We start from the raw sequence: 57,671 nt of genomic DNA, 5'->3' as shown, positions 1-57,671 counted from the left end.
TGGTTCGATTTACCCTCAACGAAGTTATCGAAAGTATGTTTTACGTTGACGTTAGAGCGGTATAACTGTTCAGCGGGAGCCGGGAGATTGTCCCAGCTTGGACGCATTGGGGCTGTAGGGCGCGCCATTTGCGCATGGGCAGGAGCGGTAGCCACTGCCTGCTGATTTAACGTCTGACTGACCGGTTTGCTACCAACTTCAAAACGTAATACTGGCGCATCTGTGCCGCAAAAATCGTTAAGCAATCCGTTGATATTATTAAGGTACTTATCTCGTACCCAGTCGAGAACAAAACGGTTTGGTGCATACAGGGCCAGCGTGTTATCGCTCAGTTCCGCCTGTAGGGGGCGTATCCACATACTGAATTCTGTGGCTGGTAACTCATCCTGCAATCGGGCAAGACACTGCTGCCAAAGCGAAAGTGACACGGCGGACTCCACTCGAACAAAGTCGATAAAATGACGAAGACTGAAAGTTTATATTCATGATTGTTGACGCACGCCGACTCTTCCTCATCGGAACCCCGGTACGGGAAGCGTGCGAACCGCTATCTGCGGTTTATACCCATCGCCCTTCAAGATATAGGGTTGTTGGCTGCTCTCGTTCACCCAAATCACTTACTTGAGTAAGCTCATCGGGATTCATTCGATTGCCGCCTACCTACATCCTGAAGTCACTCGGGTTTACCCCAGGGTGAACACTAAAGGATCACGATCGGGACCGCGGATCATAGCCTAAAGTGCGCCGGAGATCTTCTGTTTCTCACAGTTTCTTCCCGATTTATCCACAGGGCTGTTTTGTGGAGTCAGGCTAGTTTTGTGGAGTCTAAGTGTAAACGATCCTGTCAGGCGCGCAGCGCTTTACGTTCCTATATTGGAAAATTTAATGACTAGCGCACAAAATCGTCTTAACAGATCTAAGGAAGATCCCAGTCGATCCTTGCGCTTTAATGGGGACGCCGTATAATTCCCCACCCGTCGCGTGTCGCCACGGCTTTATTTTGGACAGATCCTGGTCATTTTTAGGGTCAAAAAGCGAATTAAGGCACGGGAAATATAGCCTAAATAATTCAAGTTCCTGGTAGGCGGCAAGCTCAGGAATTCTCTGGAGTTTACTTGAGTAAATGACAGAGGTGAGTGAGTGCAGCCAACACCCCAGCAACTTGAAGTATGACGGCTATCAAGGAAAGAGAATTGACTCCGGAGTGTACAATTATTACAATCCGGCCTCTTTAATCAGCCACACTGAGGCGTTAGTCATTTGCAGTTTATGCAAGGCTTCTCGCTAACCCAGTGAAATTTATCCAAGTTTAGGTAGAAATCGCCATGAAACGCACTTTTCAACCGTCTGTACTGAAGCGCAACCGTTCTCACGGCTTCCGTGCTCGTATGGCTACAAAAAATGGTCGTCAGGTACTGGCACGTCGTCGTGCTAAAGGCCGTTCTCGTCTGACCGTTTCTAAGTAATAAAAGCTAACCCCTGAGTGGTTAAGCTCGCATTTCCCAGGGAGTTACGCTTGTTAACTCCCACTCATTTCACTTTCGTCTTCCAGCAACCTCAACGGGCTGGCACGCCGCAAATCACCATCCTCGGCCGCCTTAATTCGCTGGGGCATCCCCGCATCGGTCTTACAGTCGCTAAGAAAAATGTTAAACGTGCACACGAACGCAATCGGATTAAACGTCTGACGCGTGAGAGTTTCCGTTTGCGTCAGCACGAACTTCCTCCAATGGATTTCGTGGTAGTGGCTAAGAAAGGGGTTGCAGACCTGGATAACCGGGCTTTATCGGAAGCATTGGAAAAGTTATGGCGCCGTCACTGTCGCCTGTCTCGCGGCTCCTGATAGGCCTGATTAGGGTCTATCAGCGCCTGATAAGTCCGCTTCTCGGGCCGCATTGCCGTTTCACTCCTACCTGTTCTCACTACGGAATTGAGGCATTGCGCAGGTTTGGGGTGTTAAAAGGCAGTTGGTTGACGGTGAAACGCGTATTAAAATGCCACCCTTTGAACCCCGGTGGAGACGATCCCGTCCCACCTGGACCTTTTGATACCAGAGAACACTAACGATGGATTCGCAACGCAATCTCTTTCTCATCGCTTTGTTGTTCGTGTCTTTCATGATCTGGCAAGCCTGGGAGCAGGACCACGCTCCAAAACCACAGGTGCAGCAGACCACGCAGACTACGACCACCGCAGCAGGTAACGCCGCAAGCCAGGGTGTGCCGACCAGTGGCCAGGGAAAAATCATCACGGTTAAAACTGACGTCCTTGAGCTTTCCATCAACACCCGTGGTGGTGATGTTGAGCAGGCACAGTTGCTGACCTACCCGAAAGAGCTCAAATCTAATGAGCCGTTCCAGTTACTGGAAACGACGCCAGAATTTGTCTACCAGGCACAAAGTGGCCTGACAGGTCGTGATGGCCCGGATAACCCGGCTAACGGTGATCGTCCACTGTATAACGTTGAAAGCGACAGCTTCGTCCTGCCGGAAGGCCAGAACGAACTCGTTATTCCAATGACTTATACTGATGCGGCGGGCAATACCTTCACTAAATCCTTCACTCTGAAACGCGGCGAGTTCGCGGTAAGCGTGGATTACAACGTGAAGAACGCCGGTGAGAAACCGCTGGAACTGGCTACCTTTGGTCAGTTGAAGCAGTCCATCAATCTGCCATCGCACCGCGATACTGGAAGCAACAACTTTGCGTTGCATACCTTCCGTGGCGCTGCGTACTCGACTCCTGATGCGAAATACGAAAAATATAAATTCGATACCATCGCTGACGGTGAAAACCTGAACGTTAATGCCAACAATGGTTGGGTTGCGATGTTGCAGCAGTATTTTGCAACAGCGTGGGTTCCGCGTAATCAGGGTACCAACAACTTCTATACCACCAAACTGAGCAATGATGTGGCGGCGATTGGTTATAAATCCGCACCACAACTGGTTCAGCCAGGCCAGACAGCTCAACTGGGTAGCACCCTGTGGGTTGGCCCGGAAATTCAGGACAAAATGGCAGCCGTTGCGCCGCACCTTGACCTGACTGTGGATTATGGTTGGTTGTGGTTTATTTCTCAGCCGCTGTTCAAGCTGTTGAAATTCCTGCACGGCTTCATCGGTAACTGGGGCTTCTCCATTATCGTTATCACCTTTATCGTTCGTGGCATCATGTACCCGCTGACTAAAGCGCAGTACACCTCCATGGCGAAAATGCGTATGCTGCAGCCGAAACTGGCGGCCATGCGTGAACGTATTGGTGATGATAAGCAGCGTCAGAGCCAGGAAATGATGGCCCTGTACAAAGCTGAGAAAGTTAACCCGCTGGGTGGTTGTCTCCCGCTGGTTATCCAGATGCCAATCTTCCTGGCGTTGTACTACATGCTGATGGGTTCTGTGGAATTGCGCCATGCGCCATTCGCACTGTGGATCCATGACTTGTCCGCACAAGACCCGTACTACATCCTGCCGATCCTGATGGGCTTGACGATGTTCTTCATTCAGAAGATGTCGCCTACCACTGTGACCGACCCGATGCAGCAGAAGATCATGACCTTTATGCCGGTCATCTTCACGGTGTTCTTCCTGTGGTTCCCGTCAGGCCTGGTACTGTACTATATCGTCAGTAACACAGTGACCATCATCCAGCAGCAGCTGATTTATCGCGGTCTTGAGAAACGTGGCTTACACAGCCGTGACAAGAAAAAGACCTGATAAAAATTAGCGAGCAGCTTACGAAAGGCGGTCAATAGACCGCCTTTTTCTTTTCTACTCAAAGTCTGAGAGATAACAATGAGCCATAACGAGACAATCGTTGCCCAGGCGACACCGCCGGGACGTGGTGGGGTCGGTATCCTGCGCGTCTCAGGCCTTCAAGCACGTGAAGTGGCGCAGGCCATTCTGGGTAAATTACCTAAACCACGTTACGCCGATTATCTGCCATTTCGTGATGCAGACGGCAGCGTTCTGGATCAAGGCATCGCGCTGTGGTTCCCTGGCCCTAATTCCTTCACAGGTGAGGATGTGCTGGAACTGCAAGGTCACGGTGGCCCGGTTATCCTCGATTTGCTGTTAAAGCGCATCCTGGCGCTCTCAGGCGTGCGTATCGCAAGGCCTGGCGAGTTCTCCGAGCGCGCATTTTTGAATGATAAGCTGGACCTGGCACAGGCAGAAGCCATCGCCGACTTGATTGACGCCAGCTCCGAGCAAGCTGCACGTTCAGCGTTAAATTCTTTGCAGGGCGCCTTCTCTGCACGCGTAAACCATCTGGTTGAGGCATTGACCCATCTGCGCATTTACGTGGAAGCGGCGATTGATTTCCCGGATGAAGAAATCGATTTTCTGTCAGACGGCAAAATTGAAGCCCAACTGAACCAGGTGATTGGCGATCTTGACGCGGTTCGCGCCGAAGCGCGTCAGGGCAGTTTGCTGCGCGAAGGGATGAAAGTGGTGATTGCCGGACGTCCAAATGCCGGTAAATCTAGCCTGTTGAATGCGCTGGCTGGCCGCGAAGCCGCGATTGTGACGGATATTGCCGGCACCACGCGCGACGTGCTGCGCGAACACATTCACATCGACGGTATGCCGCTGCATATCATTGATACAGCAGGTTTACGCGAAGCCAGCGACGAAGTTGAGCGCATCGGCATCGAACGTGCGTGGAACGAGATCGAACAAGCCGACCGCGTACTGTTTATGGTTGACGGGACCACCACCGACGCCACCGACCCCGCTGAAATTTGGCCTGACTTTATCGCACGCCTTCCGGCACGTTTGCCGATAACGGTGGTACGTAACAAAGCCGATGTCACAGGTGAAACGCTGGGTCTGAGCGATGTGAATGGTCACTCACTTGTACGGCTGTCTGCGCGTACCGGTGAAGGCGTAGATGTGCTGCGCGATCATCTAAAACAGAGTATGGGCTTTGAAACCAATATGGAAGGCGGTTTCCTGGCACGTCGTCGCCACCTGCAGGCGCTGGAACAGGCGGCAGACCATCTGCAACAAGGCAAAGCGCAGCTGTTGGGCGCGTGGGCCGGGGAGTTACTGGCCGAAGAACTGCGTCTTTCTCAGCAAAGCCTGAGCGAAATCACCGGTGAATTTACCTCTGATGATTTGCTCGGACGCATTTTCTCAAGCTTCTGCATCGGTAAGTAAGCTAACTTCCGCCGCTGTACGTGAACATTCACTAACCCGTATTAACATCATGTTAATACGGGTTTTTATTATCAATCCTTAGCGTACCGCTCGTGATTTCTACCTGCAACCAGGTTTCAAAAGCCTGTAATGCCCGATCGTTGATCCCCGAAACGGTTGGCTTCACAAGACAAAACTTTTTGCTCAGGCTGTCTGATTCTGGCCAGGGCGCCACCAGCAAACCATCCTGAAGCTCTTTTTCAACATACATACGTGGCACCAGCGCAACGCCCTGTCCCGTAATTGCCGCGGCGATAGCCATTTCGTGCAGGTCATAGCGGTCGCCTTGAGAGGGGTTATCAAGACCAATTCCATTTTGCCGGGCATAGTGATGCCATGCTTCCGGATTTTGCCGCCGATGAATACGCGGCAGCCCGTTCAGTTGTTGCGCAATATCTCTGTTTGTCAGCAATGTCGGATGGCACACCGGTATCAAACGTTCCTCAAGCAGAAAACTGACGTTCATGCCCGCCCAGCCAGGATGTTCAAAATGAATGGCGGCATCAAAACCACTTCCAGCCAGAATAAACGGGTCGCTTCGGGCGGCAATATTCAGTGTGATATCAGGATGCAAGGCTCTGAAACCATTCAAACGTGGAATAAGCCAGCGGCTTGAAAAAGTGGGGAGAACGGCAAGTTCCAGGCTTTGCCCTCCCTCGTGAATACCGCAAATGTACTGGGTATCTCTTTCCAGTCGTTCAAGCATTTCACGAACGTGATGTGAATAGCGGATCCCCACGGGATTAAGTTTTACCCGGCTCCCAACACGGTCAAAGAGCTTACAGCTGAGTAGCGATTCAAGGCGTGCTATCTGGCGGCTGATAGCGCCTTCTGTTAGCGACAACTCTTCCGCTGCCCTGGCAAAATTACTGTGTCTTGCCGCTGACTCGAAAGCCAGCAATGAAGCGCTGCTGGGAAGCTTTCTGCGCATTAGAACCTTCCTGTTGGTGCAGATTCAGTGACAAAATGTCATTGATGGGTGAAATAGTATCGTTATAAGAGCCCGATTTAAGCCTTTAAGATGACGGAAAGTCATCGCACGAGTTTAGTGTTTCCCGTCATTCACCCTGAGGTAATCGTAATGAATCATCCCGCTTTTTTCTCCCGTCAGATTGGTGACTTTCTGGTTACCGCCGTCAGTGACGGAAATATGGCAGCCAGTCTGGATTTGCTCTCAGGCATTGAAAAACCGGCAGCAGAGGCAATTCAGCATAGCGCGGGTATTGATGAACCCGGCAATATCCACATCAATTGCTACCTGATACGTGGCCGTGGGCGCACCATGCTGGTTGATGGCGGTACGGGAGGTATGAACGACGCGGGAGGTATGCTCAGCAAAAACCTGCGTGCCGCCGGAGTGACTCCTGACGACATCGACACTCTCTTAATAACGCATTGCCACCCCGACCATATCGGCGGCTTGCTGGATAAGCAGGGGCTTGCGGTATATAAAAATGCGCAACTCTATCTACATGATCTTGAAGCTGAATACTGGCGAGACGATTATCATTTTAAACAAGCCAGCGAACGAGGACAGCGTAATTTTTTGCTCGCCCGCCGCGTACTTGATGTCTATGCACCCAGGCTGCACATTATTTCAGAAGATGTAATAACAGAAGGCATTCGCCCGGTTTGGCTCCCAGGACATACGCCGGGCCACACGGGTTTTCAGATTGATTCCAGGGAAACGAGTTTGCTTATCTGGGGCGATGTGGTTCATTTTCCCCATATACAATCAGCTCACCCTGAGGTTTCCATTATGTTTGATTACGATGCTGCTCAGGCTGAACAAACCCGCGCAAAAATTCTGCGACACGTAGCCCGAGAAAACCTGCTCGTCGCGGGTATGCATTTTGGAAACAAAGGGTTTGCCTATATCCATCCCTCTGAGTCGGGCTACTGCATCAAATACACAGAGGCTGAGCTGGCGTAAGATTAAAACCCATATATTCATGACATTGATCATTCGCTAAGGTTTTGATCGTTTTTTATCCATGCCGGGCCGTGCGTTTTGTTGCTAAAAAACCTACAATCGAGTGAAAAGTAGATTGCCCATTATCAAGGAGAGACAAATGGCAACGCATTTCGCAAGATGGACTATCAATCCCAAATTCCCCTTTTCGAGCCGGCTGAATGAAGAATGTCTCGCCCGCTCTCAACATATGCCGGAACATCGCCGTTCACGATTTTTAGCCTCGCGCAGCTTACTCGCAGAATTGCTCCACATGCTTTATGGCATTCAACAACTGCCGGAAATCCTCACTACCGCCGCCGGACGTCCACACTTTGCCGACCCTTCCCTGATGGATTTCAGCATTGCCTATGCCGGGAATAAAGTCGGCGTACTGGTGACGACCGAAGGTCGCTGCGGGCTGGATATCGAAATTAACCAGTCTTTTGGCCATCTCCCGTCCGTGGTATCGGATTCCACTTTTCGCAGCAATGAGTCAATCTGGATAAACAATCAAAAAAATCCAGGTGAGGCACGGGCGCAACTGCGTACGCTGCACCAAAGCGCGTTTAAGTTAACCAACCGCGAAGATAGTTTGCAGCTTCTGCCGGGTGCCGGGCGTATTCGTGTCAGATGCCAGTCGGAAATTGAAGCCATCAGCGATGTGGAAGGCCTGCTAATCTGGGGATGTGTGGTGTCTCCGGCAATTGAAAAACTCAATTTGTGGGAGTTTGAAGGCCCGCAAAACTGGCATAGTCTGTGGGATGTTAAATCGCGTTATCGGGATCCTGACGGCAGTATTATTCGCTTAACCAGTATGTCGTCCGAAAAAGCGTTATATCAAAACTGATCTTTCCAGAACGTCCTGACACCAAGGAGTATGCATGTCCGACACGTTAAAGATTGTCACTTTATTAGGTAGCCTTCGCCATGGCTCATTCAACGCTATGGTCGCCCGCACGTTGCCAAAAATTGCCCCGCAGGGGATGAGCATTGATGCTTTACCGTCGATTAAAGACATTCCGCTGTATGACGCCGATATGCAGCAAGAAGAGGGCTTCCCAGCGAGCGTTGAAGCCATTGCCGAGCAAATTCGCGCCGCAGATGGCGTGGTGATTGTGACGCCGGAATATAACTATTCAGTGCCTGGTGGCCTGAAGAACGCTATCGACTGGCTGTCGCGTTTGCCAGAACAGCCGCTGGCGGGGAAACCGGTGCTGATTCAGACCAGTTCGATGGGCGCAATTGGCGGCGCTCGCTGCCAGTATCATCTGCGCCAGATTCTGGTGTTCCTTGATGCGATGGTGATGAACAAACCTGAGTTTATGGGCGGTGTGATTCAGAACAAGGTGGATGCGCAAACGGGTGAAGTTGTAGACCAAAGCACGCTCGACCATTTGACCGGGCAGCTCACCGCATTTGGCGACTATATTCAGCGCGTTAAAGATTGAAACTGAAGCTATATCCTAAATAATTCGAGTGGCATCGCGGCGGCAAGAGAACGCATCCCGATGAGCTTACTAAAGTAAGTGATTCGGGTGAGTGAGCGTAGCCAACAAAGAGGCGGCTCGAAGTATGACGGATATTATTGCGCTAAAGCGCGCCACATAGACTCAAAGCCTAAAGCCTTAAAATCGCCAGCACGTTCCGGTTCGCGGCTGGCGAACTCCATCGTCGTTTCTGCCAGTGAAGAAAAAATCGCGTCACTAAACGCACGATACGGGCCTGATTGAAACGCCTTCAGTATCGATTGCGAACAGATTTCGTGTAGCTCCGGGAATAACTCCGCCACTTTTTGCTTCGTCTGTTCACCAATCTTGTCGCTTACAGACAACTGGCGAATCGCCCGGTGCGCCTCTGGATTGCAGATAGCCCAGTCGATATAACTGTTCCAGATATAACGGGTATATTCTTTTGGATCTTTTAGCGTTCTGTCGATATTAGCCAGCATCGCCTGGCACAAATCTTGTTTCAGATGGAGATAGAGCTCGTTAAGCAAATCGTCTTTAGTGGCAAAATAGCGAAACAGCGTACCTTCCGCCACACCGGCACCACGGGCAATCTGCGCAGTCGATGCCGCAATCCCCGACAGGCCAATGGCAGTTGTCGCCGCTTCCAGTAATGCTAATTTTTTATCTTCACTCTTCGGACGAGCCACAACGTTTTACCCTCTACATTCAGAAAACCAAATTGAATCACGCCGACTACGCTACTGCAACGCTCAATATGAGAGTTTGAAAAGCATCTTGACGCTAATCATCTCCTGTCTATAATGAGTGCTTACTCACTCATTATCAAGTTTCGTTAGCAATGCTCCAGTGGATGGGGCGTAGATGCAGGCCAGGAAATGAAACGTCTCTCCTTTTGTGCGGTACTCATTATGTTGATAGCAGCTGCAGTCAGTTTACCTTTCGTCCTGAATGCCGGATTTGGTCAGGCCCCGCAGGGAGAAGAACTCAGTTTAGTTGAACGTTCTGCAAACTTCGTTGATGGACAATTTCGCAATCAGCTGCCGACGCAGGGTTATACCGGGCAGAAAAGTAAAATTGCGGCATGGTGGGAGTTTTTAACCACTAAGCGTGAAAATTCACGCCCGCAGCAGCCGTTGCCGTTGGTTAATACCGATCTCGCCAGCATTCCGATCGAGCAAGATACCATGGTGTGGCTCGGCCACTCTTCGTGGTACCTGCAACTGGCAGGAAAGCGCATTCTGATCGACCCGGTATTCAGTCATTACGCGGCTCCCTTTTCGTTTCTCAATAAGGCCTTTCCAGGGAATTACCCATGGACCGCAGAGGCGATGCCAGAAATCGACCTGCTGATCATTTCCCACGACCATTATGATCATCTGGATTTCGCCACCATCAAAGCGCTGAAACCAAAAATCCGCCAGGTGATCACGCCGCTTGGTGTCGGATCGCACCTGCGTTACTGGGGCATCAATAGCGACATTATTCATGAAAAAGACTGGAACCAGACGGTAAAAGTTGCCAGTGATCTGACCGTGCATGTTTTACCCGCGCGTCATTTCTCCGGCCGCAGCCTGAAGAGCAATCAGACTTTATGGGCGAGTTTTATGTTCGTCACCGACGCGCACAAAGTCTATTACAGCGGGGATACCGGCTACGGGCCGCATTTTAAAGCTATCGGACAACAGTTTGGTTCGGTCGACCTCGCCATTATGGAGAACGGCCAGTACGACCAGGACTGGAGCAACATCCATATGATGCCGCAAGAAACCGCACAGGCCGCTGTGGACTTGAATGCGCGCGCCGTGTTGCCAGGCCATGCGGGTCGATTTGTGCTGGCAAAACACACCTGGGATGCGCCATACAAAAGCCTGACCGAATTCAGTAAAGGCAAAAGCTTCCGTCTGTTAACACCGAAGCAGGGCGAACCTGTCTGGGTAAATGACAACACACAACAATTTAACGCCTGGTGGGAAGATGCCAGTGCCTTGTAAGCGAATCGCGCAGGGGGATGAATGACAATTTCAGCTCAAGTTATCGACACCATTGTTGAGTGGATCGACGACAATTTGCATAAGCCATTACGTATTGATGATATTGCCGATCACGCGGGGTATTCAAAGTGGCACTTGCAGCGTTTGTTTATGCAGTACAAAGGCGAGAGTCTGGGGAAATACATTCGTGAGCGCAAACTGCTGCTAGCGGCGCGTGATTTACGCGATACCGATAACAAGGTTTACGATATTAGTCTGAAGTACGGCTTTGATTCGCAGCAGACGTTTACGCGGATATTTACACGCACGTTTCATCAGCCACCGGGCAGGTATCGCAAAGAGAATCATACGTTGAACGGGTAACAGGTAGGCCGGATAAGCGAAGCGTCATCCGGCACAACCGATTAATGTGAATCGATAAACACGATTTTAAGAACAAATAGCAACGCCACAACAATCACGCATGGGCTGATTTCACGCCAGCGGCCTGTGCCGAGTTTCATCACACAGTAAGAGATGAAGCCTAACGCAATACCTTCGGTGATTGAGAAGCTAAATGGCATCATCACCGCAGTAATGAATGCCGGAACCGCTTCTGTCAGGTCATCCCACTTCACACGCGACAGGCTGGAAGTCATCAACACGCCAACGTAGATCAGAGCGCCTGCTGCGGCATAGGCCGGAACCATGCCTGCCAATGGCGACAGGAAGATAACCAGCAGGAACAGCAAGCCAACGATTACCGCAGTCAGGCCAGTACGCCCACCTACAGACACGCCAGAAGAACTTTCGATATACGCCGTAACGGAAGATGTCCCGATAAACGCACCCGCAACAGAAGACACGCTATCCACATACAGCGCCTGCTTCATGCGTGGGAATTTACCTTTTTCGTCGGCAAGGCCTGCTTTGTCGGTTACGCCAATCAACGTACCGGAGGAGTCAAACAGGTTAACCAGCATAAAGGAGAAGATAACGCCTGCCAGGCCAATGTTCAGAGAACCGGCTAAATCCACCTGACCGACAACTGACAGCACGCTTGGTGGCGCAGAAACGATGCCGTGATATTGCACATCGCCCATCATCCAGCCCAGCAATGTAGTCACCACGATGGACACCAGCACAGCGGCGTGGATGTTACGCGAAGCCAGAATAGCGATGATAAAGAAGCCTAATGCGCCCAGCAGCACGCTGTGCGAAGTCAGGTTACCGATAGTCACCAACGTGTCTTTGTTCGCCACGATAATCCCGGCGTTTTTCAGACCCATCATACCGATGAACAGACCAATACCGCTGGTGATACCTACGCGCAGGCTCATCGGGATATTGGCAATCATCCAGTAACGCACACGGAAAATGGTCAGCAACAGCAGGCCCACGGCGCCCCAGAAAATGGCGCCCATCCCGACTTGCCAGGAGATCCCCATCGCGCCAACCACCACAAAGGCGAAGAACGCATTCAGGCCCATCGCAGGTGCCAGGGCGACTGGCAGGTTGGCGAAAATACCCATCAGGATGCTACCTAATGCGGCAATTAAACAGGTGGTGACAAAAACGGCCTGGGTATCCATACCAGCGGCGCCAAGGATCTGCGGGTTGACGAAAACGATATACACCATCGTCAGGAAGGTCGTAAGACCGGCGATCACTTCAGTGCGTGCCGTGGTGCCGTGTTCGCGCAGTTTAAACACGCGCTCGAGCAGCCCCGGATTTGCGGCCGGAGTAGATTGTGGTTGGCTCATGAGTCTTAATTCCGAACATTGAGAGGGAAAATCCGTCGCTATCCTATACCAAAAATTACAAAACATGATGACCAACACGGTTTTTTTTTCATTGAATTTTCTTATACGGCAACGATTGCGTGCCGCAAAAATTGCGCAAATTGGGTAAGATGCATGTTCATCTTAATAAAAGGAGGCAGTATGTCCCGGATAGATGCGGTGTTCTTCGACTGCGATGGCACGCTGGTTGATAGCGAGGTTATTTGCTCCAAAGCCTACGTACATATGTTTGCGCAATACGGCATCGAACTTGCGCTTGAGGAGGTTCATAAAACCTTTAAGGGTATAAAGCTCTACGAGATTATCGATACCATTAATGCCCAACATGGAGTGAATCTGTCAAAAGAGGTGCTGGAGCCGATTTATCGTGCCGAGGTTTCACGTCTGTTTGACAGCGAGCTGGTGGAGATTGAAGGTGCCGCCGCGTTAGTCGCACAAATCAACGTGCCGATGTGTATTGTCTCCAACGGCCCCGTCAGCAAGATGAATCACTCGCTGGGTAAAACCGGCATGCTCCACCATTTCCCGGATAAACTGTATAGCGGCTACGATATTCAGTTATGGAAACCCGATCCGGCAATCATGTTCCATGCCGCCGACGCGATGAATGTGGATGTGAAAAACTGCGTGCTGGTGGATGATTCGATGGCCGGTGCGCAATCAGGTATTGCCGCGGGAATGGAAGTTTTCTATTTTTGCGCCGACCCGCACAACCCGCCGATTGACCATCCGAAAGTAACAACCTTTACCGATTTAGCGCAGTTGCCAGAGTTATGGCGTGCGCGAGGCTGGAATATTACGGATTAACGAAAATGGCGGATGGCGCAGGCTTATCCGCCCTACAAAGGCTTCACTCAGGTGCTTTGGCGTAGCTCTATCTGGTAACTGAAAAGTTCGACCCGCGATTCATCTAGTTCATCATCTCTATCGTCATTCAGCAATTCAATCAGTAGCTTACCCGCTTCTTTACCCATCTTTTTATAATCGACACGGATAGACGTCAGCGTCGGGTGTGTTTGATCACAGCTGTCCGAACCGTCGAGACAAGCCACTGCGATATTTCCCGGGATCTTCAGCAAACGCCGTTGGCACTCAAACATGATGCCCAACGCAATCTCTTCATGGCTGCAAATCACGGCATCCAGTTCTGGCTGGCGCAGTAGAATCTCTGTTAACGCATAACGACCAAACTGCAGGCTGGCGGCATCTGGCGTGGTAATAACCTGGTCGGAATTCTGATAACGACTGAGCATCGCTTTGTGCCAGCCGTTCAGTTGCTGACGCTGCAAGCGGTTGTCCATATGCGCGCCGATAAAACCGATATTCTTATAACCTTGATCCAGCAGATGTTCGGTCAGTTTATGTGACGCCTCAAAGAATGCCGTCTCAAGCGTAATCCGCGCCTGGCTGAAAGGGGAACCGACGACGTTAATGGTAGGGATATTGGTCTTTTCGAGAATTTGGTAGGTCTTTTCTGCCAACTGAGAGCCAAACACCACCAGCGCAGCCGGATTGCTTTGCAACAACGTCATCAAGATTTCAGCTTCTTTATGCTGATTATGTTCATGGCAGCCAAGCAGTAGCTGGAACTCATTTTTATTCAGCACTTGCTGTAATGACTGCATAAAGCGGGAACTGGCTTTATCGGTGAGAGAAGGTATCAATACGGCGACCGTATCACTATGGCCGGAAGCCAGCGCACCCGCTGCACGATTGGGGATATAGCCTAACTCTTCTACCGCTTGTTCTATCTTCTCACGCAGTTTGTCAGAAACCTGCTCCGGGGTTCTTAACGCCCGGGAAACCGTCATGGTTCCGACACCCGCATAATTGGCGACTTCTTGCAGCGTGACTCGTCCGGTACCACGGCGCTTACGCATTTTTTCCATACTGGCTCCCGTGACGATTACAACTCACTGTTTTCATTATTTTTATTTCACCATTAATCCGTCAACTCTTTGCCCACGGTAGCAAATGCCCTATCGCATTGTATATGCGTGAACCGGATATATCCAAAGTCAGACGCAGGAGAAATGATAGCGCTATCACAAACCTTGATAGCGCTATCAGGTAGCGCTATCAAATGAGACAACCATCACATTAATTGCTGACTTAAAAATCTACTCTCCTGTTAATTATCATCGGGAGTTATCAGTCGCATGTTAAAAACACTCTTAACCGCAGAGGTTGTTCAGGTCGTCGAGCAGGCTAAAGACTGGCGCGATGCCGTGTCTATTTCATGCCGTCCGCTGATTGAAAACGGTTCGATTGAGCCACGTTATGTGGATGCAATCTACCGCTCTCATGAAGCGATCGGCCCGTATTACGTGGTGGGTCCCGGTATTGCGATGCCCCATGCCCGCCCTGAAGAAGGTGCGAACAAACTCGCGCTGGCGCTGACGCTTATCACTTCTGGTGTGAATTTCGATGCCGATGAAAACGATCCGGTGAAGTTGTTGATTGTGTTAGCTGCCACCGACAGTACCAGCCACATTGAAGCGATTTCTCAGCTCGCCCAACTATTCGATAACGAACAAGACATTCAGGCCATTTTGCAGGCCAAAACAACGCAAGACATTTTGTCCGTCATTGCGCGCTATTAGAGCCTGACCCAGTAGGCGTCATTGTTGCAGACCGTTTGGCATTGGACTGCGCGGAAAAACCACAGCGTACACGTAGTACGTGAGGATTTTGAGCACAGCCCAGGACCAAACGAACAAATAAAATAGCCTAATGGGATAGGCTTTTAATCCAGGGGAAAATTATGAAAATTACAGTGGTTTGCGGTAACGGTTTAGGCACCAGCCTGATGATGGAAATGAGCATTAAAACCATCCTGAAAGACTTAGGCGTCAGCGCAGATGTTGACCATGTCGATCTCGGTTCCGCCAAAGGCACGCCGAGCGATATTTTTGTTGGTACCAAAGATATTGCGGAGCAATTAGTCGCACAGTCCGTCGCCGGGAAAATCGTCGCGCTGGACAATATGATCGACAAAAAAGCCATGAAAGAACGTTTGTCCGTGGCATTAACCGAGTTAGGCGCACTGTAAGTCGAGGTCGTTATGGATTTCTTTCGTTTTTTGATGAGCGATGTGCTTTCCGAACCGGCGGTACTGGTCGGTTTAATCGCCTTGATTGGCTTGATTGCACAGAAAAAGCCGGTCACCGAATGTATTAAAGGCACTGTCAAAACCATCATGGGTTTTGTGATTTTAGGCGCGGGTGCCGGTTTAGTGGTGTCATCGCTGGGTGACTTCGCAAACATTTTCCAACACGCTTTTGGTATTCAGGGCGTGGTGCCAAACAATGAAGCCATTGTTTCCGTGGCGCAGAAAAGCTTCGGTAAAGAGATGGCGATGATCATGTTCTTCGCCATGGTTATCAATATCTTGATTGCTCGTTTCACGCCGTGGAAATTTATCTTCCTGACCGGTCACCACACCTTGTTTATGTCGATGATGGTGGCGGTGATCCTGGCAACTGCGGGTATGACCGGCGTGACGCTGATTGCTGTTGGCTCGCTGGTTGTTGGCGTGGCGATGGTCTTTTTCCCCGCTATTGCCCACCCTTACATGAAGAAAGTCACCGGTTCTGATGATGTCGCCATCGGCCACTTCTCGACGTTATCTTATGTGTTAGCGGGTTTCATCGGCAGCAAATTTGGTAATAAAGAACACTCGACTGAAGACATGAATGTGCCGAAAAGTCTGCTGTTCTTGCGCGATACGCCGGTCGCTATCTCCTTTACCATGAGCATCATCTTCCTCGTGACGTGCCTGTTTGCTGGCGCAGACGTGGTGAAAGAGCTGAGTGGTGGTAAGAACTGGTTCATGTTCTCCATCATGCAGTCCATCACCTTCGCCGCAGGTGTGTACATCATTCTGCAAGGTGTGCGGATGGTTATCGCGGAAATCGTTCCGGCATTTAAAGGGATTTCCGACAAACTGGTGCCGAACGCGAAACCAGCGCTCGATTGCCCGGTCGTGTTCCCATACGCACCTAATGCGGTACTGGTTGGCTTCCTGAGCAGCTTTGCCGCAGGTTTGATCGGGATGTTTGCGCTGTATCTGCTTAACATGACGGTCATTATCCCAGGCGTGGTGCCACACTTCTTTGTCGGTGCGGCGGCGGGTGTATTTGGCAACGCAACCGGTGGGCGTCGTGGGGCTATTTTGGGTGCCTTCGCTCAGGGCTTACTGATTACCTTCCTGCCAGTGTTCTTGCTGCCAGTGCTCGGTGATATCGGCTTTGCTAACACTACTTTCAGTGATGCAGACTTTGGTGCGCTGGGTATTCTGTTAGGGATTATCGTTCGCTAATATTTGAGTTAATTGACAACCTTAAAAAGGTTCACGCTATTCTGCGGTGAACCTTTTTTTATGTCCTTCCACCATGCAATATAAATTGCACTTACCATTTTCAGACATCCATGCCTTTTTTGCTGGGACTATAGTTGTAATCTTTATTCTTCGTGTTCATAAGGATTTGGATAATGTCTGTTTATCATGTCTCCACCAGAATAAGTTCGAATTTACCCGCGAGTGAAATTCTTTATGATCTATTTATTTACCGGATGGATTCGGAAAGAAATAAACATGCCATTGTGGATGTAAAGCAACAAGCGCCACAGGCTAATTATGAAACCCAGCTTCATGTAACAGAAGAGATCTGCGAACCGCTTTCAACCATTTATATTATGGAAGTGATGCTTTATCGAAAAACCATGCTTAAAACTTTATGTGTTTCACCTCAACCATTCACAAAAATGTACACACTAGAAGATTTCGCGTCTGGTAAAGCCTGGTCATCAATTAAGCGTGAAAATCCTTGTTATTTCCAGTCGACAGGAACCACCAAGCGAGTAAGCGAAGGCGATAACACTGTTGTTGTAAAAATATCCAAACCGGAAAGACCTTTCATTGCGAAGGAATATCCTATTGGCAGCCCTCAGGATCCATTTAAAAAATCGCTTATAGAGCAACAAATAAATAATCGATTTAATCAGGTCGATTACCCAAACCAGTTCAATGCCAGCTTATGTGGCCCTGCGGCGTTTTTTTACTGCTTGCAAAAAGACCGTCCTGATGTGTATGTGCAAGCAGCGCAGGAGTTGTGGCAGTATGGGAAAACTAAAATCGGTAAGCTTGAGATAACACTAGGCGTGGGTTGCTGTCATCCAACAGGGCATTTTTATGGTGATATATCAGGGATTGACTGGATGACGCTTGCCGGGCTGAGAGACTCGGAAAATGCAGTATTGAGTTTTGACAACCTTGATTCCCCATTCTCGGGCATCACTATGTGGAACACATTGACGGAATGGTTTGAGAAAGCGGGGTATGAAAAAGTATTCAGTAATGTCGGAGTAACCCAAGCAGGAATTCAGGGGGTTAATGAATTAAATGAGTACATTCAGAAAGGTTATACAGTTATTTCACTTATCAATGACAGTTTATTAAAGGGTAGTTCATCTGAACGAACAACATACCCTACTCATTGGATTGTCTGGGATGGTCCGGTAAACCAGGATTCTGAGGGAACAGTGCATTTGAAGTTGTTTTCCTGGGGATATATATCTGATCAGTTAAAACCAGGAAATGACATGTTCTTTTTCATTAAAAGGTTTTTTGGAGGAGTGGTTTTTAAACCACTAAAATAAAAATGTCAACACTACATTTGATTTTTGTTCCATGTCTTTTTTGCTTATCTGCATGTACTTTATTAAGCCCAAAAGCAGAATTCATTCCCGAGAATGAAGTATTAAAAAAAGCAACAGTGAATACGCCTTATCGTTTTAAAATTGATATTCTTGGAGGGCCTGTTTTTAGAGGGGTAGATAGAAAGGCTGGATCAATTACACCTGCTGATTCTGGTATTTCTGTACGCTACTGCCAATTATCTGAGGAAGAAATAAAAAATATGAAACCGAAGGATAGTAATAATTATAATTGTGTAGAGGTGTATGGCACCCCAACAAAACCGGGACTACTAAAAATCAACATCAGTAGTGGCATGTATGGGCATATGTTCGCTCCTGGCAGTTATTTCAGTAAAGACTATACGCTGACAGTGGTTAGTCCCTAAACATAGCGACAATACAGGCCCTCTCCCGAAGTGAGAGAGGGCCGATAGATCACTCTTTCGGGTCTTTCCCGGCAAGTAACTTATCCAGTTCGTCGCCGCCGACATGACGGAAATCCTGCCCTTTGACGAAGTAGAATATAAATTCGCAGATATTCTGGCAGCGGTCACCGATACGCTCGATAGAACGCGCACAGAACAGCGCAGTCAGCACGCTTGGAATAGTGCGCGAGTCTTCCATCATATAAGTCATCAACTGACGCACGATGCCTTCATATTCCTGGTCAACTTTCTTATCTTCACGGTAAATACGCACAGCTTCATCAAGATCCATACGCGCAAAGGCGTCCAGCACGTCATGCAGCATTTGCACGGTATGACGGCCTAAAGATTCGAGGCTAACCAGCAGCGGTTGGTGCTGATGAGAGAATTTCTCCAGCGCCGTGCGACAGATTTTATCCGCCACATCACCGATACGTTCCAGCTCAGAAATCGTTTTGATGATGGCCATCACCAGACGCAGGTCGCTGGCGGTTGGCTGGCGTTTAGCGATGATGCGCACGCAGGCTTCATCGATGGCGACTTCCATCATGTTAACTTTTTGGTCGCCTTCGATGACGCGCTTCGCCAGCTCGCCATCTTGATTATGCATGGCGGTGATCGCATCAGAAAGCTGTTGCTCCACAAGCCCACCCATCGTCATAACCTGGGTGCGGATATATTCCAGCTCGGCGTTAAACTGGCCTGAAATGTGTTTGTTGAGATTGAGGCTATCCATTGTATTCTCCCGGATCAGCCGTAACGGCCAGTAATATAGTCTTCGGTTTGCTTTTTAGCTGGTGTGGTAAACAGCGTGTCGGTTTCGCTGAACTCGATAAGCTCACCCAGGTACATAAACGCGGTGTGGTCTGAACAACGCGCCGCCTGCTGCATGTTGTGGGTAACGATGACCACGGTGTAATCCTGTTTCAGCTCGGTGATCAGCTCTTCGATACGACCGGTAGAAATTGGGTCTAGTGCTGAACACGGCTCATCAAGCAATAACACTTCCGGGCGAATCGCAATACCACGCGCAATGCACAGACGCTGCTGCTGGCCACCGGAGAGACTGTATCCGCTCTGGTGCAATTTATCTTTGGTTTCGTTCCACAACGCGGCTTTGGTCAAAGCCCACTGCACACGCTCGTCCATGTCGCTGCGTGACAGCTTTTCAAACAGGCGTACACCGAAAGCGATGTTGTCGTAAATCGACATCGGGAACGGCGTCGGCTTCTGGAACACCATGCCTACTTTGGCACGCAACAGGGCGATATCCTGGCTCTGAGTGAGGATGTTTTCCCCATCAATCAAGATTTCACCTTCCGCACGCTGCTCCGGATAGAGCGAGTACATTTTGTTGAATGTACGCAGCAGGGTGGATTTACCACAACCTGACGGGCCAATGAACGCGGTAACCTGGTTTTTTGCGATATCCAGATTGATGTCTTTCAGGGCATGGAATTTGCCATAAAAGAAGTTCAAATCGCGAACCTGAATTTTGCCTGAGGCGGTATCGACCATACTCATCTGTCTCTTAATCTCCATCCGGCGCCGCCGTTGCCGCGCCGCAAAATTTAACCGTGTTTACTCTTTGAAAAAATTACGCGCGCCATAATGTTCAGCAGCAGCACACACAGAGTAATAATCAGAACGCCGGCCCAGGCTAACTGTTGCCATTCGGCAAACGGGCTCATGGCAAATTTGAAAATCGTCACCGGCAAGTTGGCCAGTGGCTGCATCATGTCGGTGCTCCAGAACTGGTTGGAGAGCGACGTGAACAGCAGAGGGGCCGTTTCACCCGCGATACGTGCAATCGCCAGCAGTACCCCGGTAATAATCCCGGAAACAGAAGCTTTCAGCGTAATAGCAGAAATCATTTTCCACTTTGGCGTGCCCAGAGCGTAAGCCGCTTCGCGCAGGCTGTCTGGCACCAGCTTCAGCATGTTTTCAGTAGTACGAATAACGATGGGCACCTGCAGCAGCGCCAGTGCAATCACACCAGCCCAACCCGAGAAGTGCTGCATCTTCGCAACCACGATGGTGTAGACGAACAAGCCCACCACGATTGACGGCGCAGAAAGCAGGATGTCGTTAATAAAACGAATCACTTCTGCAAGCCACGATTTGCGGCCGTACTCCGCCAGATAAATACCCGCCATGATGCCCAGCGGCGTACCGAAAACGGTCGCCCAAAGGATTAACAGGCCGCTACCTGCAAGGGCGTTCGCCAGACCACCACCCGCAGTATTTGGCGGAGGCGTCATTTCGGTGAAGAGCGCAATCGACATACCGTCGATGCCGCGAGTCACAGTCGAGAACAGGATCCACACCAGCCAGAACAGGCCAAATGCCATGGTTCCCATCGACAGGGTCAGTGCGATACGGTTTTTAAAGCGGCGGCGTGCCTGCATTTTGCGGCGTGATTCAGCCAGTGCCGCACGGCTTTGCATTTCCATAGTCGTCATGAGCGCGCTCCTTCATTCTTCGCCAGCCGCATAACCATAAACTTAGAGATAGCCAGTACGATAAAGGTAATCACGAACAGAATCAGACCCAGCTCCATCAGCGCTGCGGTGTGCAGGCCTGATTCGGCTTCAGCAAACTCATTCGCCAGGGCAGAAGTAATACTGTTGCCCGGCATATATAACGAAGCATTGTCGAGCTGGTAGGTGTTACCGATGATAAAGGTCACCGCCATGGTTTCACCCAACGCACGGCCCAGACCCAACATCACCCCACCAATCACCCCATTTTTGGTGAACGGTAAAACAATGCGCCAGATAACTTCCCATGTGGTGCAGCCAATACCGTAGGCCGACTCTTTCATCATCACAGGAGTTTGTTCAAATACATCGCGCATAACCGCCGCAATGTAAGGAATGATCATGATGGCCAGTATCACGCCTGCGGCGAGAATACCGATACCGAACGCTGGGCCTGAGAACAATTCGCCCACAATCGGTACAGAAGACAGCACGTTGCCGACAGGTTCCTGGAAGTAGGTCGCAAACAGCGGAGCAAAGATAAACAGACCCCACATGCCGTAAACGATACTTGGAATAGCAGCCAGCAGTTCGATGGCGATACCCAGCGGGCGGCGCAACCAGTTGGGTGCCAGCTCCGTCAGGAACAGTGCGATACCGAAACTCACCGGCACTGCAATCAACAGAGCGATAAACGACGTCACCAGCGTGCCGTAAATCGGAACCAGTGCACCGTAAATATCGTTTGGAGCATCCCACTCTTTAGTCCACAGGAACGAGAAACCGAACTTCTGAATGCTCGGCCAGGAGGAGATGATCAGGGAGATGATGATGCCGCCCAGCAGGAATAGCACAATCAGCGCTGCCAGTTTAACTAGCGCGCTGAAAATGACATCACCTTGCTTACCAGGGGACTTGAACGTCGGCTTACTTACCGCCATAGCTTACTCTTTAAGTTTAAATACGTTTCTTACAACATGTCGGATGTCGCTTACGCTAATCCGACCTACGAAAAGCAGTTGTAGGGCGGATAAGCATTCGCGCTATCCGCCATTTTCGTTAAAAAATAACTATTAATAAAGTGACTTACCGGAGCTGTCTTTAACGTTGGTTTTCCATGCAGCGCGAACCTGCTCAACCACGGAGTCTGGCAGGGAAGCATAATCCAGGTCGTTAGCCTGTTTTGCACCCTCTTTATAAGCCCAGTCGAAGAACTTCAGCACTTCAGCACCCTGCTCTGGGTTTTTCTGCTCTTTGTGTACCAGGATGAAGGTCGTTGACGTGATTGGCCACGCAGCGTCACCTTTCTGGTTAGTCAGATCCTGAGCGAATGTTTTGCTCCAGTCTGCGCCTTTCGCCGCGTTGGCAAAGTTTTCTTCAGAAGGCGCAACTGGCTTGCCATCAGCAGAAATCAGTTTGGTGTAAGCCAGGTTGTTCTGCTTAGCGTAAGCATATTCAACATAACCAATTGAACCAGGCAGACGCTGTACGAAGGCTGCGATACCGTCGTTACCTTTGCCGCCCAGACCGGTTGGCCAGTTTACCGTTGAGCCTGAACCGATTTTAGATTTCCACTCTTCGTTTACTTTCGCCAGGTAGCTGGTGAAAACGAAAGAGGTACCTGAACCGTCTGCACGACGCACAACCGCGATGTTTTGCGCTGGCAGTTTCATGCCTGGGTTGAGTTTAGCAATTGCTTCGTCATCCCATTTTTTGATTTTTCCCAGGTAGATGTCACCCAGTGTTTTACCGTCGAGCACCAGCTCGCCAGATTTTACGCCTGGCAGGTTAACAGCCAGAACAACACCGCCGATAACTGTCGGGAACTGGAACAGCCCTTCTTGTTGCAGCTTGTCGTCAGCCAGTGGGGCATCAGATGCACCGAAATCCACGGTGTGAGCAATGATTTGTTTAACGCCACCGGAGGAGCCGATACCCTGGTAGTTAACTTTGTTACCAGTTGATTTATTGTAGGTATCTGCCCATTTGGCATACACCGGCGCAGGGAAGGTTGCACCAGCGCCAGTCAGGCTTGCAGCAGCATACGCGCCGAAAGCACTCAGGGATAAGGTCGCGGCGACAACAGTTGCGACAGTGGTACGCATAGCTTTCATAGTGTCTCCTGCAGAGGTGAACGTAAATCGTTGTTTAGTGGATGCAGGGTAGAAAATAGGACAATTTGGTGACAGTTAAATGTACGAAATATGACAGTTTTATGACAAGCCAGTTTGAGGCATATTTCTCGCTGTCATACTTAGGATCCTGAGTTTTCAATCCGCTTCAATAACTCACTTTGTTCCTCGCAACTCAAATAGCGCGATTCCCCTAACGGCAAGTCTTCCAGGTGGATATTCATGATGCGGACACGTTCGAGTCGGGTCACCTCATAACCGAAATATTTACACATCCGGCGGATCTGACGATTCAATCCTTGAACTAAAGTAATACGAAATATCACGTCCGATTCTTTCGTCACTTTGCATTGCTTAGTTACCGTACCGAGTATCGGGACACCTGCTCCCAACCCAATGATAAACTCGTCTGTCATCGGCTTATTAACCGTGACCACATACTCTTTTTCGTGATTGTTACCGGCACGCAAAATTTTATTAACCACATCGCCGTGATTTGTCAGCAAAATGAGTCCTTGCGAATCTTTATCAAGACGCCCGACAGGGGACACACGTTTGTCGCTATGAATGAGAGCGCTGATATTATTGCGTTCACTCTTTTCCATCGTGGTAATAATGCCAACAGGCTTATTCAAAACCATCAGCACAAGCCCGTTGTCATCACGCGGCTCAATAAGCTGGTTCTTCACCTTCACCACATCCCCGGCAAAGACCTGAGCGCCAAAACTGACCTGTTTATCGTTAATAAAAACATCGCCTTGTTTGACGTAACGATCTGCCTCACGGCGAGAGCAAATGCCACTGTCGCTGATGTATTTATTAATTCGTATGGATGAACGGTTCAGCATTCTGCTGTGTACCTCAGTAAAAAAGCGAACTATACACACATAACTAAGAAATCGCGCTTAGCAAGAAACGTGACCTACATCACACAAATAATCCCAAATGAGTAGATTACTCATAAAAAATTGAGATTAATCACAAATAAAAATGAAACGGCGGTTCATGATTACATCAAGATGTGATCTAAATAACAAAAACAAGTCCAGGATGGGCCAAACCCAAATCCACGACGTCTTCTGAAGCGCCGCTGATTTTTCTCTCCTCTGAATTTATTAATTGCCTGCTGCTTTGCAGCGGTCAGGACACTTATTGCTTTAAATACGGGATTCGTTATGCGCAAAACAGGCCACAAGCGCTGGTTTATGCTTTCACTGGTGACGCTTGGCACCATTCTTTGCTATTTAACCAGAAACACTATTTCAGCGGCAGCGCCCACATTACAAAGTGATCTTCATATCACTACCCAGCAATATTCTTACATTATTGCGACATTTTCGGCCTGCTATACCATCGCCCAGCCTATTGCGGGCTATCTACTGGATACCTTAGGCACCAAAGTGGGTTACACCATATTTGGCCTGCTGTGGGGCGTATTCTGCATTGGGGCATCATTTGCGACCGGCTGGAAAGGCCTGGCACTGTTTCGTGGCCTCGGTGGTTTCGCCGAAAGTGCGATGATCCCTGCTGGCCTTAAATCAGTGACTGAATGGTTCCCGGATACCGAACGTTCGGTGGCGGTGGGCTATTTCAACGTCGGTTCGTCTATTGGCGCGGTGATTGCGCCTCCGCTGGTCGCGTGGGCAATTTATATTAAGGACTGGAGACTTGCGTTTATTCTGGTGGGTATTTTCAGCGTCCTGTGGGCAGCCGGCTGGTATTTCACTTATAACCGCCCGTCAAAATCCAAATCACTGTCTAAAGAAGAGTATCTGTATATCACCCAGGGTCAGCCTGAAAAACCAAAGGTTGAAAAAGTACGCATTGGCCGCCTGCTGAAACAGCGTAAGTTTTGGGGTATCGCGTTACCGCGCTTCCTGGCAGAACCTGCATGGGGCACGTTTAACGCGTGGATCCCGCTGTTTATGGTGCATACCTATGGCTTTAATCTTAAAGATATCGCCATGTTCGCCTGGATCCCTATGTTGTTCGCCGATTTTGGCTGCATTATTGGCGGTTATTTACCAGGTATGTTCCAGAAAGTCTTCGGTGTGAATATTGTGGTGTCCCGCAAGCTGGTGGTCACCATGGGTGCGGTGCTGATGATCCTGCCGGGTATGGTTGGCTTGTTCGGCAGCCCGATGATTGCCATCGCACTGTTGTGCGTCGGTGGCTTCGCTCACCAGTCGCTTTCCGGCGCACTGATCACCCTGTCGTCTGATATGTTCGATTCCAACGAAGTGGCCACCGCCAACGGATTTACCGGCATGGCTGCGTGGACGGCCAGCACCATGTTTGCGCTGGTTGTGGGTGCTCTGGCGGACACTGTAGGTTTCAGCCCGTTGTTCGCGGTACTGTCAGTGTTTGATATTCTCGGGGCCATCATCTTGTGGATTCTGCTGAAATCACCAGAAGAACCGAAACTGGTGCCGCAGGAAGATAATTGATTTAACAATAAAAAGTCCGGTATATGCGCATGAGCATTACCGGACTTTTTTATGACTTACCGTAATTCACAACGATTTATTCTACGGTGACCGATTTCGCCAGGTTACGTGGCTGGTCAACGTCGGTGCCTTTAATCAGTGCGACGTGGTAAGACAGCAACTGCAACGGCACGGTATAGAAGATAGGGGCGATAACTTCTTCTACATGCGGCATCTCGATGATGTGCATGTTGTCGCTGCTGGTGAAACCGGCATCCTGATCGGCGAATACATACAGATGGCCGCCACGAGCACGAACTTCTTCAATGTTCGATTTCAGTTTTTCCAGCAATTCGTTATTTGGTGCCACAACAATTACCGGCATATCCGCATCAATCAGCGCCAGTGGACCGTGTTTCAGCTCGCCCGCCGCATACGCTTCCGCGTGGATGTACGAGATCTCTTTAAGCTTCAGCGCACCTTCCATTGCGATCGGATACTGATCGCCACGGCCTAAGAACAGGGCGTGATGCTTGTCGGAGAAATCTTCAGCCAGCGCTTCAATGCGTTTGTCCTGAGACAGCATTTGCTCGATGCGACTTGGCAGCGCCTGCAGACCGTGAACAATATCTTGCTCAATCTGCGCATCAGCACCTTTCAGACGGCTCAGTTTCGCCACCAGCATCAGCAAAACAGTAAGCTGAGTGGTGAATGCTTTGGTGGATGCCACGCCGATTTCAGTGCCAGCGTTGGTCATCAGCGCCAAATCGGACTCGCGCACCAGAGAAGACCCCGGAACGTTACAGATAGCCAGTGAACCCAGATAGCCTAACTCTTTGGACAAACGCAGTGCTGCCAGGGTATCTGCCGTTTCACCAGACTGTGAAAGGGTGATCATCAGGCTGTTACGGCGAACTGCTGATTTGCGGTAGCGGAATTCAGAGGCAATTTCGACGTCGCAAGGAACGCCTGCCAGGGATTCAAACCAGTAACGTGAAACCATTCCTGAGTTGTAGGAAGTGCCACAAGCGACAATTTGAATGTGCTCCACCTGAGACAGCATTTCGTTCGCTTTCGGGCCAAGCTCAGAGAGATCGACAGCACCGTGGCTAATACGTCCAGTCAGCGTGTTTTTAATCGCATTTGGCTGTTCGTAGATTTCTTTCTGCATATAGTGGCGATAAATACCTTTGTCACCAGCGTCATATTGCAGGTTGGATTCGATGTCAGGGCGTTTAACCTGCTCACCTTTAGTATCAAAGACGGTAACGGAGCGACGGGTCACTTCCGCAATATCGCCTTCCTCAAGGAAGATGAAGCGACGCGTCACTGGCAGCAATGCCAGTTGGTCGGATGCGATGAAGTTTTCGCCCATGCCCAGACCGATAACCATCGGGCTACCAGAACGTGCTGCTAACAGAACTTCTGGATCGCGGGTATCCATGATAACCGTGCCATAAGCACCGCGCAGTTGAGGAATAGTACGCAGTACCGCTTCACGCAGAGTACCGCCTTGCTCCAGTTCCCAGTGAACTAAGTGCGCAATAACTTCGGTATCGGTCTGTGAAACGAAGGTGTAACCGCGACCCTGCAGAGTTTCACGCAGTGGCTCATAGTTTTCGATAATACCGTTGTGAACCACAACAATATGCTCGGAAACATGCGGGTGCGCGTTGGTTTCCGATGGTTCGCCGTGAGTCGCCCAACGAGTGTGAGCAATACCGGTGCCACCATGCAGTGCAGTTTCAGCTGCCGCTTCTGCCAGTTTATTGACCTTACCCAGGCGACGCAGACGGGTCATGTGACCTTTTTCGTCAACCACAGCCAGGCCCGCAGAGTCATAACCACGGTATTCCAGACGACGTAATCCTTCGAGAAGGATTTCAGCGATATCACGTTGCGCGACCGCGCCAACAATTCCACACATAAGTTTAGATTCCTGATAATGGCGTTTTGCGCCATGTGTTGTCGCTGACCTGTATTTTCCGGTTTTTTCCGGAGCCCCGAGCCTTGTAGAGAGTGGGGTTATAGTTTTTGTAGTACTGCGGGGCGGGTCATTTTCGAGAACAACCTTCACCCCAACCGTCTCCCATGGGGAGACGGTAAAAATTTTTTTATTTCTTAACCGGGCGCTTCCAGTTCTGGATATGAGTCTGTTTGACACGACTAATGACCAGTTCATTTTCGCCAACGTTGCGTGTGACCGTCGTGCCCGCGCCAATCGTTGCGCCATTAGCCACGGTCACAGGAGCAACCAACTGACTGTCGGAACCCACAAACACATCATCACCGATGATCGTTTTAAATTTGTTCGCACCGTCGTAGTTACAGGTAATCGTACCGGCACCGATATTCACGTTATCGCCAATTTCGGCATCGCCTAAATAGCTTAAGTGACCAGCTTTGGAACCTTTACCCAGACGGGCTTTTTTCATTTCCACGAAGTTGCCAACGTGTGCGCCTTCTGCCAGTTCAGCGCCTGGGCGTAAACGGGCAAATGGACCAATGGTGCATGCGGCTGCAAGACTGGCATCTTCCACAACGGAGTACGGACTGATTTCGCAGTCATCGCCAATCACACTGTTTTTAATCACACAACCGGTACCAATTTTGACGCGATGACCTAACGTCACTTTGCCTTCAACAATGACATTAGTATCAATTTCAACATCACGCCCGTGCGTCAGTTCGCCACGCAGATCGAAACGAGACGGATCGCGCAACATGACGCCCGCCAGCAGCAGTTTATCGGCCTGCTCACTTTGGTAGACGCGTTCCAGACGGGACAGTTGCAGACGGTTGTTCACGCCTTCCACTTCGCTTAAACGATCCGGGTGAACCGCTGTTACTTCACGGCCTTCCTGATGCGCCAGCGCGATAATGTCAGTGATATAGAATTCACCCTGAGCATTGTTGTTATCGAGCTTAGCCAACCAACGTTTCAGGTCTGCACCATTCGCTACCAGAATACCGGTATTAATTTCGTCAATTTTGCGTTGTTCTTCGGTGGCGTCTTTATGCTCAACAATGCCGACCACTTTGCCATTTTCGCGAGCGATGCGGCCATAACCGGTTGGATCTTCCAGTTTTACCGTTAACAGACCAATACCACCCTGTGGTTTGGCATCACGCAGACGCTGCAAGGAATCAACAGAGATAAGCGGTACGTCGCCGTAAAGCATCAGGATGTCTTCGTCATCCGCAAAGAACGGTGCCGCTTGCTGCATCGCGTGGCCGGTACCTAATTGCTCGGCCTGTAAAACCCAGTTCAGTGAGCCGTCGCTGAGCGTATTTTTCAGCAAATCACCACCGTGACCGTAAACCAGATGTACACGCTGCGCGCCTAAATTATTCGCCGCATCAATGACATGCTGAACCATCGGTTTCCCGGCAAGGGTATGTAATACCTTTGGCAGGTCTGAATACATGCGGGTCCCTTTGCCTGCGGCTAGGATAACCACGCTCATCGCATTGTTTGACATACGCGTCCTGACTTTAATTTGAGAGTGAAGTAAAACGATTTCTCGTTGAAAATTCTACATATTTTGCAACACAAAACGTGATGCCTAAAAAACGGGCGTCGGCGGTACTTTTAGGTTGCTCATGGGCTCAATTGTAGGTGGATAAGTGAGGAAAAAGTACTTCTGAAATTATAAAAGCCATAGTTCTCTAGGGATTAAGACTTCTTTTCAACGGGAAACAAAGCCTCCCTCCTATATTTAGTCGTTCTCGTTTTAATAACTGGCCTTTGTGACAAACATAAAAGAAACGGCGTTTCATTTTTAAGCATAATGGCGCGGATACTTATAAGGAGAATAACAATGGCGTCAAAATTACCTCTGGCTCTTACTATCTGTGGTGTCGCGTTTTCGCTGAACGCCACCGCGCAACAACCCGTCTGGCATGCGATTGCTTTTGGGCAATCAACAGACGTTAACTTTTCCTCTAATGTGTTACCCGAAAAAGTTGGCGTCAATAATGTCACCATCGATGGCAAAAAGCTGGCTGCGGCCGATGTTGCCGATCTTTCCAAACCCATAACCATCGAGAGCCGTGGCGGTAAAATCGCAAACTCTCATGATGGCTTAACGTTTTTCTATACCGCTCTTCCCGCCAACGAAAACTTTGTATTACAGGCAACAGTGACCGTCGATCAGTTTGGTCCTGAAAATGGCGCTAAGCCCGCAGCTCAGGAAGGCGCCGGGATGTTGGTTAGAGATGTCATTGGCAATCCGCGTCAGGAGCCGCTGAAGGAAGGATACGAAGAATTCCCGGCAGCCTCCAACATGGTGATGAATGCCATCATGACTCAGGATAAAAAAGATAACTCGCACGTCAAAATGCAGGCTATCGCTCGCGATGGAATTAGCCATCCCTGGGGAAACACGGGCTCAACGATTTCACGCAAAAGCTATCAGGAAGCCATCGATATAACTAAAACGCCGACTTTTCGCATGAAGCTTGAGCGTACCAACGACGGTTTTGTGACGTCATGGGCACCCGCCGGAAGTGATGCCTGGGTTTCGCAGATGGTTAAACGCGCCGATATCATTACGACTCAAGACAAAGACCATTATTACGTCGGCTTCTTTGCTTCGCGTAACGCCAAAATAACCGTCAGTGATGCCTCATTAGAAACCAGTGCGGCAAATACAGTTGCTTCTGCACCTTTCCTCCCAAAAGAGTGGCCAGTGGTGATGCAGATTGCTTCTCCGGCAAAAAACGCCAGCAGCCAATATGTTTTGCAGGCGCGGGCTAACTACGACGGAAACTTCACCGTACGTCAGGATGAAGTGGTGATTGGTCAGGAAAAAGTGGCGAAAGCGGGGGAAATGTTCTCTTTGCCAACCACGCTGAAAGATCAAAATAGCTTTAACGTGACTTTTACCCCCACCAGCGGGAAAGACAAAACACCGGTCAGCCAGGGCTTCGTTGTTGAATACGTCTCAAATGTGAATGGAGAGATGCTTTATGTCGCGCCAAACGGGGTATCCACCAACAAGGGAACACAAGACTCACCGTTAGATTTAGCCAGCGCCGTCTCGCTCGTCGCCCCGGGAGGCAAAATCATCGTGAGCAGTGGTGAGTACCCACTTACTACTATTCCCATGGCTGATAGTGGCTTAAAAGACAAACTTAAAACCCTTGAGGCAAATGGTAAGGTTCTCATTCGTGGTTTGATTCTCGATGGTAACTACTGGCACGTAAACGGTATCAAAGTGACGGACAAGAGCCTGCGGGTGCAAGGCAGCCATAACCTTATCGAGAACGTCACAGCCTTTAAAAATGACGATACCGGTATCCAGATTTCATCGCCTGCGGATATTGGCCGGCCACTGTGGGCAAGTTACAACCGCATCGTTAACTCTGAATCGTTCAGTAATGAAGATCCTGGAAAAATTAATGCCGACGGATTTGCGGTGAAAATGCGTGTTGGCGACGGTAACCGCCTCGAAGGATGTTATTCACACGATAACATTGATGACGGCTACGACCTCTTTAACAAAATTGAAGACGGCGCGAATGGCGTTGTGGTGATCGAGAATTCAATTGCACGCAACAATACCAGCAACGGTTTCAAATTGGGTGGGGAAGGGCAGCCAGTTGCGCATGAGGTCCATAACAGCGTGGCGATTGGCAATCATCTTGATGGGTTCACCGATAACTTCAACCCAGGCGCGCTGGTGGTGATGAATAACGTCGCGGTAGATAACCAACGTTTTAACTATATCTTCCGTCCAAGCCCTTACGGCAGTGCGCAAACCCAGGGCAAGTTCTCCGATAACATTTCACTGAGAAGCCATGAAGGGAAATATGATGACGCGATTTCAGGGCGTGTCGATAACACTAACTATTTCATTCACGATGGCATAACCCAGAACAGCGAAGGGAATCAGTTGAACGTGAAAGATTATCAGTCTTTGACGTTGCCAGTGCCTTTACAGCGTAATGCGGATGGCTCTTTCCGAACCGGTGAGTTTCTGACTAAGCAGTAAAAGGTTGAGGCGAAAAAAATGCCAGTCAGGGAAACCTGGCTGGCATTTGTCTTTTCAAGCAGGTAGTTACATCGCTTTTCTGGTCAACTCGATAACGCGAAGTTTCGCGATCGCTTTAGCCAGTTCAGCAGAAGCCTGAGCGTAGTCCACATCACCGTGGGAACTGTGCATACGCTCTTCCGCTTTACGCTTCGCTTCCAGAGCTCGAGCTTCGTCGAGGTCCTGGCCACGAATCGCGGTATCGGCCAGCACAGTCACTGTGCCAGGCTGCACTTCCAACACACCACCAGACAAGTAGATGTACTCTTCCTGTCCATGCTGCTTCACGATGCGGATCATACCAGGCTTAATGGCGGTGAGCAGTGGGGCGTGACCAGGGAAAATACCCAGTTCACCTTCACTACCCGTTACCTGGATCTTTTCGACCAGACCGGAAAACATTTGTTGTTCCGCGCTGACGACGTCCAGGTGGTAAGTCATTGCCATATCACCCTCCGATTAAGGCGTTAAAGTTTTTTAGCTTTCTCAACAGCTTCGTCGATAGTGCCAACCATGTAGAACGCCTGCTCTGGCAGATGGTCATACTCGCCGTCCATGATGCCTTTAAAGCCACGGATAGTATCTTTCAGCGATACGAACTTGCCCGGAGAACCGGTAAAGACTTCTGCTACGAAGAATGGTTGAGACAGGAAGCGCTGGATCTTACGCGCACGTGCTACAACCAATTTATCTTCTTCAGAAAGTTCATCCATACCAAGAATGGCGATGATGTCTTTCAGTTCCTGGTAACGTTGCAGGATTGACTGCACGCCACGCGCGGTGTCGTAGTGTTCCTGACCAACAACCAGTGGATCTAACTGACGGCTGGTGGAATCCAGTGGATCTACCGCAGGGTAGATACCCAGAGACGCGATGTTACGGCTCAGTACCACGGTTGCATCCAGGTGAGCAAAGGTGGTTGCTGGTGATGGGTCAGTCAAGTCATCCGCAGGTACGTATACCGCTTGAACAGAAGTGATTGAGCCAGTTTTGGTGGAGGTAATACGCTCCTGCAAAACACCCATCTCTTCTGCCAGAGTTGGCTGATAACCTACCGCAGATGGCATACGACCCAGCAGTGCAGATACTTCTGTACCGGCCAGGGTATAACGGTAAATGTTATCAACGAACAGCAGAACGTCACGACCTTCGTCACGGAACTTCTCAGCCATGGTCAGACCGGTCAGCGCAACACGCAGACGGTTACCCGGTGGCTCGTTCATCTGGCCGTAAACCAGTGAAACTTTGTCCAGAACGTTGGAGTCAGTCATTTCGTGGTAGAAGTCGTTACCCTCACGAGTACGCTCACCCACGCCTGCAAACACAGAGTAACCGGAGTGCTCGATCGCGATGTTACGGATCAGCTCCATCATGTTTACAGTTTTACCCACACCCGCACCACCGAACAGACCGACTTTACCGCCCTTAGCGAACGGACAAATCAGGTCCATTACTTTGATGCCGGTTTCCAGCAGATCCTGGGAGCTTGACAGTTCTTCGTAGCTTGGTGCAGCACGGTGAATAGCCCAACGCTCTTCTTCGCCGATATCGCCTTTCATGTCGATAGGCTCGCCCAGGACGTTCATGATACGGCCCAGAGTCGCTTTACCTACCGGCACTTCAATTGGGTGATCGAGGTTAGCAACTTCCAGACCGCGACGCAGGCCGTCAGAAGTACCCATGGCGATAGTACGAACTACGCCACCACCCAGCTGTTGCTGAACTTCCAGCACCAGACGTTCTTTACCATTTGTAACCTCAAGGGCGTCGTACACTTTTGGTACGGCATCCTGAGGGAACTCGACGTCCACCACGGCGCCGATTACCTGGATAATCTTTCCAGTAGCCATCTCGAATCCTCTAAATACGTAAACCTGGTTATACCGCGGAAGCGCCACCGACGATTTCGGTGAGTTCCTGAGTAATGCTGGCCTGACGAGCTTTGTTGTAAACCAACTGCAGCTCTTTAATCAGGCTGCCGCCATTGTCGGTAGCGGCTTTCATCGCCACCATTCGTGCGGCCTGCTCGCTGGCCAGGTTTTCTACGACGCCCTGATAAACCTGAGATTCCACATAACGGCGCAGCAAGGTATCCAGCAGCGCTTTAGGATCAGGTTCATACAGATAATCCCAGGATTTCTTCTTCAACTCACCATCTTCTGCTGGCGGTAACGGCAGCAGTTGGGTGATAGTCGGAACCTGAGACATTGTGTTAATAAATTTGTTGCTGACAACATACAGCTTGTCCAGACGGCCTTCATCGTAGGCCTGCAACATCACTTTCACCGGGCCAATCAACTCGGACAGGGAAGGGTTATCACCCATACCAGTCACCTGAGCAACAATATTGCCGCCTACAGAGTTGAAGAAAGAGACGCCCTTGGAGCCGATCATAGCGATTTCGCTCTGAACGCCTTTGTCGGACCACTCTTTCATGTCAGCCAGCAGCTTTTTGAACAGGTTAGTGTTCAAGCCACCACACAGACCACGGTCAGTGGACACCACCAGGTAGCCCACGCGTTTAACTTCGCGTTCATCCAGGTAAGGGTGTTTGTATTCAAGATTACCCAGAGCAAGGTGGCCAATCACTTTACGCATGGTTGTTGCGTAAGGACGGCTGGCTGCCATGCGTTCCTGCGATTTACGCATTTTGGACGCGGCGACCATTTCCATTGCTTTGGTGATCTTCTGCGTGTTCTGGACGCTTGCGATCTTACTACGTATCTCTTTTGCGCCGGCCATGAGCTTCTCCTCAATGCCTTGCGGCTTGCCCTAAGACAAGCCGCCAGACTTTACCAGGACTGAGTTGCTTTGAAGGAATCGAGGATGCCTTTCAGCTTGCCTTCGATTTCGTCGTTATAGCCACCAGATTGGTTGATTTCTTGCATCAGTGGAGCATGGTCACGGTCAACGTAAGCCAGCAGAGCGGCTTCGAAGCTACCGATTTTAGCCAGTTCCACATCTTCGAGGTAACCACGTTCAGCAGCGAACAGAACCAGAGACTGCTGCGCAACAGACATTGGCGCATATTGTTTCTGTTTCAGAAGCTCGGTCACTTTTTGACCGTGATTCAGCTGCTTACGAGTTGCGTCGTCAAGGTCAGATGCAAACTGAGAGAACGCAGCCAGTTCACGATACTGTGCCAGAGCGGTACGGATACCACCGGACAGTTTTTTCATGATCTTGGTCTGAGCAGCACCACCAACACGAGATACGGAGATACCCGGGTTAACCGCAGGACGAATACCGGCGTTAAACAGGTTGGATTCCAGGAAGATCTGACCATCGGTAATAGAAATTACGTTAGTCGGAACGAACGCGGAAACGTCACCAGCTTGAGTTTCGATAATCGGCAGAGCAGTCAGGGAGCCGGTTTTACCTTTCACTTCACCATTGGTGAATGCTTCAACGTACTCGGCGTTAACACGCGCAGCACGTTCCAGCAGACGGGAGTGGAGATAGAACACGTCGCCTGGGAATGCTTCACGGCCTGGTGGACGACGAAGCAGCAGGGAGATCTGGCGGTATGCAACAGCCTGCTTAGACAGGTCATCATATACGATCAGTGCATCTTCACCGCGGTCACGGAAGTATTCACCCATTGCGCAACCAGCATACGGAGCCAGATATTGCAGTGCAGCGGATTCAGAAGCAGTAGCAACAACCACGATGGTGTTAGCCAGTGCGCCGTGTTCTTCCAGTTTACGAACCACGTTAGAAATAGTGGATGCTTTCTGGCCGATTGCAACGTAGATACATTTAATGCCGGAATCACGTTGGTTGATGATGGCATCGATCGCCAGAGCGGTTTTACCGGTCTGACGGTCACCGATGACCAGCTCACGCTGACCACGGCCGATTGGAATCATGGCATCAACCGACTTATAACCGGTCTGAACCGGCTGGTCTACGGATTGACGTTCGATTACGCCCGGAGCAATCGCTTCAACAGCAGCAAAGCCGTCGTGGTCCAAAGGACCTTTACCGTCGATAGGTGCACCCAGGGTGTTCACCACGCGGCCCAGCAGGCCGCGGCCAACTGGTACTTCAAGAATACGGCCAGTACACTTAACTTTCATGCCTTCGGCAAGGTCAGCGTACGGACCCATTACTACTGCACCTACGGAGTCGCGCTCGAGGTTCAGTGCAATGGCGTAACGGTTTCCCGGCAGGGAAATCATCTCACCCTGCATTACATCGGCCAGGCCGTGTACGCGGATGATACCGTCACTTACAGAAACGATTGTACCTTCGTTGTGAGCCTCGCTCACAACACTGAACTGAGCAATGCGCTGCTTGATCAGTTCGCTGATTTCGGTGGAATTCAGTTGCATGCTCCAGTCCCCTTAAGACTGCAAGACGTCTGTCAGGCGATCAAGACGGCCGCGTACGCTACCATCAATGACCATATCACCCGCACGGATGATGACACCTGCCATTACAGACTTATCAATTTTGCAATTCAGCTTAACTTTGCGTGACAGACGTTTTTCCATCGCGGCGCTGATTTTCGAAAGCTGGGCTTCGTTTAACGCGCTAGCAGAAGTCACTTCGACTTCAACCGTAGCCTCTCGGGCTGCACGCAGTTGAACGAATTGCTCTAGAACATCAGGGAGAACCTTCAAACGACCATTTTCAGCCATCACCTTAATCAGGTTCTGGCCGTTGGCGTCTAACTGGTCACCACAAATAGAGATAAACGACTGAGAGAGCGTTTCCGGTGCAAAAGCGCCGGAGAGTAGCTCTGCCATTTGTTCGTTTTTAGACACCTCGGCGGCGAAAGCTAGCATGGACTGCCAGTTATCGATGCTTTGGTGTTCGACGGCAAAGTCAAAAGCTGCTTTGGCGTAGGGGCGAGCTACAGTTACAAATTCAGACATCAGCCCCTCCCTCCTTACAGTTCAGCGACCAGTTTATCAACGATGTCGCTGTTAGCAGCTTCATCCACGGAACGTTCAATGATCTTCTCGGCACCGGCAATCGCCAGCAGAGCCACTTGCTTACGCAGTTCTTCACGAGCGCGTTTACGCTCTGCGTCGATTTCTGCCTGAGCCTGTGCAACGATTTTGTCACGTTCCTGCTCTGCCTCGGTTTTAGCTTCTTCAAGGATCTGCGAGCGGCGTTTGTTCGCTTGCTCGATAATCACCTGAGCTTCCGCTTTGGCTTTTTTCAGCTGGTCGGTCGCGTTGGCCTGTGCAAGGTCAAGGTCCTTTTTGGCACGTTCTGCAGAAGAGAGACCATCAGCAATTTCTTGTTGACGCTTCTCGATGGCAGCCATGATTGGCGGCCATACGTACTTCATACAGAACAGAACAAACAGGACAAACGCGATGGCCTGGCCGAGGATTGTTGCGTTAAGATTCACAGCACAATGCCTCTTTGTTAGTTAACGTTCTGATATTGCTTGGTATATTAAGCAATGCTTACTACGCGACGGCGAACATCACGTACAGACCCAGACCAACAGCGATCATCGGGATAGCATCCACCAGACCCATAACGATAAAGAACTGAGTACGCAGCAGAGGAATCAGATCAGGTTGACGCGCTGCGCCTTCCAGGAATTTTCCACCGAGGATGCCGATACCGATCGCCGCACCGATTGCCGCAAGGCCCATCATAATCGCGGCAGCCATGTACAGCAGATCCATATTCAGGTTTTCCATGACAGTCTCCAGTTTGTTTCAGTTAAAACGCAGTAGTGGTAAGTAAAATCAATGCTCTTCAGATGCCATCGACAGATAGACAATCGTCAGAACCATGAAAATGAAGGCTTGTAGCGTAATGATCAGGATGTGGAAAATGGCCCAAGGCACACTCAGAATCCACTGTGACCACCACGGCAACAGACCAGCAATCAGAATGAAAATCAATTCACCGGCATACATGTTGCCGAACAGTCGCAGACCAAGTGAGATAGGCTTGGACAGCAGGCTTACACCTTCAAGGATTAAGTTGAAAGGAATAAATGCCCAGTGATTGAACGGCTGCAGCGTCAGCTCTTTCGTGAAGCCGCCAATGCCTTTCATTTTGATGCTGTAGAACAGAATGAGGATGAATACGCCTAGCGCCATGGACAGGGTGATGTTCACGTCCGCAGACGGTACCACACGCAGAGCAGGCAGACCAAAGATATGCTCGCCGATATATGGCAAGAAATCGATTGGCAGCAAGTCCATCAGGTTCATCAGGAATACCCAGACAAAGACAGTCAGGGCAAGCGGTGCGATGACCTTGCTTTTGCCATGGTACATGTCTTTGACACTGCTATTAACAAAACCGATGACCAACTCAACTGCAGTCTGGAATTTCCCTGGGACGCCACTGGTAGCATTTTTAGCTACTTTGCGAAATAACACCAGGAACAAGAAACCCAAAACCACGGAGAAGAACATGGAGTCAATATTGAGTGTCCAGAAGGTGGCTGGGGGGTGATACGGATCAACCAGCGAGAAAGTACGCAGGTCCAGCTGAAGGTTATTCAGATGGTGGCCTATATACTCCTGCGGTGTAGAGATTTCTCCTGCAGACATGATGCCTCTTACCCTTTGTTGTTAATTACAGCTGGTGCGAGTATCTGCACAACCAGCACCGAAACCCACGTCACAATTAGCGGCAACAATACCGCCTTAAAACCAGCTAACGCCACCACCAGTATGGTAAAGCTCGCAATCACCTTTAACACTTCGCCGATAGCGAAGGTCCAGGCCATACGGCCTTTAGACGGTGTATGCACCTGGTGACGCCAGGCGAAATTCATAAATACTGCATTTGGCAACCAGGCTGCCAGGCCTCCGCCGAAGGCAGAAGCACCCCACGTGGGGTCTTTGAGGCAAAACAGCAATCCAATTGCTATCACTGCTAGAAGCTGAAGGAACAGAAGCTTACGAGCAACGTTTCTACTCAATAGCGACATAGACATGGCGTATCCTAACTCCTGCTCCCTTCGGGGTATGTCGCGTGTCGTATAAAACTGCCTTTACGACTTTGAGTCAAGCCTCAAAAAGCGAGCAAATTATACGGTGCGGCCCCGTGATTTCAAACAATAAGTAGCAAAAAGGTGAACAAATGTTTAAATATTTTCCTGTGCCGTTATTTTTCAACTTTTGCTGAATGCCGGTAATTTTCCCAAAAACTGCAAATAACCGAAATACCCGCCTAATAAAGCGTGCACCAGATCACAATTCAAACATCTCACAGGCTTTGCACAATTGTATGTCTCTTAAAGTGCGAAACACAGATGTCTGATAAATAAGCTGATTACTGTCTAGTCTATTTAAAACAGATTGAAACACCGCTAAAACATTTCATTGACATTTTTACGAAGCTTTTAACATTCAGACGAGTGAAAAAGTCATACAATAATTAGCACGGTTATATTTTCAATGTTGACCATTTTAAAACTCCACAATATCTGTCGAGTTAAAAAATCAGGTGCGAACATGTTAAAATATCGTTAAATGTAACCAGGAATGTCAGCCATTCTCCTGTGTATTTTTAACTTTCGCGAAACATTCCTTTTTCGCTTTTTTTTGATAAATATTAAGTTTTGTTTGCCTTAATCATCACCAAATGTCGTTCACCATCAAGCTCAGGAACCTGCAAACGAACGACTTGTTCAACGCTAAAGTTTTCAGGCAAGGTTGCAATTTCATCATCAGGGCGTAAACCCTTGAGTGCGTAAAAGCGACCGTTCTCTGATGGCAGATGTTTACACCAGGTCACCATGTCCGTCATAGACGCAAAAGCACGGCTGATGACGCCGTCGAAAGGGGGTTCAGCAGGGAACTCCTCCACACGACTCTGCACTGGCGTGATGTTCTCAAGATGCAGCTCGTGCTGAACCTGACGCAAAAAGCGTACCCGCTTACCCAGACTATCCAACAACGTAAAATGCGAGTCAGGACGCACGATCGCAAGTGGTATCCCCGGCAGACCCGGCCCAGTCCCCACATCGATAAAACGTGAGCCCTGCAAATACGGTTCGACAACAATGCTGTCGAGAATATGGCGTACCAGCATGTCATCTGGATGACGTACTGAGGTCAGGTTGTACGCTTTGTTCCACTTGTGGAGCAGTTCAACATAACCCACCAGCTGTTGTTTCTGGTTTTCTGGCAACGTAATGCCTGCGCTATCCAGCAGACGATTCAGTTTGTTAAGCACGGCGGTCTATACCCATCAAAAAAAGGGCCAGGATATCCCGGCCCTGAAATATGTTCATCAGGCGCTACGGCGTAGCAGGCCTTGTTTCTTTAACCAGACAAGCAAGATCGAAATCGCTGCCGGAGTGACTCCTGAAATGCGTGAAGCCTGCCCAATCGAGACTGGTTTATGATCGTTAAGTTTGGCGATCACTTCGTTAGAAAGACCACTCACCTGTCGATAATCCAGAGTCGCAGGTAACAACGTATTTTCGTTACGTTGTTGTTTTTCAATCTCTTCTTGCTGACGAGCGATGTAGCCTTCGTATTTAACCTGAATTTCCACCTGTTCTGCAGATTGCGGATCTTCAAGGCCTGGTGCGAACACAGACAATTGCATCATCTCAGCATAGGTCATTTCTGGCCGACGCAGCAGATCTTCGCCATTTGCTTCGCGAGACAGCGGTGCGCTGAGTTTGGCATTCACTTCTTCGACACTTTCAGAATGCGGGTGCAGCCAGATGTCTTTCAGACGTTGGCGCTCAAGCTCAATGCTTTCCAGTTTTTCGTTGAAACGTGCCCAGCGTTCGTCGTCCACCAGTCCCATTTCGCGACCGGCAGCGGTTAAACGCAGATCAGCGTTATCTTCGCGCAGCATCAAACGATATTCGGCACGTGAGGTAAACATGCGGTACGGCTCTTTGGTGCCGAGAGTGCAAAGATCGTCGACCAGTACGCCCAGATAAGCTTGATCGCGACGTGGTGCCCAACCGTCTTTCTCGGCAGAGAAGCGTGCAGCATTGAGACCAGCCAACAGACCTTGCGCAGCGGCTTCTTCGTAACCGGTCGTACCGTTAATTTGTCCGGCAAAGAATAGACCCTGGATATATTTGCTTTCCAGTGTCGGCTTCAGATCACGGGGATCGAAGAAATCGTATTCGATAGCGTAGCCAGGACGTACGATCTTCGCGTTTTCCATGCCTTCCATCGAACGGACAATCTGCATCTGCACGTCAAATGGCAGGCTGGTGGAGATACCGTTTGGATAAATTTCGTTGCTGGTCAGCCCTTCAGGCTCGAGGAAAATTTGATGCTGGTTACGGTCAGCAAAGCGCATCACCTTGTCTTCGATGGACGGGCAGTAACGCGGTCCAATCCCTTCGATAACACCTGCATACATCGGGCTGCGATCGAGGTTGTTACGAATAACGTCGTGCGTTTTTTCGTTGGTGTGCGTGATGTAGCACGGTACTTGTGCAGGGTGCTGATTGACGTTCCCCATGAACGAGAAGACCGGCATTGGGGTATCGCCATGCTGCTGGGCAAGAACACTAAAATCGATGGTGCGTGCGTCGATACGCGGAGGTGTGCCTGTTTTCAGGCGGCTGACACGCAGTGGCAGCTCACGCAGACGACGAGAAAGCGAAATGGACGGCGGATCGCCAGCACGGCCACCGCTGTAGTTATCCAGTCCGATATGAATTTTGCCATCCAGGAAGGTCCCTACGGTCAGTACCACGGATTTAGCGCGGAACTTCAGACCCATTTGCGTCACTGCACCGACAACACGATCGTTCTCGACAATCAGATCTTCAACCGCTTGTTGGAAGATCATCAGATTCGGTTGGTTTTCCAGTGCTGTGCGTACTGCCTGGCGATATAGCACTCGGTCAGCCTGAGCGCGAGTCGCTCGTACTGCTGGCCCTTTGCTGGCGTTTAGTATCCTAAACTGGATGCCTGCATGATCGATAGCCTTCGCCATCAAACCGCCCAGAGCGTCCACTTCTTTAACCAGATGTCCCTTGCCAATACCGCCGATCGCAGGGTTACAAGACATTTGTCCCAGCGTGTCGATATTGTGTGTCAGAAGTAGGGTTTGTTGACCCATCCGTGCAGCGGCCATTGCAGCCTCGGTGCCTGCATGACCCCCGCCAATGATGATGACGTCAAAAGGATCTGGATAAAACATGGTACTGCCTCACGGTTTTGCAAATGGGGGATGAGTGATTCCCGGGGTTGGCGATTCTACTCAACTTTAGTCGATGGAGAAAGTACCGGGATCTTTGCTAATTAAAAGAAGATCTTTTTTATTTAAAGATCTCTTTATTATGATCTCTTATTAGGATCGGCATGTTCTGTGGATAACCGCTTTTATGCCAAAGAGATCAAGTGATTAAGAAGGATCGTTTGCTGTGTACTTCCGGTGATCCCAGAACGTATAAGCTGGGATCAAAAGCGGTAGTTATGCACAACTCAAAAAGTGAACAGGAGTTGTTATTGGGATAACTACTGCTTAACCCAAGGTTTTAAGCATACTTATACACAGATAAAAGTGAGATCTTTACAAATCCTGGAGTAAATTCTTCCATGATCCGACCCAAATCTCAGCCGGATCTTCAGGAATGTCGTGATCAAGGATGTTTACTTTCAATAAAGAGCCAACTCTTTTAGCGCCACATTCCGTGAGAAGGGTGTCCAGTTTCTCAATCGCACCGCAAAAAGTATCGTATTCACGGCTACCAATCCCGACTGCACCATAATGAACAGCACTCAGATCTGGGCGTTCTTCATTTATTGCATCAAAGAGTGGTTGAAGATTATCTGGAAGATCTCCGGCTCCATGAGTCGAGGAGACAATCAGCCAAATTCCACTGACAGGAAGATCTTCAAACAGTGGCCCATGCAACGTCTGGGTCGTAAAACCCGCTTCATCAAGCTTCTCAGCCAGATGTTCAGCTACATATTCGGCACTGCCCAGGGTACTGCCGCTAATCAGAGTAACTTCTTTCATTGCTGCCCACCTTTCCGAAACGATGGGCATTGTACGCTGTGTAAGGCCTGCGATCTACCTGTGGATAATATGGGTATTAAAAATAGCTGTCAGGGCTTGATGGTACGCATGATCGGGTTCTGAAGGGAGATCAACGTTTCGGTGGATTGAATTTCATCAATTGTTTGGATCTTGTTGATAAGTACCTGTTGAAGGGCGTCTATCGATCGACACATCACCTTAATAAAGATGCTGTAGTGGCCCGTGGTGTAATACGCCTCGGTGACTTCTTCCAGACTTTCGAGTTTGGCTAAGGCAGAAGGGTAATCTTTTGCACTCTTTAAAATGATGCCGATAAAGCAGCAAACGTCATAACCCAACTGCTTTGGGCTGATGTCGATACGCGCACCGGTAATGATCCCCGCCTGCTTCATTTTCTCTACGCGCACATGAATAGTGCCAGGGCTTACACCGAATTGTTTAGCCAGTTCGGCATAAGCGGTACGGGCATTTGCCATTAATGCGTCAAGAATGCCGCGATCGAGATTGTCGATCTGATAATTATCCATCACTTTTTCCTATGATTAGTAACGAAAGTACATATTTTATAGCCTTAAATTAGTCGATTAAAAACTAAGAAGGCTTTTTTATTGTTGATTATTGAATGTTACCTCATGTTTGTTGCTTAATCATCGTCAGTAAAACAACACAATAAAGAGAAAGCCATGAAAACTGCCTACATCGCTAAACAACGCCAGATTAGTTTTGTGAAGTCCCATTTCTCCCGTCAACTGGAAGAAAAGCTTGGTCTGATGGAAGTCCAGGCTCCGATTCTCAGCCGCGTGGGTGATGGTACTCAGGACAATCTGTCTGGTTGTGAAAAAGCGGTGCAAGTGAAGGTGAAAACCTTGCCTGAAGCGCAGTTTGAAGTGGTGCATTCGCTGGCTAAATGGAAAAGAAAAACACTCGGCCAGCATGACTTCAGCGCGGGCGAAGGGCTTTACACGCACATGAAAGCCCTGCGCCCCGATGAAGACCGATTGACGCCTATTCACTCTGTCTATGTTGATCAGTGGGACTGGGAGCGTGTAATGGGTGAGGGAGAACGTCATCTCGGGACGCTTAAGCAAACTGTAGAAAGCATCTGGGCGGCAATGAAAGCCACGGAAGCCGCAGTGAGCGAGCAATACGGTTTGACCGCTTTCCTGCCTGAACAAATTCATTTTGTTCATAGTGAAGAATTACAACAACGTTTCCCGGACCTTGATGCAAAAGGCCGTGAACGTGCGATAGCTAAAGAACTGGGTGCCGTTTTCCTGATTGGTATTGGCGGCAAGCTGGGTGACGGGAAACGTCATGATGTTCGTGCGCCGGATTACGATGACTGGTCAACACGCAGTCAGGGTGATTTCAAAGGGTTGAACGGGGACATTATGGTGTGGAACCCGATTCTGGAAGATGCTTTTGAGCTTTCTTCGATGGGGATCCGCGTTGACGCTGAGACGTTAAAACGTCAGCTGGCTGTGACCGGTGATGACGATCGTTTGCAACTCGAGTGGCATCAATCACTGCTGAAAGGCGAAATGCCGCAAACTATTGGCGGCGGCATCGGCCAGTCTCGTTTAGTGATGCTGATGCTGCAGCAGCCGCATATTGGCCAGGTACAGTGCGGCGTATGGCCTGCTGAGCTTCACGCTAAAGTTGATGCACTGCTGTAAGTGATTAACGCCGCCAGCGACGCAGCAGGCGGCTTCGCATCCCGGTATCAAAGCGCCAGATATGATCGAAAATGCGCATGATGCCGGGCTTGCCGTGTGTCGACATCGCTACTGCGTGGAAACGATGTTGATGGATCCGTTGTAGTTCCTTTACTTTCGTCACGACCTCGTCAGGCAAGCGCTGGGCGATGAAGTCGGAAATGACTACCGCATCCGCGTCAAACCATTCACTGCCCTGCATTTTCTCAGCAATCGCCCGGAAACAGCTGGCGAGATCGGTGCCACCGCGAAAACGCTGGCTCAAAAAGCGGATCGCTTGCTCAATACCGTCCGCACCACACACTTCGTAGCGCACCACTTCGCTGGAAAACAGCATGATGAAACAGCGACGGTTATCTGCCAGCGCCACGCGCATCAGTGCCAGGCAAAAAGCTTTGGCGCATTGTTCGTTAAAACCACCCATTGATCCGGACGTGTCGACGCAGACAATAAACGGCCCGCGGGGCTGTTCATCAAAATCCTGGTGAACAACCGGGCGCTCGACGACTTTTTCGCGCCATGAGTCACCATGTAATCGATAAGTCAGTAGTTGCTTTTCCACCAGCCGACGGTAGAACTCAAATTCCAGCTCGCTGATGCCCAGTGTGGCTAACTCCGGTGGCAGCAAACGCAGGATGTCATCGCTGCGCTGTAGGCCATCCACTTGTTCAGGAACCGTGGCGGGCTCACGTACCAGCATGCGCCAGGTTTCAGTCGGTGCATCTTTTCTGGGGACCGCTTTAGCCTCTTTGGAACGGCCGAGTTGCTCAGCAAGTTTCAGTAATTCCGGTTGGCTGGCAAGAAACTCACCGTACTGGACAATAAGCTGATAATCACCTCGATTAAGCGAACCGGCGCTCATATCCCAGAGTCGACCCGCAGCGTTATCACTGTCGACCAGTACCGGCGCAAGCTGGCCGCTTAATGCCAGCCGTTGTTGCACTTCAGCGAGTAGCTGATCACGCTCGTCCTCCAGTAACTGTTGATTGAGAGAAGTGGTCTGAACCACCAGGCTCAAGCGCCAGCGTTGCAGAAACAGCGTTTGTTGCGCGGCAGTCAGGCGAGGCATTCCCGCTACCAGCGTTTCAGCTTGTCCGTAAAAGGGTGACCCGACACTTTTCAGCAGCAGTAAAATTTCGGGAAGTTTTGCGGATAACTGGCTGGTGGTGAGTAACTGGCTTTCCTGATAGCACATGACTTCTCGCGCCAGCTCTTGTGGCACGTTGGTGTCATGCAAGCGCGCTTTCAGTGATTCCCTCCAGCGCGGAATATCTTTGGTTATCGCGTTTTTCAGGCGCGGGAATTTCTCAAAAAACACCGCTAACTGCGGTGCTGCCAGCAACGTAATAATAATTTCTTCAATTAACTCAGCCTCGCCAATGGTGAGGATGAGATCGAGCGCCTCAACGCTGAGCATTAATGTCGAGCCTGTTTAATTTGTTCTGCAACATCTTGCAGACTGGCTTCGATCTTGCCTAGCCATTCGTTATGGATAAATAGACATTTTTGCTGATCGTTAAAGCGTTCATGTTGCTGGTGGAGGGTCGCTTCAAGATCATCGAATTGTTGCTTGATCTCATCTGGCATCCCTTCCTGCTGTTTACCCGGCATCACTAACCGCGTGCCTTGCAGACTGACATCGCGCAGAACCAGATGCTGGCTGGAGTCGACTTCCATATTCAGTACCTGCGCAAAACCGATACCGTTAAGTTTGCCGCGCAGTTCCCCTCCCTTTATCAGCCATTGCGCACAGGCTTCGCGGGAAACAGACACGTGGATAACTTCGATATCGTGCAATTTAAGCGGCTGCTGAAGCAGTAATGTCAGCGTTTCGCCTGCCAGGTAGTCAGGCAACTGGTACTGCGGGCGGCGAGTAAACATCCCACCCTGTTTGGTTACGGTGATGGCTTCGCGGTCGCTATGCTGCTGTTGTAACTGAATACGGCGCTGCACGATGGCACCCAATTTTCCGAGCATGGCATGTTGCTGCCACGCGTGTCCGGTCATCAATATTTCAATTTGTTGTTGCATCAGATTCATCGCCGCAGTGTCATGCCACAAACAATCCTTAAGCAGGATCAAATCAATCGGTGCAACGGCGTTGCGGCCACAAAAGAAAGCGCTGGCTTGCAGCAGGCGAATGGCTTTCTTCCAACGCCGGTCAGACACATATGGCGCACCCGGGGCGTTTTCCAGTTGCTGGCGTAAGGTGAATATCAGTTCAAAGACGTTATCAGGCAGCGCAATGGTGCCAATTTCCTGCTGCCATTTGAAATACTCTTCATCGGTGACTTGCAGGCTTTCCGCTACAGGATTGTCATTCTCATCATGCTGACTGATGAGCATTGAGCGGAAATTACCTTTGTCCTGCACTTTATCGAGCCACAGACGAATCAGCATACGGTCGTACAATGCTTCGAGGCTGCTGTCTGCTTCCGGCAGTTCGTTAGAGGCGGCCACCAGCAAACGCATGGGGATTTTGTCTTCGCTCGCACCATTGCGAAAACGACGTTCATTTATCGCGGTAAGCAGGGTATTCAGAATGGCAGGGCCTGCTTTCCAGATTTCATCGAGAAACACGATTTCTGCTTCTGGCAGATAACCCGCCGTCAGGCGCTCGTAACGCCCTTCATCTTTTAAAGCCTGAATAGACAATGGCCCAAACACTTCTTCTGGCGTGGAGAAGCGTGTCATCAGATATTCAAAAGCGCGCGCATGCTGGAAAGCAAACTTCAAACGCCGCGCAATTAAACTCTTTGCAATCCCAGGCGGGCCAAGCAAGAAAACACTTTCGCCACTCAGGGCTGCCAACAGGCACAAACGCACCGCGTGGCTTCGTTCAAACAATCCTTTTTCCAGAGCCTGGCTAAGCCGTGAAATTCTTTCAGCCAATAAATGTGATTGAGCCATAATTAGCGTTACATCCTTACGCGGTGATCACTAAGCGAAAAAGCGAGTATATCGTTCATCTGTATTATCGTTAATGGATTGATGAGCGGCTCTTTTTTCCCTGACATAAGTTAAGCCAGTTGTATTTAGGGGTACGATTTACTTCATTATCGTGCATACTGTGCGCCTTTTTGTGGGCCAAGGGATTAAGCACACGCTTTCAGGATTCCAACAAAAGATTAGTCTATGAGCGCTGATAATAAACAATCATTGCCTGCAATAACGCTGGCTGCAATTGGGGTAGTCTACGGCGATATCGGTACTAGCCCGCTTTATACCCTTCGTGAATGTCTGTCTGGTCAATTTGGCTTCGGTGTTGAACGTGACGCCGTGTTTGGCTTTTTGTCTTTAATTTTCTGGCTGTTGATTTTAGTCGTTTCGGTTAAATATCTGACCTTCGTTATGCGTGCTGATAACGCCGGTGAAGGCGGTATTTTGACGCTAATGTCTTTGGCTGGGCGTAATACCTCGGCAAGAATGACGTCGGTACTGGTGATCATGGGATTGATCGGCGGCAGCTTCTTCTATGGCGAGGTGGTCATCACGCCGGCAATATCGGTTATGTCGGCCATCGAAGGGCTTGAGATAGCCGCGCCGCAGCTCGACGCCTATATCGTCCCGCTCTCTATCATCGTCCTGACGTTGCTGTTTATGATTCAGAAACACGGCACAGGCATGGTGGGCAAGCTGTTTGCTCCGGTGATGCTGCTGTGGTTCCTGGTGCTGGCGGTGTTAGGTGCGCGCAGTATTATGGCGAACCCGGAAGTGCTACAGGCGCTGAATCCGGCATGGGCCGTGCATTTCTTCCTCGAATATAAAACCGTTTCCTTCTTTGCTCTTGGCGCGGTAGTGCTTTCTATTACCGGTGTTGAAGCGCTGTACGCGGATATGGGGCACTTCGGTAAATTCCCGATTCGTATTGCATGGTTCTCTGTGGTTCTGCCCTCACTGGTACTGAACTACTTTGGCCAGGGCGCGTTACTGTTGAAAACACCTGAAGCTATCAAGAACCCATTCTTCTTGCTGGCGCCAGACTGGGCGTTAATCCCGCTGATGATTCTGGCAACGCTTGCGACCGTAATCGCCTCTCAGGCCGTTATCTCGGGCGTCTTCTCACTGACTCGCCAGGCTGTGCGTCTGGGATACTTGTCGCCAATGCGCATCATCCACACCTCGGAAATGGAATCCGGGCAGATATACGTTCCAGCAATTAACTGGATCCTTTATATCTCCGTGGTGATTGTGATTGTAAGCTTCGAACATTCCAGCAATCTGGCTGCGGCGTACGGGATTGCAGTAACGGGCACCATGGTGCTGACCTCAATCCTTTCGTGCACCGTGGCGCGTAAAAACTGGCACTGGAATAAAATTGCGGTGTTGCTGATGGGCATTTGCTTCCTGTGCATCGACATTCCATTATTCTCAGCAAACGTGGTCAAAATCTTCTCCGGTGGTTGGTTGCCGCTCTGCCTGGCATTGGTGATGTTCATTATCATGACGACCTGGAAAAGCGAGCGTTTCCGTCTGCTGCGTCGTATGCATGAACATGGAAATTCGCTGGAAGCGATGATTGCCTCACTGGAAAAATCACCGCCAGTTCGCGTGCCGGGTACCGCTGTTTATATGTCTCGTGCGCTTAACGTGATTCCATTTGCGATGCTGCACAACCTCAAGCACAACAAAGTGCTGCATGAGAGGGTCGTGCTGTTAACGCTGCGGACAGAAGATGCGCCGTACGTACACAATGTGAAGCGCGTTTCCATTGAGCAGTTGTCGCCAACCTTCTGGCGTGTGGTGGCAAGCTACGGTTGGCGTGAAACGCCAAATGTGGAAGAGGTATTCCATCGCTGCGGTTTGGAAGGGCTAAGTTGCCGCATGATGGAGACGTCGTTCTTCATGTCGCATGAGTCGCTGATAATCGGCAAGCGTCCGTGGTATCTGCGTCTGCGTGGCAAGCTGTTCCTCGCGCTGCAACGCAACGCCCTGCGAGCGCCGGACCAATTCGAAATCCCGCCAAACCGGGTGATAGAATTAGGCACACAGGTCGAGATTTAACGCTAACGCCTCTTCATTCGAAGAGGCGTTTTTCATTTCTTCGTGAGTGAACGCGCTCTCATATTCCCTTCCTTCTCATCGGTTCGCGAAACGTTTCGATAGCGATCACATTTTCGTAACTTCATGGTTGTTTTATCACCTCTCAATTTCCTACACTCCTTTTCAGCGAAACGTTTCGCTAGTGGAGTAAAAAAATGAAGAAAGGCACTGTTCTCAACGCTGATATCTCGTCTGTTATTTCCCGTCTTGGCCACACCGACACGCTGGTGATTGCCGATGCCGGATTGCCCATTCCACGCAATACACCGCGTATTGATTTGGCTCTGACCCACGGCGTACCTGGTTTTATGCAGGTTGTTGAAGTCGTAACACAAGAGATGCAAGTTGAAGCAGCGATCCTTGCTCAGGAAATCCAACAACATAATCCAGAGCTCCACGAAACGTTGCTCCAGTACATCGAGCAACTGCAACAACACCAGGGAAACACCATTTCTATTCGTTACATTAGTCATGAGCTGTTCAAGCAGCACACCGCCCAAAGCCAGGCGGTTATTCGCAGCGGGGAGTGTTCCCCGTATGCGAATATCATTCTCTGTGCTGGCGTAACTTTCTGAGGCCGGCATGGAACCCTTACTGCAATTAAAAGGGATCGATAAATCGTTCCCTGGCGTAAAAGCTCTTTCAGGTGCTGCGCTGAACGTCTACTCAGGTCGCGTCATGGCGCTGGTGGGCGAGAACGGCGCTGGCAAATCCACCATGATGAAAGTCCTGACCGGTATCTATCAACGCGATGCCGGTTCGCTGTTATGGCTGGGGAAAGAAACGACGTTTAATGGCCCAAAATCCTCACAGGAAGCGGGCATCGGCATTATTCACCAGGAACTCAACCTGATTCCGCAACTCAGCATTGCGGAGAACATTTTCCTCGGACGTGAATTTGTTGGCCGTTTCGGCAAGATTGACTGGACGAAAATGTACGCCGAAGCAGACAAACTGCTGGCGAAGCTTAACCTGCGCTTTACCAGCCAGAAGCTGGTAGGTGATTTGTCGATTGGCGATCAGCAAATGGTCGAAATCGCCAAGGTGCTGAGCTTTGAATCAAAAGTCATCGTGATGGATGAACCGACCGATGCGCTGACTGATACCGAAACTGACTCCCTGTTCCGTGTTATTCGCGAGCTAAAAGCGCAGGGGCGCGGCATTGTTTACATCTCCCACCGCATGAAAGAGATTTTCGAGATTTGCGATGATGTGACCGTCTTTCGCGACGGGCAGTTTATTGCCGAGCGCGAAGTGGCGACGCTGACCGAAGATACGCTTATCGAGATGATGGTCGGGCGCAAACTCGAAGATCAATATCCGCGTCTGGATAAACAACCCGGCGAAATCCTGCTGCGGGTCGATAACCTTTCCGGCCCTGGCGTACATGACGTGAGTTTCACTCTTCGTAAAGGTGAAATTCTTGGCGTTGCCGGTTTGATGGGCGCCGGTCGCACCGAATTAATGAAAGTGCTCTACGGTGCGCTACCGCGTACCGGTGGATATGTGGCGCTTGAAGGCCGGGAAGTGGTGACACGTTCACCGCAAGATGGTCTGGCAAACGGCATTGTTTATATCTCTGAAGACCGTAAGCGTGACGGGCTGGTGCTCGGCATGTCGGTTAAAGAAAACATGTCGCTGACCGCACTACGCTATTTCAGCCACAACGTCGGCAGCCTGAGACACAAAGATGAGCAGCAGGCGGTGCAAGACTTTATCCGTTTGTTCAACGTCAAAACGCCATCGATGGAACAACCCATCGGCCTGCTTTCTGGCGGTAATCAGCAAAAAGTTGCGATTGCCCGTGGCCTGATGACGCGTCCTAAAGTGTTGATCCTTGATGAGCCAACGCGCGGTGTTGATGTCGGGGCGAAGAAGGAAATCTATCAGTTAATCAATCAGTTCAAAGCCGATGGGCTAAGCATCATTCTTGTGTCGTCTGAAATGCCAGAAGTTCTGGGTATGAGTGACCGGATTATGGTGATGCATGAAGGGCATCCCGGCGGGGAATTTACCCGTGAAGAAGCCACTCAAGAGATATTAATGGCGGCGGCCGTCGGCAAGCTAAATCGTGTGAATCAGGAGTCTGTAAAATGAGTACCCAGTCTATTCCTACCCGTCGCTGGTTCACGAAAGCGTGGCTTCTGGAACAAAAATCGCTGATCGCTCTGTTGGTGCTGATTGCGATTGTCTCGAGCCTTAGCCCGAACTTTTTCACCGTTAATAACCTGTTCAACATCCTGCAGCAAACCTCCGTGAACGCCATTATGGCGGTGGGGATGACTCTGGTCATTCTGACTTCCGGGATTGACCTGTCCGTCGGTTCTTTACTGGCGCTAACCGGTGCGGTTGCCGCTTCGATTGTAGGTTTAGAAGTCAATGCTCTGGTGGCGGTTGCTGGTGCACTGGCGCTGGGCGCGGCTATTGGGGCTGTGACCGGTGTGATTGTCGCTAAAGGGCGAGTGCAGGCGTTTATCGCAACGCTGGTAATGATGCTTTTACTGCGCGGTGTCACCATGGTTTACACCAATGGCAGCCCGGTCAACACCGGTTTCTCAGATAACGCCGATGTGTTTGGCTGGTTTGGTATTGGCCGCCCGTTAGGCATCCCAACCCCTGTGTGGATCATGGGCGTAGTGTTCCTGGCCGCATGGTACATGCTGCATCACACGCGTTTGGGTCGTTATATCTACGCGCTGGGCGGTAACGAAGCGGCGACGCGTCTGTCCGGTATCAGCGTAAACAAAGTCAAAATTATTGTTTATTCACTGTGTGGTCTGCTGGCTTCTCTGGCGGGGATCATCGAAGTGGCACGTCTTTCTTCCGCACAACCCACGGCAGGTACCGGCTATGAGCTGGATGCTATCGCGGCGGTGGTTCTGGGCGGCACAAGCCTTGCGGGCGGTAAAGGGCGCATTGTTGGGACGCTGATCGGTGCACTGATCTTAGGCTTCCTGAACAACGGACTGAATTTATTAGGTGTTTCTTCTTATTACCAGATGATCGTCAAAGCAGTGGTTATTTTACTGGCGGTGCTGGTGGACAACAAAAAGCAGTAACAATCATAACCCTACAGGACATCTGAATATGAATATGAAAAAGCTGGCTACCCTGGTTTCCGCTGTTGCACTGAGCGCCACCGTGAGCGCCAACGCGATGGCTAAAGACACCATCGCGCTGGTGGTATCGACTCTGAATAACCCGTTCTTCGTTTCACTCAAAGACGGCGCGCAAAAAGAAGCGGACAAACTGGGATACAACCTGATCGTACTGGATTCGCAAAATAACCCGGCGAAAGAACTGGCAAACGTGCAGGACCTGACGGTTCGCGGCACCAAACTGATGCTGATCAACCCAACTGATTCCGATGCCGTTGGCAATGCGGTGAAAATGGCGAACCAGGCTAAAATCCCTGTGATTACCCTCGACCGTATGGCGAATCAGGGCACCGTGGTCAGCCACATCGCTTCTGATAACGTCGCTGGCGGTAAAATGGCGGGTGATTTCATCGCTAAGAAACTGGGCGAAGGCGCGAAAGTTATCGAACTGCAAGGTATCGCGGGCGCATCTGCTGCACGTGAACGTGGTGAAGGCTTTAAACAAGCGACTGCGGCTCACAAGTTTACTGTGCTGGCGAGCCAACCGGCTGACTTCGACCGTACTAAAGGCCTGAACGTTATGCAGAACCTGCTGACTGCGCATCCTGACGTGCAGGCGGTTTTTGCTCAGAACGACGAAATGGCTCTGGGCGCACTGCGTGCATTACAAACTGCCGGTAAATCCGATGTTCTGGTGGTTGGCTTCGATGGCACCGCTGATGGCGTGAAAGCTGTAGAAAGCGGCAAGCTGGGTGCGACAGTTGCACAGATGGCTGACCAGATTGGTGTTATCGGTGTAGAAACCGCAGATAAAGTATTGAAAGGCGAGAAAGTCGACTCCAAAATCCCGGTTGACCTGAAGCTGGTTACTAAATAAGACGACATAAGAAAAGCAGGGCATCGCGCCACCCACTCATCCGGGTGGCGCACTTAACTGGACTGATAAAAATGAAAACGAAAGGCAATCTCGTCGTGCTGGGCAGCATCAATGCTGACCACATCCTTAACCTCGAACATTTTCCTACGCCGGGTGAAACCGTGACTGGGCAAGAGTATCAGGTGGCGTTTGGTGGAAAGGGTGCGAACCAGGCTGTTGCAGCTGGGCGCAGCGGCGCAGACATTGCTTTTATTGCCTGTGTTGGCGATGACGACACCGGTAGTCGCGTTTGCAAACAGCTGGCAAGTGACAAAATCGATACCTCCCCGATTAGCACCATTCATGGTGCTTCAACCGGTGTGGCGCTGATTTTCGTGAATGGCGCTGGGGAAAACGTTATTGGTATCCACGCTGGAGCGAACGGGGCACTCACCCCTGCGCTGGTGGCGGAACAGAATCAGAAAATCGCCGAAGCCTCTGTGCTTTTAATGCAGCTCGAGTCACCGCTGGAAAGCGTGCTGGCTGCGGCTAAAATTGCCCATCAACATCAAACCAAAGTCGTGCTTAATCCGGCACCTGCCTGTGAGCTATCCGATGAGCTGCTCGGGCTGGTGGATATGATCACACCGAACGAAACCGAGGCCGAAAAGCTGACTGGAGTGCGTGTCGAAAATGACGATGACGCGGCGGTTGCGGCTCATGCGTTGCATGCGAAAGGCATCGAAACCGTGATTATTACCCTTGGTAGCCGTGGCGTATGGCTAAGTGAAAACGGCAAAGGTCAGCGCGTTGCAGGCTTTAAGGTCAAAGCTGTGGATACGATCGCTGCAGGCGACACCTTTAATGGTGCGCTAGTCACCGCGTTGCTGGAAGATAAACCGATGGCTGATGCCATCCGCTTTGCTCATGCCGCCGCCGCTATTGCTGTGACACGCAAAGGTGCACAACCTTCTGTGCCGTGGCGTCATGAAATCGACGACTTTTTGCAGCAGCAAGGATAATCATGCCCACCATGAAAGACGTGGCGAAGTTGGCGGGAGTTTCGACTTCAACGGTTTCGCACGTCATTAATAATGATCGTTTCGTGAGTGACGCTATTCGCGCAAAGGTCGATGCGGCAATCAAAACTCTTAACTATGCCCCTTCTGCACTGGCGCGGAGTCTCAAGCTCAATCAAACGCACACTATTGGGATGCTAATTACCGCCAGTAGTAACCCGTTTTATTCTGAGCTGGTGCGCGGCGTTGAACGGAGTTGCTTTGAGCGAGGTTACAGTCTGGTGTTGTGTAACACCGAAGGTGATGAGCAGCGCATGAATCGTAATCTGGAAACGCTGCTGCAAAAGCGCGTCGACGGTTTACTGCTGTTATGCACCGAAACCCATCTTCCTTCGCCCGACATCATGAGCCGTTATCCTTCTATTCCCACCGTGATGATGGACTGGGCGCCATTTGAAGGCGAAAGCGATGTCATTCAGGACAACTCTTTATTAGGTGGCGAAAGGGCAACGCAGCATCTTATTGATAAAGGCTATACCCGCATCGCCTGCATTACAGGGCCGCAGGATAAAACGCCAGCGCGGTTGCGGCTCGAAGGTTATCGAAATGCAATGAATCGCGCAGGGCTTGCGATCCAGCAAGGCTACGAAATCATCGGTGACTTTGAGTTTCAGGGCGGCTTTACGGCTATGAATTCACTTCTTGCGCTGGAACAACCGCCGCATGCGGTCTTCACTGGCAATGATGCGATGGCTGTTGGGGCTTATCAGGCGTTGTATCAGGCAGGTTTGAAGGTCCCGCAAGATATGGCGGTTGTCGGCTATGACGATATAGAACTTGCACGTTATATGACGCCGCCGCTCACGACCATTCATCAACCTAAAGATGAGTTGGGTGAGTTGGCCGTTGATGTACTGATACATCGCATGGCGCAACCCACTCTGGAACAACAGCGCCTGTTACTCACGCCTGAACTTGTCGAACGCGGTTCAGTCTAGCGTTTAATCATATTTCGCCCGTCTTTCGGGCGTAACAGCAAGAAGACCAGTGCCGAAACCAACGTCACGGCACCCATCGTCAGGAACGTGTAGTGGAATTGCTCGACGGTATTAATGCTGTCGATACCTTCATAGAGTCTCAGCACCGCTGCACTCACCGCAACCCCAAGGCTAATCGCCAGTTGCTGCGTGACGGCCAGCACACTGTTGCCACTACTGGCGTTTTCATCGGTGAGATCGGCTAGCGTGATGGTATTCATTGCGGTGAACTGCGTGGACATCGCCATTCCAAGAATAAACAGCGGTAAAATCAGTAGCCACACTTCCATTCCCGGCGACTGTAATGAGAATTGCCCAATCAGCAAACCGATGACCAGCGTGACGCCTACCAATGTTGTCCGGTAGCCCAGGCGACGTAATACTTGCGTAACGGTCGATTTTGCCAGCAGGGATCCAATGGCTGTGGGTGCCATCATGCATCCGGCTATCAGCGCCGAATAACCAAAACCGACCTGTAACATTAAAGGCATAAGGAAGGGGACGCATCCGGTACCCAGACGCGAGGCGAGATTCCCAATGATACCGATAGAGAAGGTTCTGGTGCGAAACATTGGGAGTGCGATAATCGGCGTGGGGTGGCGACGTGCGTGCCAGATATAAGTGGCTAATAGCAGAAGCCCGCCGATGATAATCAAAATGCCGATATAGCTGGCGACTATACGCTCACCGAATAACTCCATTCCGCTCGAGATACACACCAGGCTCAAACCAAACAATAGAAAGCCCGTCATATCGAACCCGCGACGTGGCGTTGTAAAGTTTGGCATGTACTTACGTGCGTAGATTAGCCCGAGAATACCGATCGGTATGTTAATGAGGAAAATCCAGTGCCAGCTTGCCCACGTCACTAAAACGCCGCCAAGCAGTGGGCCTAAGATGGGGCCGACGAGGCCCGGCATGGTGACGAAATTTAAAACGGGGAGTAATTCACTGCGCGGATAGGCACGTAATAATGCCAGACGCGCGACCGGCATCATCATTGCTCCGCCGATCCCCTGTATTACACGGAAGACAACTAACTCACCGAGTGAACTGGACATCGCACAGGCGAACGAGCCGAGAGTAAACAGAGTTACCGCGACCATAAACACGCGTCGGGTGCCGAAGCGGTCGGCAAGCCAGCCACTGACGGGAATCAGCATCGCAACGGTAAGGGTGTAACTGATGATCGCGGATTGCATAGCCAGCGGCGAACGGTTGAGGCTATGGGCAATGGCGGGTAATGCGGTGTTAAGAATGGTGGCATCCAGCGCCTGCATAAAGAAAGCCATCGCCGCAATCCACGGTAACCCGGCCATACTGCGAGCTGTTTTAGTCATTTTTGTCCTGATGTTTTAAGGCACGCAGGAGAAGGTGAGTCGTTACCCGTGTTCGAAGGGTTCTTTTAAGAGTGCCTGGCCTGCGACTAACGCGGCCTGACTGTCACCCTGGGTAATGGCATCAACGATTGCCTGGTGCAAATCGAGCTTGATAACTTCTTTATCGGTTATAGCGGTAAAGTAATTGTAATAAATAGAACGGAATAAGTTAGCGAAAGAACAAAGGAAAGGGTTACCACTCATTGCATAGATTTGTTCATGGTAAGCCATATCGACTTCTATCCAGCGTTGACGGTCAAAGGAACCTTTCATCTTAACCATCTCTGCCATCATCTCATTGAGAAAGGCTTTCTGCTCAGGTGTACCATTTACTGCAGCTAGTGCACAGGCCTGGGGTTCCAGGCTATTACGCATAATAAGGAAGTAATCCACCACTTCGTTAAAGTTCTCTTCTGTCATCCACCAGGTGAGTAATTCCTTATCAAGGAAGTTCCAGTGGGCGCGAGGCATAACGCGAGTACCGATGCGGGGACGAGGTAAAACCATACCCTTTGCTGTTAATGTCTTTACTGCCTCTCGTACAGCTGTGCGACTTACACCGAAGAGTTCACCTAATTCAATTTCACCAGGCAAGATGCTACCCGCTTCGTACTCACCTTTGAGAATGCGTTGAGCGAGTTTTTCCGCAAGAACATAGGAAAGGTTCTTTTGAGCGGCGAGTTGTTGGGCTGAGAGAGACATAAAACCAATTCCTTTAGCGTTGTTTCTATTATTAGTATGCCACCAGGTCTCCTTTTCTGATGCTTAAAACAGCATTTATCCCGTATTACATCCCTTTTGCAGTTCTTTTGGCGAAAAAAAAGACGCTTGGTAATCTTTTTGTAATAAACACTTGTCAGCTCCCAGAAAATCCCTATACTGCGCCTCCACTGACACGGCACAACGGCTTACAAACCGGCCCGTCAGTCAGACGAAAAGCGAAAATAAATGCTTGACTCTGAAAGAGGAAAACGTAATAT

Annotated in this window: 55 protein-coding genes and 1 pseudogene (1 of these 56 running past the window's edge); 26 read left to right on the top strand and 30 right to left on the bottom strand. The window is 50.2% G+C overall.

From position 1 onward, the window contains the following. A protein-coding gene (gene dnaA, locus WBL83_RS00295) for a chromosomal replication initiator protein DnaA (RefSeq protein ID WP_424587253.1) crosses the window boundary here: on the bottom strand, positions 1 to 428 show its start. The gene continues 961 nt to the left of window position 1, outside the view; the window shows 428 of its 1,389 coding nt (coding positions 1-428); the start codon lies at positions 426 to 428; its stop codon lies beyond the left edge, outside the window. An 897-nt stretch (positions 429 to 1,325) separates the two neighbouring features. Between dnaA and rpmH the strand changes: the two genes are divergently transcribed. From rpmH to mnmE, 5 genes are all read left to right on the top strand, one after another. Next, positions 1,326 to 1,466, top strand: coding sequence for a 50S ribosomal protein L34 (gene rpmH, locus WBL83_RS00290; protein ID WP_003849659.1), 141 nt, complete (start codon positions 1,326 to 1,328; stop codon positions 1,464 to 1,466). Between the two features lie 17 nt (positions 1,467 to 1,483). Beyond that, entirely contained in the window at positions 1,484 to 1,843 is a 360-nt protein-coding gene (gene rnpA / locus WBL83_RS00285; RefSeq protein WP_424587252.1) for a ribonuclease P protein component, read from the top strand. Then, positions 1,807 to 2,064 carry a membrane protein insertion efficiency factor YidD gene (yidD, locus tag WBL83_RS00280; RefSeq protein ID WP_072011227.1) on the top strand — a complete coding sequence of 86 codons (258 nt, stop codon included), beginning with the start codon at positions 1,807 to 1,809 and terminating at the stop codon, positions 2,062 to 2,064. The genes rnpA and yidD overlap by 37 nt, the downstream gene beginning before the upstream one ends. Positions 2,065 to 2,066: 2 nt before the next feature. Next, on the top strand, positions 2,067 to 3,713 hold the full coding sequence (gene yidC / locus WBL83_RS00275) for a membrane protein insertase YidC (protein WP_424587251.1): 1,647 nt from the start codon (positions 2,067 to 2,069) through the stop codon (positions 3,711 to 3,713). Between the two features lie 78 nt (positions 3,714 to 3,791). After that, positions 3,792 to 5,156, top strand: a complete 1,365-nt coding sequence (gene mnmE, locus WBL83_RS00270; protein WP_424587250.1) for a tRNA uridine-5-carboxymethylaminomethyl(34) synthesis GTPase MnmE — start codon at positions 3,792 to 3,794, stop codon at positions 5,154 to 5,156. Between the two features lie 52 nt (positions 5,157 to 5,208). Here the strand turns inward: mnmE and WBL83_RS00265 are convergent, their stop codons facing one another. After that, positions 5,209 to 6,126, bottom strand: a complete 918-nt coding sequence (locus tag WBL83_RS00265) for a LysR substrate-binding domain-containing protein (RefSeq protein ID WP_424587249.1) — start codon at positions 6,124 to 6,126, stop codon at positions 5,209 to 5,211. Positions 6,127 to 6,276: 150 nt separating this feature from the next. Between WBL83_RS00265 and WBL83_RS00260 the strand changes: the two genes are divergently transcribed. From WBL83_RS00260 to WBL83_RS00250, 3 genes are all read left to right on the top strand, one after another. Next, entirely contained in the window at positions 6,277 to 7,128 is an 852-nt protein-coding gene (locus WBL83_RS00260; RefSeq protein ID WP_424587248.1) for an MBL fold metallo-hydrolase, read from the top strand. 139 nt (positions 7,129 to 7,267) lie between these two features. After that, positions 7,268 to 7,996 (top strand): 4'-phosphopantetheinyl transferase family protein, encoded by a 729-nt coding sequence (locus WBL83_RS00255; RefSeq protein WP_424587247.1) that lies wholly within the window; start codon positions 7,268 to 7,270, stop codon positions 7,994 to 7,996. Positions 7,997 to 8,030: 34 nt separating this feature from the next. Further along, complete coding sequence (locus tag WBL83_RS00250) at positions 8,031 to 8,597, top strand: NADPH-dependent FMN reductase (RefSeq protein WP_424587246.1); 567 nt, start codon at positions 8,031 to 8,033, stop codon at positions 8,595 to 8,597. Between the two features lie 134 nt (positions 8,598 to 8,731). Here the strand turns inward: WBL83_RS00250 and WBL83_RS00245 are convergent, their stop codons facing one another. After that, on the bottom strand, positions 8,732 to 9,304 hold the full coding sequence (locus WBL83_RS00245; protein WP_424587245.1) for a TetR/AcrR family transcriptional regulator: 573 nt from the start codon (positions 9,302 to 9,304) through the stop codon (positions 8,732 to 8,734). 189 nt (positions 9,305 to 9,493) lie between these two features. On the opposite strand from WBL83_RS00245, the gene WBL83_RS00240 reads away from it, so the two are divergent. Beyond that, the gene (locus tag WBL83_RS00240; RefSeq protein WP_424587244.1) at positions 9,494 to 10,609 is read left to right on the top strand and encodes an MBL fold metallo-hydrolase; all 1,116 of its coding nucleotides are present in this window, start codon (positions 9,494 to 9,496) and stop codon (positions 10,607 to 10,609) included. Between the two features lie 21 nt (positions 10,610 to 10,630). Further along, positions 10,631 to 10,972, top strand: coding sequence for a RamA family antibiotic efflux transcriptional regulator (locus WBL83_RS00235; protein WP_424587243.1), 342 nt, complete (start codon positions 10,631 to 10,633; stop codon positions 10,970 to 10,972). A gap of 41 nt (positions 10,973 to 11,013) precedes the next feature. Here WBL83_RS00235 and WBL83_RS00230 read toward each other — a convergent pair whose 3' ends face one another. Then, positions 11,014 to 12,351, bottom strand: a complete 1,338-nt coding sequence (locus WBL83_RS00230) for an NCS2 family permease (protein ID WP_424587242.1) — start codon at positions 12,349 to 12,351, stop codon at positions 11,014 to 11,016. A 180-nt stretch (positions 12,352 to 12,531) separates the two neighbouring features. Here WBL83_RS00230 and yieH point away from each other — a divergent pair, with 180 nt between their 5' ends. Beyond that, positions 12,532 to 13,197: a 6-phosphogluconate phosphatase gene (yieH, locus tag WBL83_RS00225; protein WP_424587241.1), complete on the top strand. Its 666-nt coding sequence runs from the start codon at positions 12,532 to 12,534 to the stop codon at positions 13,195 to 13,197. 47 nt (positions 13,198 to 13,244) lie between these two features. Here the strand turns inward: yieH and WBL83_RS00220 are convergent, their stop codons facing one another. Further along, the gene (locus tag WBL83_RS00220; protein WP_424587240.1) at positions 13,245 to 14,279 is read right to left on the bottom strand and encodes a LacI family DNA-binding transcriptional regulator; all 1,035 of its coding nucleotides are present in this window, start codon (positions 14,277 to 14,279) and stop codon (positions 13,245 to 13,247) included. A gap of 270 nt (positions 14,280 to 14,549) precedes the next feature. On the opposite strand from WBL83_RS00220, the gene WBL83_RS00215 reads away from it, so the two are divergent. From WBL83_RS00215 to WBL83_RS00195, 5 genes are all read left to right on the top strand, one after another. After that, the gene (locus WBL83_RS00215) at positions 14,550 to 14,993 is read left to right on the top strand and encodes a PTS sugar transporter subunit IIA (RefSeq protein WP_424587239.1); all 444 of its coding nucleotides are present in this window, start codon (positions 14,550 to 14,552) and stop codon (positions 14,991 to 14,993) included. 161 nt (positions 14,994 to 15,154) lie between these two features. Then, on the top strand, positions 15,155 to 15,442 hold the full coding sequence (locus WBL83_RS00210) for a PTS sugar transporter subunit IIB (protein ID WP_424587238.1): 288 nt from the start codon (positions 15,155 to 15,157) through the stop codon (positions 15,440 to 15,442). Between the two features lie 12 nt (positions 15,443 to 15,454). Continuing rightward, positions 15,455 to 16,711: a PTS ascorbate transporter subunit IIC gene (locus WBL83_RS00205; RefSeq protein ID WP_183272030.1), complete on the top strand. Its 1,257-nt coding sequence runs from the start codon at positions 15,455 to 15,457 to the stop codon at positions 16,709 to 16,711. A 173-nt stretch (positions 16,712 to 16,884) separates the two neighbouring features. Further along, on the top strand, positions 16,885 to 18,051 hold the full coding sequence (locus WBL83_RS00200) for a hypothetical protein (protein WP_424587237.1): 1,167 nt from the start codon (positions 16,885 to 16,887) through the stop codon (positions 18,049 to 18,051). 2 nt (positions 18,052 to 18,053) lie between these two features. Beyond that, the gene (locus WBL83_RS00195) at positions 18,054 to 18,476 is read left to right on the top strand and encodes a hypothetical protein (RefSeq protein ID WP_424587236.1); all 423 of its coding nucleotides are present in this window, start codon (positions 18,054 to 18,056) and stop codon (positions 18,474 to 18,476) included. A gap of 49 nt (positions 18,477 to 18,525) precedes the next feature. Here WBL83_RS00195 and phoU read toward each other — a convergent pair whose 3' ends face one another. From phoU to rluF, 6 genes and pseudogenes are all read right to left on the bottom strand, one after another. After that, positions 18,526 to 19,251: a phosphate signaling complex protein PhoU gene (gene phoU / locus WBL83_RS00190; RefSeq protein ID WP_034499841.1), complete on the bottom strand. Its 726-nt coding sequence runs from the start codon at positions 19,249 to 19,251 to the stop codon at positions 18,526 to 18,528. Positions 19,252 to 19,265: 14 nt separating this feature from the next. Next, entirely contained in the window at positions 19,266 to 20,039 is a 774-nt protein-coding gene (pstB, locus tag WBL83_RS00185) for a phosphate ABC transporter ATP-binding protein PstB (RefSeq protein WP_424587261.1), read from the bottom strand. A 47-nt stretch (positions 20,040 to 20,086) separates the two neighbouring features. Next, a complete protein-coding gene (gene pstA / locus WBL83_RS00180) occupies positions 20,087 to 20,977 on the bottom strand; it encodes a phosphate ABC transporter permease PstA (RefSeq protein WP_424587235.1) in 891 nt (296 codons plus the stop codon). Further along, complete coding sequence (gene pstC / locus WBL83_RS00175) at positions 20,974 to 21,936, bottom strand: phosphate ABC transporter permease PstC (protein WP_424587234.1); 963 nt, start codon at positions 21,934 to 21,936, stop codon at positions 20,974 to 20,976. Before pstC ends, pstA begins: the two co-directional genes overlap by 4 nt. Before the next feature lie 132 nt (positions 21,937 to 22,068). Further along, the gene (gene pstS / locus WBL83_RS00170; RefSeq protein WP_424587233.1) at positions 22,069 to 23,109 is read right to left on the bottom strand and encodes a phosphate ABC transporter substrate-binding protein PstS; all 1,041 of its coding nucleotides are present in this window, start codon (positions 23,107 to 23,109) and stop codon (positions 22,069 to 22,071) included. 143 nt (positions 23,110 to 23,252) lie between these two features. After that, a pseudogene (gene rluF, locus WBL83_RS00165) lies at positions 23,253 to 23,975 on the bottom strand (23S rRNA pseudouridine(2604) synthase RluF); the annotation flags it as partial. 327 nt (positions 23,976 to 24,302) lie between these two features. Between rluF and WBL83_RS00160 the strand changes: the two are divergent. Continuing rightward, a complete protein-coding gene (locus WBL83_RS00160; protein ID WP_424587232.1) occupies positions 24,303 to 25,574 on the top strand; it encodes an MFS transporter in 1,272 nt (423 codons plus the stop codon). Between the two features lie 76 nt (positions 25,575 to 25,650). Here WBL83_RS00160 and glmS read toward each other — a convergent pair whose 3' ends face one another. Together glmS and glmU are read right to left on the bottom strand one after the other, a co-directional pair. Next, entirely contained in the window at positions 25,651 to 27,480 is a 1,830-nt protein-coding gene (gene glmS / locus WBL83_RS00155) for a glutamine--fructose-6-phosphate transaminase (isomerizing) (protein WP_424587231.1), read from the bottom strand. A 187-nt stretch (positions 27,481 to 27,667) separates the two neighbouring features. Continuing rightward, the gene (gene glmU, locus WBL83_RS00150) at positions 27,668 to 29,035 is read right to left on the bottom strand and encodes a bifunctional UDP-N-acetylglucosamine diphosphorylase/glucosamine-1-phosphate N-acetyltransferase GlmU (protein WP_424587230.1); all 1,368 of its coding nucleotides are present in this window, start codon (positions 29,033 to 29,035) and stop codon (positions 27,668 to 27,670) included. A gap of 339 nt (positions 29,036 to 29,374) precedes the next feature. On the opposite strand from glmU, the gene WBL83_RS00145 reads away from it, so the two are divergent. Further along, on the top strand, positions 29,375 to 31,549 hold the full coding sequence (locus WBL83_RS00145; protein WP_424587229.1) for a right-handed parallel beta-helix repeat-containing protein: 2,175 nt from the start codon (positions 29,375 to 29,377) through the stop codon (positions 31,547 to 31,549). 66 nt (positions 31,550 to 31,615) lie between these two features. On the opposite strand, the gene WBL83_RS00140 is transcribed toward WBL83_RS00145, so the two are convergent. The 13 genes from WBL83_RS00140 to asnC form a co-directional block, all read right to left on the bottom strand. Beyond that, positions 31,616 to 32,035, bottom strand: a complete 420-nt coding sequence (locus tag WBL83_RS00140) for a F0F1 ATP synthase subunit epsilon (protein ID WP_424587228.1) — start codon at positions 32,033 to 32,035, stop codon at positions 31,616 to 31,618. A 20-nt stretch (positions 32,036 to 32,055) separates the two neighbouring features. Further along, the gene (atpD, locus tag WBL83_RS00135) at positions 32,056 to 33,438 is read right to left on the bottom strand and encodes a F0F1 ATP synthase subunit beta (protein ID WP_424587227.1); all 1,383 of its coding nucleotides are present in this window, start codon (positions 33,436 to 33,438) and stop codon (positions 32,056 to 32,058) included. A gap of 28 nt (positions 33,439 to 33,466) precedes the next feature. After that, positions 33,467 to 34,330 (bottom strand): F0F1 ATP synthase subunit gamma, encoded by an 864-nt coding sequence (atpG, locus tag WBL83_RS00130; protein ID WP_424587226.1) that lies wholly within the window; start codon positions 34,328 to 34,330, stop codon positions 33,467 to 33,469. Between the two features lie 50 nt (positions 34,331 to 34,380). Next, positions 34,381 to 35,922, bottom strand: coding sequence for a F0F1 ATP synthase subunit alpha (gene atpA / locus WBL83_RS00125; RefSeq protein ID WP_424587225.1), 1,542 nt, complete (start codon positions 35,920 to 35,922; stop codon positions 34,381 to 34,383). A gap of 12 nt (positions 35,923 to 35,934) precedes the next feature. Further along, positions 35,935 to 36,468 carry a F0F1 ATP synthase subunit delta gene (gene atpH, locus WBL83_RS00120; protein WP_424587224.1) on the bottom strand — a complete coding sequence of 178 codons (534 nt, stop codon included), beginning with the start codon at positions 36,466 to 36,468 and terminating at the stop codon, positions 35,935 to 35,937. Between the two features lie 14 nt (positions 36,469 to 36,482). Continuing rightward, positions 36,483 to 36,953 carry a F0F1 ATP synthase subunit B gene (gene atpF / locus WBL83_RS00115; protein WP_034499875.1) on the bottom strand — a complete coding sequence of 157 codons (471 nt, stop codon included), beginning with the start codon at positions 36,951 to 36,953 and terminating at the stop codon, positions 36,483 to 36,485. Between the two features lie 61 nt (positions 36,954 to 37,014). Beyond that, positions 37,015 to 37,254: a F0F1 ATP synthase subunit C gene (atpE, locus tag WBL83_RS00110; RefSeq protein ID WP_004393045.1), complete on the bottom strand. Its 240-nt coding sequence runs from the start codon at positions 37,252 to 37,254 to the stop codon at positions 37,015 to 37,017. A gap of 48 nt (positions 37,255 to 37,302) precedes the next feature. Further along, entirely contained in the window at positions 37,303 to 38,121 is an 819-nt protein-coding gene (atpB, locus tag WBL83_RS00105) for a F0F1 ATP synthase subunit A (protein WP_424587223.1), read from the bottom strand. A gap of 8 nt (positions 38,122 to 38,129) precedes the next feature. After that, positions 38,130 to 38,510 carry a F0F1 ATP synthase subunit I gene (gene atpI, locus WBL83_RS00100; RefSeq protein ID WP_424587222.1) on the bottom strand — a complete coding sequence of 127 codons (381 nt, stop codon included), beginning with the start codon at positions 38,508 to 38,510 and terminating at the stop codon, positions 38,130 to 38,132. Positions 38,511 to 39,130: 620 nt separating this feature from the next. Next, on the bottom strand, positions 39,131 to 39,754 hold the full coding sequence (gene rsmG / locus WBL83_RS00095) for a 16S rRNA (guanine(527)-N(7))-methyltransferase RsmG (RefSeq protein WP_424587221.1): 624 nt from the start codon (positions 39,752 to 39,754) through the stop codon (positions 39,131 to 39,133). A 57-nt stretch (positions 39,755 to 39,811) separates the two neighbouring features. Beyond that, a complete protein-coding gene (mnmG, locus tag WBL83_RS00090; protein ID WP_424587220.1) occupies positions 39,812 to 41,701 on the bottom strand; it encodes a tRNA uridine-5-carboxymethylaminomethyl(34) synthesis enzyme MnmG in 1,890 nt (629 codons plus the stop codon). A gap of 372 nt (positions 41,702 to 42,073) precedes the next feature. Continuing rightward, on the bottom strand, positions 42,074 to 42,523 hold the full coding sequence (mioC, locus tag WBL83_RS00085) for an FMN-binding protein MioC (protein ID WP_424587219.1): 450 nt from the start codon (positions 42,521 to 42,523) through the stop codon (positions 42,074 to 42,076). An 89-nt stretch (positions 42,524 to 42,612) separates the two neighbouring features. Further along, positions 42,613 to 43,071, bottom strand: coding sequence for a transcriptional regulator AsnC (gene asnC / locus WBL83_RS00080; RefSeq protein WP_034499887.1), 459 nt, complete (start codon positions 43,069 to 43,071; stop codon positions 42,613 to 42,615). A 156-nt stretch (positions 43,072 to 43,227) separates the two neighbouring features. Between asnC and asnA the strand changes: the two genes are divergently transcribed. Continuing rightward, positions 43,228 to 44,220, top strand: coding sequence for an aspartate--ammonia ligase (asnA, locus tag WBL83_RS00075; protein WP_424587218.1), 993 nt, complete (start codon positions 43,228 to 43,230; stop codon positions 44,218 to 44,220). A gap of 4 nt (positions 44,221 to 44,224) precedes the next feature. Here the strand turns inward: asnA and viaA are convergent, their stop codons facing one another. Beyond that, positions 44,225 to 45,676 carry an ATPase RavA stimulator ViaA gene (gene viaA / locus WBL83_RS00070; RefSeq protein WP_424587217.1) on the bottom strand — a complete coding sequence of 484 codons (1,452 nt, stop codon included), beginning with the start codon at positions 45,674 to 45,676 and terminating at the stop codon, positions 44,225 to 44,227. Beyond that, positions 45,676 to 47,169 (bottom strand): ATPase RavA, encoded by a 1,494-nt coding sequence (gene ravA, locus WBL83_RS00065; RefSeq protein WP_424587216.1) that lies wholly within the window; start codon positions 47,167 to 47,169, stop codon positions 45,676 to 45,678. Before ravA ends, viaA begins: the two co-directional genes overlap by 1 nt. Before the next feature lie 225 nt (positions 47,170 to 47,394). Here ravA and kup point away from each other — a divergent pair, with 225 nt between their 5' ends. From kup to rbsR, 7 genes are all read left to right on the top strand, one after another. Further along, on the top strand, positions 47,395 to 49,263 hold the full coding sequence (gene kup, locus WBL83_RS00060) for a low affinity potassium transporter Kup (protein WP_424587215.1): 1,869 nt from the start codon (positions 47,395 to 47,397) through the stop codon (positions 49,261 to 49,263). Positions 49,264 to 49,457: 194 nt separating this feature from the next. Then, positions 49,458 to 49,877, top strand: coding sequence for a D-ribose pyranase (rbsD, locus tag WBL83_RS00055; RefSeq protein WP_424587214.1), 420 nt, complete (start codon positions 49,458 to 49,460; stop codon positions 49,875 to 49,877). A gap of 7 nt (positions 49,878 to 49,884) precedes the next feature. Continuing rightward, positions 49,885 to 51,399 (top strand): ribose ABC transporter ATP-binding protein RbsA, encoded by a 1,515-nt coding sequence (gene rbsA, locus WBL83_RS00050; protein WP_424587213.1) that lies wholly within the window; start codon positions 49,885 to 49,887, stop codon positions 51,397 to 51,399. Then, positions 51,396 to 52,361 (top strand): ribose ABC transporter permease, encoded by a 966-nt coding sequence (gene rbsC / locus WBL83_RS00045; RefSeq protein WP_120063892.1) that lies wholly within the window; start codon positions 51,396 to 51,398, stop codon positions 52,359 to 52,361. The genes rbsA and rbsC overlap by 4 nt, the downstream gene beginning before the upstream one ends. A gap of 28 nt (positions 52,362 to 52,389) precedes the next feature. Further along, complete coding sequence (rbsB, locus tag WBL83_RS00040) at positions 52,390 to 53,277, top strand: ribose ABC transporter substrate-binding protein RbsB (protein WP_034460716.1); 888 nt, start codon at positions 52,390 to 52,392, stop codon at positions 53,275 to 53,277. 71 nt (positions 53,278 to 53,348) lie between these two features. Beyond that, positions 53,349 to 54,278 (top strand): ribokinase, encoded by a 930-nt coding sequence (rbsK, locus tag WBL83_RS00035; RefSeq protein WP_424587212.1) that lies wholly within the window; start codon positions 53,349 to 53,351, stop codon positions 54,276 to 54,278. A gap of 2 nt (positions 54,279 to 54,280) precedes the next feature. Beyond that, positions 54,281 to 55,273 (top strand): ribose operon transcriptional repressor RbsR, encoded by a 993-nt coding sequence (rbsR, locus tag WBL83_RS00030; protein WP_424587211.1) that lies wholly within the window; start codon positions 54,281 to 54,283, stop codon positions 55,271 to 55,273. On the opposite strand, the gene mdtD is transcribed toward rbsR, so the two are convergent. Further along, positions 55,270 to 56,652: a multidrug transporter subunit MdtD gene (gene mdtD / locus WBL83_RS00025; RefSeq protein ID WP_424587210.1), complete on the bottom strand. Its 1,383-nt coding sequence runs from the start codon at positions 56,650 to 56,652 to the stop codon at positions 55,270 to 55,272. The genes rbsR and mdtD overlap by 4 nt on opposite strands. A 42-nt stretch (positions 56,653 to 56,694) precedes the next feature. Continuing rightward, positions 56,695 to 57,393, bottom strand: coding sequence for a FadR/GntR family transcriptional regulator (locus WBL83_RS00020; RefSeq protein WP_424587209.1), 699 nt, complete (start codon positions 57,391 to 57,393; stop codon positions 56,695 to 56,697). Between the last annotated feature and the right edge of the window lie 278 nt (positions 57,394 to 57,671).

It is taken from the genome of Buttiauxella sp. (assembly GCF_049686335.1).
GTDB lineage: Bacteria > Pseudomonadota > Gammaproteobacteria > Enterobacterales > Enterobacteriaceae > Buttiauxella.
This window is presented reverse-complemented; position numbering and strand designations above follow the sequence as displayed.

Excerpts from the sequence above, each read along its gene's own strand:
- rpmH (WP_003849659.1), top strand. The coding sequence starts at position 1,326 with ATGAAACGCACTTTTCAACCGTCTGTACTGAAGCGCAACCGTTCTCAC.
- yidD (WP_072011227.1), top strand. The coding sequence starts at position 1,807 with ATGGCGCCGTCACTGTCGCCTGTCTCGCGGCTCCTGATAGGCCTGATT.
- yidC (WP_424587251.1), top strand. The coding sequence starts at position 2,067 with ATGGATTCGCAACGCAATCTCTTTCTCATCGCTTTGTTGTTCGTGTCT.
- mnmE (WP_424587250.1), top strand. The coding sequence starts at position 3,792 with ATGAGCCATAACGAGACAATCGTTGCCCAGGCGACACCGCCGGGACGT.
- WBL83_RS00265 (WP_424587249.1), bottom strand. The coding sequence starts at position 6,126 with ATGCGCAGAAAGCTTCCCAGCAGCGCTTCATTGCTGGCTTTCGAGTCA.
- WBL83_RS00260 (WP_424587248.1), top strand. The coding sequence starts at position 6,277 with ATGAATCATCCCGCTTTTTTCTCCCGTCAGATTGGTGACTTTCTGGTT.
- WBL83_RS00255 (WP_424587247.1), top strand. The coding sequence starts at position 7,268 with ATGGCAACGCATTTCGCAAGATGGACTATCAATCCCAAATTCCCCTTT.
- WBL83_RS00250 (WP_424587246.1), top strand. The coding sequence starts at position 8,031 with ATGTCCGACACGTTAAAGATTGTCACTTTATTAGGTAGCCTTCGCCAT.
- WBL83_RS00240 (WP_424587244.1), top strand. The coding sequence starts at position 9,494 with ATGAAACGTCTCTCCTTTTGTGCGGTACTCATTATGTTGATAGCAGCT.
- WBL83_RS00235 (WP_424587243.1), top strand. The coding sequence starts at position 10,631 with ATGACAATTTCAGCTCAAGTTATCGACACCATTGTTGAGTGGATCGAC.
- WBL83_RS00230 (WP_424587242.1), bottom strand. The coding sequence starts at position 12,351 with ATGAGCCAACCACAATCTACTCCGGCCGCAAATCCGGGGCTGCTCGAG.
- yieH (WP_424587241.1), top strand. The coding sequence starts at position 12,532 with ATGTCCCGGATAGATGCGGTGTTCTTCGACTGCGATGGCACGCTGGTT.
- WBL83_RS00220 (WP_424587240.1), bottom strand. The coding sequence starts at position 14,279 with ATGGAAAAAATGCGTAAGCGCCGTGGTACCGGACGAGTCACGCTGCAA.
- WBL83_RS00215 (WP_424587239.1), top strand. The coding sequence starts at position 14,550 with ATGTTAAAAACACTCTTAACCGCAGAGGTTGTTCAGGTCGTCGAGCAG.
- WBL83_RS00210 (WP_424587238.1), top strand. The coding sequence starts at position 15,155 with ATGAAAATTACAGTGGTTTGCGGTAACGGTTTAGGCACCAGCCTGATG.
- WBL83_RS00205 (WP_183272030.1), top strand. The coding sequence starts at position 15,455 with ATGGATTTCTTTCGTTTTTTGATGAGCGATGTGCTTTCCGAACCGGCG.
- WBL83_RS00200 (WP_424587237.1), top strand. The coding sequence starts at position 16,885 with ATGTCTGTTTATCATGTCTCCACCAGAATAAGTTCGAATTTACCCGCG.
- WBL83_RS00195 (WP_424587236.1), top strand. The coding sequence starts at position 18,054 with ATGTCAACACTACATTTGATTTTTGTTCCATGTCTTTTTTGCTTATCT.
- phoU (WP_034499841.1), bottom strand. The coding sequence starts at position 19,251 with ATGGATAGCCTCAATCTCAACAAACACATTTCAGGCCAGTTTAACGCC.
- pstB (WP_424587261.1), bottom strand. The coding sequence starts at position 20,039 with ATGAGTATGGTCGATACCGCCTCAGGCAAAATTCAGGTTCGCGATTTG.
- pstA (WP_424587235.1), bottom strand. The coding sequence starts at position 20,977 with ATGACGACTATGGAAATGCAAAGCCGTGCGGCACTGGCTGAATCACGC.
- pstC (WP_424587234.1), bottom strand. The coding sequence starts at position 21,936 with ATGGCGGTAAGTAAGCCGACGTTCAAGTCCCCTGGTAAGCAAGGTGAT.
- pstS (WP_424587233.1), bottom strand. The coding sequence starts at position 23,109 with ATGAAAGCTATGCGTACCACTGTCGCAACTGTTGTCGCCGCGACCTTA.
- WBL83_RS00160 (WP_424587232.1), top strand. The coding sequence starts at position 24,303 with ATGCGCAAAACAGGCCACAAGCGCTGGTTTATGCTTTCACTGGTGACG.
- glmS (WP_424587231.1), bottom strand. The coding sequence starts at position 27,480 with ATGTGTGGAATTGTTGGCGCGGTCGCGCAACGTGATATCGCTGAAATC.
- glmU (WP_424587230.1), bottom strand. The coding sequence starts at position 29,035 with ATGTCAAACAATGCGATGAGCGTGGTTATCCTAGCCGCAGGCAAAGGG.
- WBL83_RS00145 (WP_424587229.1), top strand. The coding sequence starts at position 29,375 with ATGGCGTCAAAATTACCTCTGGCTCTTACTATCTGTGGTGTCGCGTTT.
- WBL83_RS00140 (WP_424587228.1), bottom strand. The coding sequence starts at position 32,035 with ATGGCAATGACTTACCACCTGGACGTCGTCAGCGCGGAACAACAAATG.
- atpD (WP_424587227.1), bottom strand. The coding sequence starts at position 33,438 with ATGGCTACTGGAAAGATTATCCAGGTAATCGGCGCCGTGGTGGACGTC.
- atpG (WP_424587226.1), bottom strand. The coding sequence starts at position 34,330 with ATGGCCGGCGCAAAAGAGATACGTAGTAAGATCGCAAGCGTCCAGAAC.
- atpA (WP_424587225.1), bottom strand. The coding sequence starts at position 35,922 with ATGCAACTGAATTCCACCGAAATCAGCGAACTGATCAAGCAGCGCATT.
- atpH (WP_424587224.1), bottom strand. The coding sequence starts at position 36,468 with ATGTCTGAATTTGTAACTGTAGCTCGCCCCTACGCCAAAGCAGCTTTT.
- atpE (WP_004393045.1), bottom strand. The coding sequence starts at position 37,254 with ATGGAAAACCTGAATATGGATCTGCTGTACATGGCTGCCGCGATTATG.
- atpB (WP_424587223.1), bottom strand. The coding sequence starts at position 38,121 with ATGTCTGCAGGAGAAATCTCTACACCGCAGGAGTATATAGGCCACCAT.
- atpI (WP_424587222.1), bottom strand. The coding sequence starts at position 38,510 with ATGTCTATGTCGCTATTGAGTAGAAACGTTGCTCGTAAGCTTCTGTTC.
- mnmG (WP_424587220.1), bottom strand. The coding sequence starts at position 41,701 with ATGTTTTATCCAGATCCTTTTGACGTCATCATCATTGGCGGGGGTCAT.
- mioC (WP_424587219.1), bottom strand. The coding sequence starts at position 42,523 with ATGAAAGAAGTTACTCTGATTAGCGGCAGTACCCTGGGCAGTGCCGAA.
- asnC (WP_034499887.1), bottom strand. The coding sequence starts at position 43,071 with ATGGATAATTATCAGATCGACAATCTCGATCGCGGCATTCTTGACGCA.
- asnA (WP_424587218.1), top strand. The coding sequence starts at position 43,228 with ATGAAAACTGCCTACATCGCTAAACAACGCCAGATTAGTTTTGTGAAG.
- viaA (WP_424587217.1), bottom strand. The coding sequence starts at position 45,676 with ATGCTCAGCGTTGAGGCGCTCGATCTCATCCTCACCATTGGCGAGGCT.
- ravA (WP_424587216.1), bottom strand. The coding sequence starts at position 47,169 with ATGGCTCAATCACATTTATTGGCTGAAAGAATTTCACGGCTTAGCCAG.
- kup (WP_424587215.1), top strand. The coding sequence starts at position 47,395 with ATGAGCGCTGATAATAAACAATCATTGCCTGCAATAACGCTGGCTGCA.
- rbsD (WP_424587214.1), top strand. The coding sequence starts at position 49,458 with ATGAAGAAAGGCACTGTTCTCAACGCTGATATCTCGTCTGTTATTTCC.
- rbsA (WP_424587213.1), top strand. The coding sequence starts at position 49,885 with ATGGAACCCTTACTGCAATTAAAAGGGATCGATAAATCGTTCCCTGGC.
- rbsC (WP_120063892.1), top strand. The coding sequence starts at position 51,396 with ATGAGTACCCAGTCTATTCCTACCCGTCGCTGGTTCACGAAAGCGTGG.
- rbsB (WP_034460716.1), top strand. The coding sequence starts at position 52,390 with ATGAATATGAAAAAGCTGGCTACCCTGGTTTCCGCTGTTGCACTGAGC.
- rbsK (WP_424587212.1), top strand. The coding sequence starts at position 53,349 with ATGAAAACGAAAGGCAATCTCGTCGTGCTGGGCAGCATCAATGCTGAC.
- rbsR (WP_424587211.1), top strand. The coding sequence starts at position 54,281 with ATGCCCACCATGAAAGACGTGGCGAAGTTGGCGGGAGTTTCGACTTCA.
- mdtD (WP_424587210.1), bottom strand. The coding sequence starts at position 56,652 with ATGACTAAAACAGCTCGCAGTATGGCCGGGTTACCGTGGATTGCGGCG.
- WBL83_RS00020 (WP_424587209.1), bottom strand. The coding sequence starts at position 57,393 with ATGTCTCTCTCAGCCCAACAACTCGCCGCTCAAAAGAACCTTTCCTAT.